Origin of the sequence: Chryseobacterium sp. MEBOG07 (genome assembly GCF_021869745.1) — a bacterium.
Taxonomy (GTDB): Bacteria; Bacteroidota; Bacteroidia; order Flavobacteriales; family Weeksellaceae; genus Chryseobacterium; species Chryseobacterium viscerum.
Window position 1 is genome coordinate 3,287,277 of sequence record NZ_CP084579.1, and the last position, 57,671, is coordinate 3,344,947.

General features: G+C 37.4%; 54 protein-coding genes, 1 tRNA gene and 1 pseudogene (1 of these 56 only partly in view). 28 read left to right on the forward strand and 28 right to left on the reverse strand.

All coding sequences use genetic code 11. From position 1 onward, the window contains the following. The first annotated feature begins 18 nt into the window (after positions 1–18). The gene (locus LF886_RS15155; protein WP_165835290.1) at positions 19–165 is read left to right on the forward strand and encodes a bacteriocin-like protein; all 147 of its coding nucleotides are present in this window, start codon (positions 19–21) and stop codon (positions 163–165) included. A gap of 226 nt (positions 166–391) precedes the next feature. Here LF886_RS15155 and LF886_RS15160 read toward each other — a convergent pair. The 8 genes from LF886_RS15160 to LF886_RS15195 all read right to left on the reverse strand — a co-directional run bounded on the left by LF886_RS15160 (position 392) and on the right by LF886_RS15195 (position 13,197). After that, positions 392–476 (reverse strand) — tRNA-Ser (locus LF886_RS15160). 216 nt (positions 477–692) lie between these two features. Then, entirely contained in the window at positions 693–1,187 is a 495-nt protein-coding gene (locus LF886_RS15165; protein ID WP_236850303.1) for a hypothetical protein, read from the reverse strand. Positions 1,188–1,561: 374 nt separating this feature from the next. Continuing rightward, entirely contained in the window at positions 1,562–2,080 is a 519-nt protein-coding gene (locus tag LF886_RS15170; RefSeq protein ID WP_236850304.1) for a hypothetical protein, read from the reverse strand. Between the two features lie 12 nt (positions 2,081–2,092). Continuing rightward, a complete protein-coding gene (locus LF886_RS15175) occupies positions 2,093–6,850 on the reverse strand; it encodes an RHS repeat-associated core domain-containing protein (protein ID WP_236850305.1) in 4,758 nt (1,585 codons plus the stop codon). A gap of 18 nt (positions 6,851–6,868) precedes the next feature. Next, a complete protein-coding gene (locus LF886_RS15180) occupies positions 6,869–8,128 on the reverse strand; it encodes a tetratricopeptide repeat protein (protein ID WP_236850306.1) in 1,260 nt (419 codons plus the stop codon). Positions 8,129–8,133: 5 nt separating this feature from the next. Then, positions 8,134–10,296, reverse strand: coding sequence for a type VI secretion system Vgr family protein (locus LF886_RS15185; protein ID WP_236850307.1), 2,163 nt, complete (start codon positions 10,294–10,296; stop codon positions 8,134–8,136). A gap of 556 nt (positions 10,297–10,852) precedes the next feature. Further along, positions 10,853–12,619 carry a S41 family peptidase gene (locus LF886_RS15190; protein ID WP_236850308.1) on the reverse strand — a complete coding sequence of 589 codons (1,767 nt, stop codon included), beginning with the start codon at positions 12,617–12,619 and terminating at the stop codon, positions 10,853–10,855. A 74-nt stretch (positions 12,620–12,693) separates the two neighbouring features. After that, positions 12,694–13,197: a DinB family protein gene (locus tag LF886_RS15195; protein ID WP_236850309.1), complete on the reverse strand. Its 504-nt coding sequence runs from the start codon at positions 13,195–13,197 to the stop codon at positions 12,694–12,696. Positions 13,198–13,345: 148 nt separating this feature from the next. Here LF886_RS15195 and LF886_RS15200 point away from each other — a divergent pair, with 148 nt between their 5' ends. The 3 genes from LF886_RS15200 to LF886_RS15210 all read left to right on the forward strand — a co-directional run bounded on the left by LF886_RS15200 (position 13,346) and on the right by LF886_RS15210 (position 15,350). Next, positions 13,346–14,482 (forward strand): tetratricopeptide repeat protein, encoded by a 1,137-nt coding sequence (locus LF886_RS15200; protein WP_236850310.1) that lies wholly within the window; start codon positions 13,346–13,348, stop codon positions 14,480–14,482. A gap of 89 nt (positions 14,483–14,571) precedes the next feature. Further along, positions 14,572–14,895, forward strand: a complete 324-nt coding sequence (locus LF886_RS15205; RefSeq protein ID WP_236850311.1) for a nuclear transport factor 2 family protein — start codon at positions 14,572–14,574, stop codon at positions 14,893–14,895. Positions 14,896–15,008: 113 nt separating this feature from the next. After that, positions 15,009–15,350: a YciI family protein gene (locus LF886_RS15210; RefSeq protein WP_124537182.1), complete on the forward strand. Its 342-nt coding sequence runs from the start codon at positions 15,009–15,011 to the stop codon at positions 15,348–15,350. Between the two features lie 17 nt (positions 15,351–15,367). Here LF886_RS15210 and LF886_RS15215 read toward each other — a convergent pair whose 3' ends face one another. The 4 genes from LF886_RS15215 to LF886_RS15230 all read right to left on the reverse strand — a co-directional run bounded on the left by LF886_RS15215 (position 15,368) and on the right by LF886_RS15230 (position 18,028). Continuing rightward, a complete protein-coding gene (locus tag LF886_RS15215) occupies positions 15,368–15,931 on the reverse strand; it encodes a DUF6624 domain-containing protein (RefSeq protein ID WP_236850312.1) in 564 nt (187 codons plus the stop codon). A 52-nt stretch (positions 15,932–15,983) separates the two neighbouring features. After that, positions 15,984–16,544 (reverse strand): AAA family ATPase, encoded by a 561-nt coding sequence (locus tag LF886_RS15220; protein WP_236850313.1) that lies wholly within the window; start codon positions 16,542–16,544, stop codon positions 15,984–15,986. A 63-nt stretch (positions 16,545–16,607) separates the two neighbouring features. Further along, positions 16,608–17,603 carry an MsnO8 family LLM class oxidoreductase gene (locus LF886_RS15225; RefSeq protein ID WP_236850314.1) on the reverse strand — a complete coding sequence of 332 codons (996 nt, stop codon included), beginning with the start codon at positions 17,601–17,603 and terminating at the stop codon, positions 16,608–16,610. A 68-nt stretch (positions 17,604–17,671) separates the two neighbouring features. Continuing rightward, positions 17,672–18,028: a winged helix-turn-helix transcriptional regulator gene (locus tag LF886_RS15230; protein ID WP_236850315.1), complete on the reverse strand. Its 357-nt coding sequence runs from the start codon at positions 18,026–18,028 to the stop codon at positions 17,672–17,674. A gap of 109 nt (positions 18,029–18,137) precedes the next feature. Between LF886_RS15230 and LF886_RS15235 the strand changes: the two genes are divergently transcribed. Beyond that, complete coding sequence (locus tag LF886_RS15235; RefSeq protein WP_236850316.1) at positions 18,138–19,283, forward strand: MFS transporter; 1,146 nt, start codon at positions 18,138–18,140, stop codon at positions 19,281–19,283. 57 nt (positions 19,284–19,340) lie between these two features. Here LF886_RS15235 and LF886_RS15240 read toward each other — a convergent pair whose 3' ends face one another. From LF886_RS15240 to LF886_RS15250, 3 genes are all read right to left on the reverse strand, one after another. Beyond that, on the reverse strand, positions 19,341–19,976 hold the full coding sequence (locus LF886_RS15240) for an ATP-binding cassette domain-containing protein (protein WP_236850317.1): 636 nt from the start codon (positions 19,974–19,976) through the stop codon (positions 19,341–19,343). Further along, the gene (locus LF886_RS15245; protein ID WP_236850318.1) at positions 19,963–20,874 is read right to left on the reverse strand and encodes a hypothetical protein; all 912 of its coding nucleotides are present in this window, start codon (positions 20,872–20,874) and stop codon (positions 19,963–19,965) included. The genes LF886_RS15240 and LF886_RS15245 overlap by 14 nt, the downstream gene beginning before the upstream one ends. 492 nt (positions 20,875–21,366) lie before the next feature. After that, positions 21,367–22,668 carry an Ig-like domain-containing protein gene (locus tag LF886_RS15250; RefSeq protein ID WP_236850319.1) on the reverse strand — a complete coding sequence of 434 codons (1,302 nt, stop codon included), beginning with the start codon at positions 22,666–22,668 and terminating at the stop codon, positions 21,367–21,369. A 238-nt stretch (positions 22,669–22,906) separates the two neighbouring features. On the opposite strand from LF886_RS15250, the gene LF886_RS15255 reads away from it, so the two are divergent. From LF886_RS15255 to LF886_RS15280, 6 genes and pseudogenes are all read left to right on the forward strand, one after another. After that, positions 22,907–23,788 carry a cupin-like domain-containing protein gene (locus LF886_RS15255; protein ID WP_236850320.1) on the forward strand — a complete coding sequence of 294 codons (882 nt, stop codon included), beginning with the start codon at positions 22,907–22,909 and terminating at the stop codon, positions 23,786–23,788. Between the two features lie 139 nt (positions 23,789–23,927). After that, positions 23,928–24,641 carry a hypothetical protein gene (locus LF886_RS15260; RefSeq protein ID WP_236850321.1) on the forward strand — a complete coding sequence of 238 codons (714 nt, stop codon included), beginning with the start codon at positions 23,928–23,930 and terminating at the stop codon, positions 24,639–24,641. A 57-nt stretch (positions 24,642–24,698) separates the two neighbouring features. Continuing rightward, positions 24,699–25,232 carry a Crp/Fnr family transcriptional regulator gene (locus LF886_RS15265; protein ID WP_236850322.1) on the forward strand — a complete coding sequence of 178 codons (534 nt, stop codon included), beginning with the start codon at positions 24,699–24,701 and terminating at the stop codon, positions 25,230–25,232. Between the two features lie 65 nt (positions 25,233–25,297). Then, on the forward strand, positions 25,298–25,681 hold the full coding sequence (locus LF886_RS15270) for a hypothetical protein (RefSeq protein ID WP_236850323.1): 384 nt from the start codon (positions 25,298–25,300) through the stop codon (positions 25,679–25,681). A 149-nt stretch (positions 25,682–25,830) separates the two neighbouring features. Continuing rightward, a pseudogene (locus LF886_RS15275) lies at positions 25,831–28,621 on the forward strand (TonB-dependent receptor). Between the two features lie 7 nt (positions 28,622–28,628). Next, positions 28,629–29,663 (forward strand): phytase, encoded by a 1,035-nt coding sequence (locus tag LF886_RS15280; protein ID WP_236850324.1) that lies wholly within the window; start codon positions 28,629–28,631, stop codon positions 29,661–29,663. Positions 29,664–30,578: 915 nt separating this feature from the next. Here the strand turns inward: LF886_RS15280 and LF886_RS15285 are convergent. The 9 genes from LF886_RS15285 to LF886_RS15325 form a co-directional block, all read right to left on the reverse strand. Then, positions 30,579–31,319, reverse strand: a complete 741-nt coding sequence (locus LF886_RS15285; protein WP_236850325.1) for a sterol desaturase family protein — start codon at positions 31,317–31,319, stop codon at positions 30,579–30,581. 61 nt (positions 31,320–31,380) lie between these two features. Beyond that, a complete protein-coding gene (locus LF886_RS15290; protein WP_103232987.1) occupies positions 31,381–31,650 on the reverse strand; it encodes a hypothetical protein in 270 nt (89 codons plus the stop codon). A 162-nt stretch (positions 31,651–31,812) separates the two neighbouring features. Beyond that, complete coding sequence (locus LF886_RS15295; RefSeq protein ID WP_236850326.1) at positions 31,813–33,150, reverse strand: S41 family peptidase; 1,338 nt, start codon at positions 33,148–33,150, stop codon at positions 31,813–31,815. Positions 33,151–33,156: 6 nt separating this feature from the next. After that, complete coding sequence (locus LF886_RS15300; RefSeq protein ID WP_236850327.1) at positions 33,157–33,900, reverse strand: hypothetical protein; 744 nt, start codon at positions 33,898–33,900, stop codon at positions 33,157–33,159. Between the two features lie 181 nt (positions 33,901–34,081). Then, positions 34,082–35,050 (reverse strand): T9SS-dependent choice-of-anchor J family protein, encoded by a 969-nt coding sequence (locus tag LF886_RS15305; RefSeq protein ID WP_236850328.1) that lies wholly within the window; start codon positions 35,048–35,050, stop codon positions 34,082–34,084. A gap of 30 nt (positions 35,051–35,080) precedes the next feature. After that, positions 35,081–36,373 (reverse strand): hypothetical protein, encoded by a 1,293-nt coding sequence (locus tag LF886_RS15310; protein WP_103232991.1) that lies wholly within the window; start codon positions 36,371–36,373, stop codon positions 35,081–35,083. Positions 36,374–36,425: 52 nt separating this feature from the next. Continuing rightward, on the reverse strand, positions 36,426–36,593 hold the full coding sequence (locus LF886_RS15315; RefSeq protein ID WP_236850331.1) for a hypothetical protein: 168 nt from the start codon (positions 36,591–36,593) through the stop codon (positions 36,426–36,428). A gap of 92 nt (positions 36,594–36,685) precedes the next feature. Further along, positions 36,686–39,976, reverse strand: a complete 3,291-nt coding sequence (locus LF886_RS15320) for a TonB-dependent receptor (RefSeq protein ID WP_236850336.1) — start codon at positions 39,974–39,976, stop codon at positions 36,686–36,688. A gap of 49 nt (positions 39,977–40,025) precedes the next feature. Continuing rightward, entirely contained in the window at positions 40,026–40,982 is a 957-nt protein-coding gene (locus tag LF886_RS15325; RefSeq protein ID WP_236850338.1) for a FecR family protein, read from the reverse strand. 242 nt (positions 40,983–41,224) lie between these two features. On the opposite strand from LF886_RS15325, the gene LF886_RS15330 reads away from it, so the two are divergent. Beyond that, positions 41,225–41,848 carry an RNA polymerase sigma factor gene (locus tag LF886_RS15330; protein WP_236850339.1) on the forward strand — a complete coding sequence of 208 codons (624 nt, stop codon included), beginning with the start codon at positions 41,225–41,227 and terminating at the stop codon, positions 41,846–41,848. Between the two features lie 78 nt (positions 41,849–41,926). Here the strand turns inward: LF886_RS15330 and hxpB are convergent, their stop codons facing one another. After that, the gene (gene hxpB / locus LF886_RS15335; protein WP_236850341.1) at positions 41,927–42,574 is read right to left on the reverse strand and encodes a hexitol phosphatase HxpB; all 648 of its coding nucleotides are present in this window, start codon (positions 42,572–42,574) and stop codon (positions 41,927–41,929) included. Positions 42,575–42,604: 30 nt separating this feature from the next. Then, on the reverse strand, positions 42,605–43,225 hold the full coding sequence (locus LF886_RS15340; RefSeq protein WP_236850343.1) for a helix-turn-helix transcriptional regulator: 621 nt from the start codon (positions 43,223–43,225) through the stop codon (positions 42,605–42,607). 192 nt (positions 43,226–43,417) lie between these two features. Between LF886_RS15340 and LF886_RS15345 the strand changes: the two genes are divergently transcribed. From LF886_RS15345 to LF886_RS15370, 6 genes are all read left to right on the forward strand, one after another. Continuing rightward, the gene (locus tag LF886_RS15345; protein ID WP_236850345.1) at positions 43,418–44,044 is read left to right on the forward strand and encodes a superoxide dismutase; all 627 of its coding nucleotides are present in this window, start codon (positions 43,418–43,420) and stop codon (positions 44,042–44,044) included. 23 nt (positions 44,045–44,067) lie between these two features. After that, the gene (locus tag LF886_RS15350) at positions 44,068–44,568 is read left to right on the forward strand and encodes a DUF2480 family protein (protein WP_103232402.1); all 501 of its coding nucleotides are present in this window, start codon (positions 44,068–44,070) and stop codon (positions 44,566–44,568) included. Between the two features lie 5 nt (positions 44,569–44,573). Then, the gene (locus tag LF886_RS15355) at positions 44,574–45,128 is read left to right on the forward strand and encodes an NADPH-dependent FMN reductase (RefSeq protein ID WP_236850346.1); all 555 of its coding nucleotides are present in this window, start codon (positions 44,574–44,576) and stop codon (positions 45,126–45,128) included. 97 nt (positions 45,129–45,225) lie between these two features. Beyond that, entirely contained in the window at positions 45,226–45,549 is a 324-nt protein-coding gene (locus LF886_RS15360; RefSeq protein WP_236850348.1) for a 2Fe-2S iron-sulfur cluster-binding protein, read from the forward strand. 145 nt (positions 45,550–45,694) lie between these two features. After that, positions 45,695–46,045, forward strand: a complete 351-nt coding sequence (locus tag LF886_RS15365; protein ID WP_236850350.1) for a 4Fe-4S dicluster domain-containing protein — start codon at positions 45,695–45,697, stop codon at positions 46,043–46,045. Positions 46,046–46,154: 109 nt separating this feature from the next. Continuing rightward, positions 46,155–47,039 (forward strand): alpha/beta fold hydrolase, encoded by an 885-nt coding sequence (locus LF886_RS15370; protein ID WP_236850351.1) that lies wholly within the window; start codon positions 46,155–46,157, stop codon positions 47,037–47,039. 134 nt (positions 47,040–47,173) lie between these two features. Here the strand turns inward: LF886_RS15370 and LF886_RS15375 are convergent, their stop codons facing one another. After that, positions 47,174–48,109: a ketopantoate reductase family protein gene (locus LF886_RS15375; RefSeq protein ID WP_236850352.1), complete on the reverse strand. Its 936-nt coding sequence runs from the start codon at positions 48,107–48,109 to the stop codon at positions 47,174–47,176. A 63-nt stretch (positions 48,110–48,172) separates the two neighbouring features. Continuing rightward, the gene (locus LF886_RS15380) at positions 48,173–48,754 is read right to left on the reverse strand and encodes a Crp/Fnr family transcriptional regulator (RefSeq protein ID WP_236850353.1); all 582 of its coding nucleotides are present in this window, start codon (positions 48,752–48,754) and stop codon (positions 48,173–48,175) included. Between the two features lie 409 nt (positions 48,755–49,163). Between LF886_RS15380 and LF886_RS15385 the strand changes: the two genes are divergently transcribed. From LF886_RS15385 to LF886_RS15430, 10 genes are all read left to right on the forward strand, one after another. Further along, a complete protein-coding gene (locus tag LF886_RS15385) occupies positions 49,164–49,526 on the forward strand; it encodes a hypothetical protein (RefSeq protein ID WP_236850354.1) in 363 nt (120 codons plus the stop codon). Between the two features lie 106 nt (positions 49,527–49,632). Continuing rightward, positions 49,633–49,986 carry a hydrogenase maturation nickel metallochaperone HypA gene (locus LF886_RS15390; RefSeq protein WP_236850355.1) on the forward strand — a complete coding sequence of 118 codons (354 nt, stop codon included), beginning with the start codon at positions 49,633–49,635 and terminating at the stop codon, positions 49,984–49,986. Position 49,987: 1 nt separating this feature from the next. Beyond that, a complete protein-coding gene (gene hypB / locus LF886_RS15395; protein WP_124537151.1) occupies positions 49,988–50,704 on the forward strand; it encodes a hydrogenase nickel incorporation protein HypB in 717 nt (238 codons plus the stop codon). Positions 50,705–50,708: 4 nt separating this feature from the next. Then, on the forward strand, positions 50,709–51,185 hold the full coding sequence (locus LF886_RS15400; protein ID WP_236850356.1) for an urease accessory protein UreE: 477 nt from the start codon (positions 50,709–50,711) through the stop codon (positions 51,183–51,185). Next, the gene (locus LF886_RS15405) at positions 51,175–52,188 is read left to right on the forward strand and encodes an ABC transporter substrate-binding protein (RefSeq protein WP_236850357.1); all 1,014 of its coding nucleotides are present in this window, start codon (positions 51,175–51,177) and stop codon (positions 52,186–52,188) included. The genes LF886_RS15400 and LF886_RS15405 overlap by 11 nt, the downstream gene beginning before the upstream one ends. Continuing rightward, positions 52,188–53,198, forward strand: coding sequence for a FecCD family ABC transporter permease (locus tag LF886_RS15410; protein ID WP_410684967.1), 1,011 nt, complete (start codon positions 52,188–52,190; stop codon positions 53,196–53,198). The genes LF886_RS15405 and LF886_RS15410 overlap by 1 nt, the downstream gene beginning before the upstream one ends. Continuing rightward, positions 53,195–53,965 carry an ABC transporter ATP-binding protein gene (locus LF886_RS15415; protein WP_236850358.1) on the forward strand — a complete coding sequence of 257 codons (771 nt, stop codon included), beginning with the start codon at positions 53,195–53,197 and terminating at the stop codon, positions 53,963–53,965. Before LF886_RS15410 ends, LF886_RS15415 begins: the two co-directional genes overlap by 4 nt. Before the next feature lie 6 nt (positions 53,966–53,971). Further along, on the forward strand, positions 53,972–54,496 hold the full coding sequence (locus LF886_RS15420) for a GNAT family N-acetyltransferase (RefSeq protein WP_236850359.1): 525 nt from the start codon (positions 53,972–53,974) through the stop codon (positions 54,494–54,496). A 16-nt stretch (positions 54,497–54,512) separates the two neighbouring features. Continuing rightward, a complete protein-coding gene (locus LF886_RS15425; RefSeq protein WP_236850360.1) occupies positions 54,513–56,945 on the forward strand; it encodes a TonB-dependent siderophore receptor in 2,433 nt (810 codons plus the stop codon). Between the two features lie 219 nt (positions 56,946–57,164). Further along, a protein-coding gene (locus tag LF886_RS15430) for a helix-turn-helix domain-containing protein (protein ID WP_236850361.1) crosses the window boundary here: on the forward strand, positions 57,165–57,671 show its 5' portion. 249 nt of this gene lie beyond the right edge of the window; only the first 507 of its 756 coding nucleotides appear in the window; the start codon lies at positions 57,165–57,167; its stop codon lies off the right edge, out of view.

The following is a 57,671-nucleotide window of genomic DNA, read 5'->3' on the forward strand; positions in this document are numbered from 1 at the left end:
TAACCTAATTACTTCAGTATGAAAAATTCTAAAAAAATTTCAAGAGATCAGTTGAAAAGTATCAACGGTGGAGCTGTAAGCTGCTCCGAAGCCTGCTGTCCTCCTCCGGGAATAAAAAGATGTCCCTGGGTGATTTGTATTGCTCCCTGTGAGATATTAAGCTAGAAACCTGTATTTTACAAAAGCACAAACCTGTAATTCGTATGAGTTGCAGGTTTCTTTGTTTTTTAAATTCTTATTCTTGAGTCAGCTTTTTTATCCTTAAAAATTTACTAAATGTGGTCAATTACCATTTTTGCTTTATAGAAAATAGGAAAAAAAATGTGGGAAAGGAAACTTTAATAAAAAAACAAAACCTACTGATGATCAGTAGGTTTTGTTTTTATACTCGCGGAGAGAGAGGGATTCGAACCCCCGGACCTGTTACAGTCAATAGTTTTCAAGACTATCGCAATCGACCACTCTGCCATCTCTCCTTAAACTCCGGTTATACCGTTGTTTTCAGTGGTGCAAATATAGAAAGTTTTTTATTACTGACAAAATATTTTTTCAATAAAATTTGAATTTCTATAATTTTACAGAAAACTCCGTTTTTTCAGGCTTTCAAAACAAGAACATTAACAACTCAACATCAACCGATTAACCACAAACAGGGAATATTTCGTTTTTAACATTCTTTTTTAACAAATATTTTATCCGTAGTAATATTCTGTGGTAACATCTCCGCTAAAAGCCGGATGCATGTCCTGTTTCTGCATATTCAGCTCAAATAATCTTTCGCCATTTTTATTTCCACCCCGTATTTTTAAAGAATACCATCCGTTTTCCAAGGAAAGAGTTATGCTATTACCTTCATTAATAGAAGCAATATCTTTTAAATATCCAATGCCGACAATTTTCACTTCATTATTAGCGGTCTGAAATATCCAGCCTCGCGACTCCACCTCTGCCTCATCATCATTCAAAATCTTTTCGTCATTCACTGAAACCCGGAATGCATAATAGTCTTCTTCTACGCCTATTATTGGAATAGCGATTCCTGATTTCGTTATTTCATCCCCATGTTCGTTTTCTACAAAATATTTTAAAATATTATTACCCTGAAGATTATTTTCTTCCAGGTATTTTGCTAAAAGCTGTGGACTGAATACCACAAAACCTTTAAGTTCAGAGAATATTTTCTTCATATATATTTGGATTGGATTTGGATTAAATATTTTATAAAGGAATAAGCGATATGAATTTTATGTTATCATTGAATTTTTTAAAATTTTGAGATGACCATTAAACCGGCTCTGTCATCAATCCATATAGTTCCATATTTACTTCGATTTACAACCAGAAGATAGGTACACAACCATGTCCAATATGACAGATCTGCAAACATCCATTTATATGGCTAGTTTACCAAACTTTTCCTGAGTCTCTGTATTCAATATATAGATAATTCATACTTATCTAAAAGAGGTTTAGTTTAGTATACTCTATTACATTATCAATTGTATTTAAAATACTTATTTTGTTTGGCATTCTACTAATAATACGAAAATTATAAATCTAATTATTCTACTTTAACTAATGGAGCTTTATCATTATAAAAATCTGTTTTGAAGATTTTCTTTCCAACCAGTTTTTTTTGATAAAAATAATTATTATGAAGTGCAGAACCACCCTTCACCCCCATTCCAATAAGCTCGTCTTTTTTTAGTTTATTTTTAATTGCATTAAAAATCTTAGAAGTACTTTTTTCAGGTGTTTTTGAAAGAAGTCTTAAATTAATGCGTTCAATACTATCTTCTTTGTCACGCCCTCCTTCTCCCACAATTGCCAATGGGGCATATTCTTCTTGATAAATCATACTTTTGGTAATTTTTATATCCTGAGATAGTATAAAGAATTTTAAAAATTTTCCACGATTATCATCAATTTTATCATAGTTATCACTATTTACCTTTTCAATATAAATATCCTCCTCACTTCTTCTATTTTCAATATAAAAGACTCCATTATTTTTTTCTATAATTTCTTCAACATAAGGATAGAAATCCTTTAATGACATTACTAAATTTATATATGACATATTAATATTTTTTTATTTATAAGCTGAAGCTTTTCCATAGCCTTCAAATGTAACTTCATGACCTGCATTTTTAGCATCTTCTAAGGCAAGTCTCTCTCGAATGACACCAGTTTCACCATCTTCCAATGTTCTTCCAACGTTTATATGATATGTACTTCCATCAGCCCTGTCAAAAGAAGTGTCCATTCTTCTTGTAGGTTTATGTCCGCCTTCAGTATCAATTGTTATTTCAGGTATAGAGCCTCCACCTGAATGTGTTATGCCTGGTTTAGCTGTTTCTCTTGCTATGATTTCATCAATTTTAGCATTATGATCACCAGTTCCTTTACTCTTCGGGCCTGGCTTTTGATAAGGTGTACCATCTTTTTTGGTTTTTCCAGCCCATCTTTGCCCAGCTAAACCAAATATATCTAAATAGTTGTTAGAATCATGAACATATGCATAAATATTATAACCTCCATCGATATCTATTGGATCTTTACTAATATATAAACCACTGTTTACATCATAATACCTTAACCTATTATAGCAAAGATCAATTTCAACATCATAGTACTGTCCCTGATAACGGAAAGGCACAAAATTTCCAACACCTATTTCAACTTTTATATCTCCATAAATGTTGAGTTCTCTCTCCCAAATCTTTTCTCCTTTTTCAGTGTAAACCTGTATTGGCGTTCCTAAATAATCATTAACAATCGTGTAACATTCATTATCTATTATTTTCGCACTCGGTACATGACTTCCTCTTTCATACACCCAGGTCACCACATTCTCCACAGGTTCTTTTCCCACAATGACATTTCCGTCATCATCTACAACCGTTACAGGAACTTCTTCAGCATCATAACTCCATTCATGCAGAAGAACATTACCATCCCAAATATAACGAGTTATTTTCTTTAGGCCAATTTTTGAGGTTCTTCTTCCGAGGGCATCATACTCAAAGCTTACATCTTTGCCGTCGGGGCGTTTTACTTTGGCCAGCATTCCGTTAGCATTCCAGGAATACGCCCAGTCTCCGGAGGACCATTCCGGGTTTTGGATTTCTGTTGGAGAGTCTTCGTTTACATTGGGTAAATCAGCTCCATCCGGCAGTTTCGGGCTGTTCAGCCAATCTGAAGCAATGGTTTTATAATAAGGATGTGTATTCTCTTGTTCTTTTTTATGCTCCGGCTTGGCATTGTTGATTGGCCGTTTACTTTTTAACAATAAATTTCCTTCTTCATCGTAATGATAAAACCAGTTTTTATCACGCATCAGCTTTCCTCCTTTGTCGTAGACGCGGTCAGTCTGCCGGGCACTTTCATATAAGCATCCCGTAGCATCCGGATTTTTGTACTGTACCTCTCCGTTCGAATATTCTGCAGCAACAAGGCTTCCGAAAGCATCGTAATCAAATCTTGTTCTTCCGCCCGTCACCCTGTCCAGCGTATGCAGCAATCGGCTTCCGGCTCCCCAGTCGTAATCTTTATGGAAGGTCGTATTGGTTTTATTCACTGTTACTTTCTGACTTACCGGCATTCCGATATGGTCAAATTCAAAAGTACTTTCTATCCCGCCAGTCATTTCACGGGAAAGTATTTGTCCATTCCGACTGATCTCAAGATTCATCTGCCAGGGTGCATGCACTTCCGGAGTAGCGGCAGTTACTGTTTTAAGCTGTCCCAGATCATTATAAGAATAGTCTACTTCGGCTCCTAAGCTACTTTTCAAACCGATCAGATTTGCCTGACTGTCATATTCATATTGAATGGTATGCGCACCCTGTTTTTCACTGGTGATCTGTCCTAATTTATTTCTCTGAAAACTAACACTATTATCTTCATTATCTGCTTTGATCAATAATCCTGAAGTGTCATACTGATAGGCTTCCCAAGTTGCGTCCGGATAATGGGTTTGTGTTATTCTTCCTGCCAGATCATACTCATAAAAGATATTTTTCCCGTGAGGGGTCCTTTTTTGAGTAACCAATCCGTCTTTATCACGAACAAAGAATTTTTTCTGCCCCTCAAAGCCTGTTTCTCCTATGATTTCATTGTTATTATTTCTTTCAAAAGAGTAGATCTCTCCTTTTTCATTGGTGATGCTCATTAAGTTCTCGTAAGCATCGTATCCAAAAGCTAAGGTTTCTTCTTTTTTACTGGTAATCGCATTCCGGCGAACCTGTCTTTTCAGGCTTCCCATAGGAGTATAGCTCATCAACCATTCTGCTCGCCCATCTGTAGCATAAACCGGAAGATCATAAGCATCGTAACGAACTTTTAATGGTAGCTGTCCCTGTTCATTCACTTCTACTACTCTTCCCATTTTATCCCTGTTCCATAGAATCCTGTTTAAAGGTTTCGGACTGAAGACCAGCAATCTTCCATATTCATCATACTTCCAATATTGTTCAGCTCCAATGGTATTGGTCAATTGAATAAGCTGACCTCCGTTATTATATTCGTAAGAGGTTGTCACATTTCCTCTTATGCTTCTTTCGGGAAGTCTTTCCCCATCGGCATATTCATAATAGACGCGTTCTTCTGCAGCATCAGTATGGCTTATCATCCTTCCAACCTCATCATAATTCCATGTTTCAGAAGTTCCTGAAGGTGAGAAACGAGCAGTCACCTGTCCGAATTCATTGTACTGATAATGATATTCTTCTCCATCGGGACTATGGAAAGTCTTAATATTTCCCATTTCATCATAGGTATATCCCTGAACCCGTCCTTCCGGGCTTCCTATCATCTTCAACTCGTTATGCGCTGTAAAATCATACCATGTTTCCCCACCCTCTCCATTTACTTTTTTGTAAACAAGAAAGTTTTCATCGTAATAATAGCGTTCGGTTTTATTGTTCTGTTTTGGATATAGTACTTCTGTAAAACCTTCGTCATCATTATAAAAAAGCCTACCTTCCATGTACCCATCCACTCCTTTGGTATGAACTACTCTTCCTTCTGCATCATATTCCCACTGATAGCTCATTCCGTTTCTGTTGGTTCTTTTCACCACCTGGTTTTTCCCGTCATATTCAAAGGCAATTGCCTTTTTGTGAATATCCCAGACATGGGTAAGATTTCCAAGATCATCATAATCATAACGAACCTGCATATCTCTCTGTTTTTTATAACAGTAATATACTTCCGTTACTTTTTTAAATTCAGGATGAATAACAGTTTCTATACTGAATCCACTCTTCACATCCTTTATACTTTTCAGGACAATGCTACGGTCTTCATATTCATATTCTCTGATGATGCCGTCTCCATATTCAATACGGATCACCTTATAGATTGTTCCTTCTGTAATATGATGGAAACCTCTGTAAGTGTAGATATCAGTTCCTTTCCGGATCACCCAAATACTGCTGCTTGGCCTGTACTGCCATATTTTCTGATCTCGGAAATAGGTCATTTCTTCTCCGATTTCAGGTGCGGGAATCAACATTGCAATATTCTCATAAGGATGCATCCATCCAGCAAACTTATTGCCCTCTTCAGGAAGAATAAAAAGATCATGATTATTAAAGATACCGTTTCCTAAAGGCCCAAAATCATAAGGTCTGTCACTATGCCATACATTTCTCCATTGTAAAGGAGTGCTTCCCTGAATTTCAAAATCATCCCATTCAAAAACCATAGCTCCTGTAGCAAAATTAACAGGTTCCAATCCCCAATGACATAATTTTTTAGATAAAGCATTGGCAAATTTAAATTTATTGAATGGAGCTTTTTTAAGGACACTATTATTCAATTTTTTTAACCCATTCGCTCCCAGTTTCCCTATTTTCTTAGTCAGACTTCTCATTAAAAACATCCCTGCAAGACGCATCAGCATTTCACCGGGTGTATAGACATGAGGAACAAAAGCTCCTCCCACCAATACAGGTCCTCCCGTATTGATCTGAATATACATACTTGAAAAATTATTATAGAAGGCAAAGTAAGCCAACGGATTTTTCTTTGGTTTGTCCGGCATTGCTGGCAACATGGTCATTCCGAAAGGAAATCCCATACAGGTAAGAACCTGCTGAGGCTGGTTTCCACTCATTTTACTTCCCTGCGCCAAAACAGTTTGTGAACCATAATAGACTTCTCCTTCGTGTGGAGCCTCCTGCGGAAAAGGAATGAGGTATACGGGAATCAATGAAGTGATATGCCTGAACGGAATTACCACTCCCATTACACTTGTAGTAGTAGTTGCCTTGTGTCTTCCGTGAACGTATATGGAGCCTCCCATCGGAATGCTTTCCGGAAGAGACGGCATCAGATTCCTTGCAAACTGAGGAATAGGAATCGTAATGGTAATATAATCCATGATGTCAAAAACAATTCCGATAAACGGATGCGGCAATGGCAGTGGGATGAGCATGAATGATGGCGGCGGCGGAATCAACGTCCAGTGGATATCAATGGCCAGCACAATATCAAAATGCTTACTCGTATGCTGAATCGCAGTAGAAGGCATTGCCGGAGTGTTGACTTTAATCAATTTTATTTTACTTTCCGGAGCTGCTTTTTCTGCTGTCACAGCGCTTCCTCCACCTCCTCCGCCACTAATTTTCTCAGGCTGTGCACTGTCTCCTCCAGCTAAGGATTTCACCATAGAAACCGGATTCAGGGAGTCAGCATTATTTTTCATCCCGTTCTTCCAGCCCTGTGTGGTTTTATCCCAGCTTCCCGAAGTCACATCCGCATTCACCTTTAAAGAGCGGTCCGGATTCATATTCGGTTTTTCAACCTTGATGGGTTTTACTGTCTTTTTATTCAGATCTGCCATGATTCTTTTAATTTGAGATTACCCTGCTTTTGGTTTTTCTACACTTACTCTCCAGTCATCACCAAAATAAGTCTTCATTTCGCTGTCCAGTTTTTGTTTTTTTTCACGATCTCCTTCATATTTGAGAATTAGCATTGACGCCACAAATCGAAGGCTGCTTTGCTCCCGTACTGAAGGATCCATTAATTTTGCTATATCAAGGCATTTTTCAAAATACCTGATCATTTTATCTTTTGTCAAAACAGTATCATTCAGCGTTCCGATGATTCTGTAACATTCAATAGCCATCGCATATTCTCCTATCTTTTGTGCTATTTCTGCAGCTTTTTCAAATATTTTTTCTGCTTTGGATTTTTTGGAATTACTCAATAAATGGCTTCCATAATTCATATACATCTGAATTTCCAAAGGGGAATCGGGTTCTATTTCTTCAAATATAATCTGGTACGTATCTTCTGCTCTCTCTTTTTTCTTGTCTGCAGTATAGGCCTGGGTAAGCATAAAGTAGGCAGAAATCTCTCCCTGTTTGTTCTTTTGCTCTTTAGCCAGTTTCACCGCTGTTTTCAACGCATGTTCTGCTTCTTTGAATCTTTCTTTGCTTAAATGATTACTCGCAATGAGAATCTGCTGCTGAAAATCTGTATCCGGACTGTTTTTCTTCCGGTTGGTATGAGCTGCAGTATTCTGCATTAACTGATGAATATCTACTTCTATTCTAAAACTGTGCGCAGAAGAAATTGGCGATAATGTTCTGTGCGTGTGATGCTCGGCCCAGACCAGTTTAATGTCTTTATTTTCTGATGTTTCACAGATCCTGCACCATTCTTTTACCCACAAAGACAATTCTTCAGTATCGCTGATCCTTAACGGAGCGATGTAGAGATAGATTTTGGAATGTTGAATATTGGGGAAGTTTTTCTTGAGTTCAAGCAGAGGATAAAATGCTTTATAGGCATCTGTTTTAAATGTTTCTTCCGGATTTTTCAACTCCCATTGCGGAATATCTTCTTCGCTTTTTTTCAACATTTCGTAGAACTCAGTCCATTCGTCCAGTAAGGTCTGCCCGAATGAATTCATCCCGTTAAATTCCTGATAATGGAGCAAAAAAACATCATCGCTTTCTTCATCTTCAGAAAGTCTCGATTTGATAAACCCATCAAAAAGATCGGTTTCATGTTTTTCTCCTATACAGATCAGCATAGGTTTCTCCTCATTCTTTGAGACTACTTTCTGCCATTGTCTTTTTAATTTTACCAACTCCAGGTCTACAGGATTCATCTGCGTTAATTCAGTTTTACAGTTCCACTTACAATATTTGTCTCACTTCCGCCGCCGACATTTATTTTTCCTTCACTGCTGAGATTAGCTTCAGTATCTCCTCTCATGGAAAGTGTTTTGGTTCCGATATCCAAGGTCTCTGATTTGATTCCGATTCCTGAAGTAGGATCACCGTCTTCCGGTCCTACTCCCACTCCAATGCTCGATGTTCCTCCGACTCCGATATTGATTCCCTGTACAAATATTTCTTTTCCTTTGATCTGAATATTACCATCTTTATCCATATAAAGAGAACTGCTTCCACAGTTTAGGGTAATGGAAATTTTACTGTCTATGGTTATATTTCCGGCTCCATCAAGAAAAACGGAGTTTTGATCTTTGTCTCTTACTGTAATTCCTCCGGCATCGTCTAAGCTCATGGTATGTCCACTTTTACTGCTAAGACTTTTGATGTTATTTCCGGTTCCGCCACCGCCTCCAACTCCACCATGGAACATTCCTCCCATCACAAACGGGCGGTCAGGGTTCTGATGGGCAAAGTTGACCACTACCTGATCTCCCACTTCCGGAATTGCCATGAATCCTCTATTTTTGCTCACTTTTTCGCTTCCACCACCATCGGGAGTCATTACCCGGATATATTCGCTTGTGGTAGAGCCATTTTGCCAATCAAATTGAACTTTCACTCTTCCCTGATTTAAAGGATCTGTATTGGAGATTACTTTTGCAAACTGAGCATCTGCTTTCGGTGTGTGAAACTCCGGGCGGGGAATAAATCCTGTATCGGAAGCTATGGCCTCAAATGTTCCGGTATAATATCCGCGGGCATCCACCTCATGATGCATATCCATAATCATAAGCTTGGTGAAATAAGTGGTTTCACTGCTTTCGGCTTTTCGCATTTCAATATCAGCAATACATCCAGGATAAAGAAATGGTACTGTGGTAATTCCTGAAATAACAAATACCTCAGAAGCTTTGCTTCCTGCTGTTCCTTTCTGGGAATTTTCCACATCCATAAAAGACACTGCTTTTATAGGAGCCACTCTTAGCGAAGGGGTTGTAAAAGTTTTTTCTGAAATTTCGTAGGCTCTTTTTGCAATATCCGAAGTATGATTAATCTTTGAATTCCCAGCGGTTAATTTTTCATTTTTACTGCTGTTATATCCATAAAATGATGGGTTTACATGCTGAGCTTTCATCTTTATTTTGATATCGCTTACACTGCTTCCATACGTCAGTTTTACAGGTTTTTCCTGAGGGGGAAGTTTCCCGAAATGAAGAACTTCACCATCATAATAAAACTGTTCCCCATAGGCTTCTGCAATTCTTGCCAGATAGTTGTAATGAGTTTCTTCATATTGAGAAGTATAAGAAATATTTCCGTGTGCTGCATCTACTCTGAAATCAAAGCTATTCTGCCCCAGACCTTCTTTGATGACCTGATCTGCAATGCTGTTCAGACTGATTTCCTGTGCTCCTCCAAAACTTTGAATATGTGGAGCTGCATCCAACAGGACTGTAGGACTTGACCCCGTGAGGACAATATTTCCAAGACTTCCTTTCTCCTGGCTGAAACCTACTTCAGTAATCACTCCTACAAAGTTTCTTTCGGGGCCGTCTTCTACATCTTTATATCTGAAAATTACGGTAATTCTTTTACCAAGAAAATTCTGAGCTTCTTCCAGATTATGATTTTCTGAGCTTCCTAATGTATCATGAGCCAACATCAGATCAAATTCGTGATGTTTTACAGCACTTTGTTTTAATTGAAAATGCTTGAAATGTTTGATTACTTTTCCGTCAATCACTATTTCAAGCTGTATTACACGGTTGATTCCTGCTACCTGATTGCCAGGAATTGTATTGGCATTGTAAATTCCGGAAGTAGGCTGTTTTGACCATACTTTGTCTTCTACCAATGTAGGAGGATTAGGCTGTTTAACCTGATTCATAAACATTTGTGAACCGTTCTGAACCATTCCTGTATAGGCTTGAGCCTGAACCATCTTTTCTGTAGCTTTTTTAATGGTTCCACTGGATTTTTTCTGTACTTCCTGAGCAGCTTTGCTGGCCGCCTGATCTGTCAGAGTATCTTTCAGATTGTTTACAGCTGGAATTTTATCTTTGGAAACAGGCATTTTGGGTGAATGATCGTCCTGAAACATAATTATAATATTTTGATTGATTGGGTGTCAAATTTTTTAAGGCTAAAACCTACCTGACGTAAAAACGTTCAGATACATTTTCTTTATCCGTATTTCATTCTGAGAAATAAAATGCGGATATTAAGATCAAAACAGGGTATATAGTAATTGTAAAAAGGTAAAGCAGAATATTGTATCTACTTTACTCCCTGTTAAATTCCTGAATTTATGGGTATGCTATGCAAATTTTAATCATTATTAATTTTTTTTGTAATTGATTGGTGGTATTACAAAGATAAAACGGTAATTGCTATTCAAAAAATTTTCGTAAGCTAATCTGAAAATTTGTAGTAGTTCTACGACTTTTCCTAAATAATTCTAAAGCAAATGATTAAAAATAATAATTAAACAACTCTATATCAGATCAATATTTAACAATTTTTAATAAATAAAAACATCATATTTATCACTTAAAATGGAAATAATATAAAATTATTTTAAATTTCAGCAACAATAAAACCCTCTGAAATAATGAATTTTCAGAGGGTTTTATCTATAATACTTCAATGAATGATTTTTACGGCTTTCTAAGCTCTGAGACTTTTTTGAGATAAACATCAGTCTGATCCAGAAACTCCTGGTCAGTCTCCTGAACTTTTATATGGGGTATAATCCCCTGTCCTCTTTTCTGATCCGGAAGATCCTGTGCATCCTGAATCACATGAACAATAGAAAATCCTGTCTGGATGCCGGTATTGGGAAGTTCATATACCAATGGAAGATGCCCGTTATGTTCGTAATACCCACCTACTGTTTCTTTTCCGATTACTACTGCATTGGTGTAGGATTTAATCAATGAGGCAAGATGTGAAGCTGCAGAAGCGACACGCTGATCTACCAGCAGATAAAGCTGCCCTTTAAATGTTCTTTCATTAGGCATAATTAAAGGATTTTTATCATCTGCCCAGTAATATTTTCCCTGAACATCTTTAGGATAAAGCTGTTTCAGATAGGCATTCAGTCCATGCTTATCCTGTACTCCATTGGAAAGAAAAAGAGAAGTGATGATCAGTTTCTCTTCCGTAGGCACTTCATTGAACTTAGTATAAGCATAGTGGCTGTCACGGAAAGGTCTTTGGGTAAGATAAGAGAATACTTTTTCATACAAAGCTCCTGTACCTCCGGTATTTCCTCTAAGATCAATAATAAGGTTCTTTATTTTCTCGCGTTCCAGGGTATCCATCATCTGATCAAGGAAAACACTGAATTTTTTATACGCAGGATCTTCTTTTCCGGTTGCAAAATCAAATCCTCTCAAAGATAACCGGTATATTCCATCTCCTTCTTTCGTAAAACTGTATTTTTCGGAGAGTAGTTTTTTGTCAAAAGTTAATGAATGTCTTGAATCCTGAAGCTTTTTAAAGTTTTCTAATGAGATTCCCGGTAATGAAACTTCTTTTATATTTCCATTCCATTGATAGCTGATGACATAGTTTTTGTGAGTCCCGAATTCTATATAAAACTTGTCCAGCATACCTCTCTCAAAACCCGTTGTTTCTTTGTAAGACATTGAATATCCGTCAGAAAAATAATATTTTGAAAAACGGCTAATCATTTCTTTCGCAGGAATTCCATTGATAGAAAGGATTTCGGCACCTAAAGGTAATGCCACATCTTTTGAATCCTGAAGCAGACGGCCATCCATATTCTTCAATGTAATGGGTAAATATTCCGGTTTTTGAGTGAGGTAATAAGAAGCGTGGTTGGGCAGATCTGTGTAGTTATGACAGCTTCCTTCAAATCCGGTAACATTGGCAATAACTTTATAAAAATCGAAAATATTTTTGCTGTTTCGGGCTTCTATCTCAGCCTGCTGATAAATGCTGTCAATCTGTTTTCTGGTTCTGTAGACATACAAGCCTGAGTTGGCTTTTTCTCTGATAGAGCGGAATGTTCTAAGATCTTCCACAAACTGGTCAGGGCTGAACCGCCCATCCAGTATAGTTATATTTTTAGATTCCAAAATGGAAACTTTAGCCGTTTTACTTTTCTCAGCATAAGATTTAGCCCAGATTTTAAGCTCATATTTTTTCCCTTTTTCCGGGGTAAAGTATAAACGTTCTACACTTTTTATTCCTCTGGAATCATCCTGTTCTTTCAATTTCTTGCCATCCATGAACAAGGCAACCCCCAAATTCGCATCTGCGGACTGTACCGAAATCCATGAAGGTTTATGAGACTGGGGAGCATATTTTAAAGTATCTCTCGGTTTCAGTTCTGAATGCGTCTGTGCATAAGCACTGTTTAGTAACAGCACTAGAGGAATGATGAAAGGTCTGGTCATTACTATTTTTTGAATGGACTAATATACAAATTAACCCCACCCGATTAAATAGCCTTCAATGATTGCTTTTAATCCTATAATTTCACACTCATTTCCTGAACTTCTTCCGCAGAAAATCCGTAGATCTGGGGTGTTTTTACATCCAGAAGATTCAGATAGATATATAATTCTGCTCTGTGATGAATTTCATGTTCTATCATGGCACGAAGCCATTTCCATATTGAAATTTCGTTGTTAGCCGGAGTTAAGCATTTACGGGTAAGATCTTCATCAGATAGTCCGTTGATAATTTCCAATGTCTGTCTATGCATCTCATTGAAAAATGCAACACTATTTTCATAGCCGTCAGCCAGATCTTTTCCACATCCCGGATAGGCACTTTTTCTTCCGGAAATAGTTTCCCCATACATATACCGCTCAATAGCAGCAATATGTCTTATCTGGTCGCCAATCGTAAATTTCCCGGATTTATAGGAAAAATCAATGTGTTCGGGAGGAACCACTTCAATAATACGATGGGTTCTTTCTCTTATCTTTTTATAATAATCCAGGAATGATTCTACAGTTCTTATTTCCATATCTGTCTTACTTTATCTGATCATATTTTTGTAAAGTGATGTTTCAATTTTTAACACAAATTATTCGTAAAATTAGTAAAATCCCCAATAAGTGATTATAAAATTTGGAATCTTATTAAATAACCAATATTTTAGTTAAAAAATAACCATGATGAAAACAGGAATTTGTTTGTGTCTATTTGTATTAGGCTTTAACAAAATCACAGCTCAATCTGCAAAAATTGATAATGAAAAGCTTCTTGAATATTATGAAACACAACGGTATGCCGATGCAGCCCGATATCTGCAAAGCATATATCCGGAAGACACTCAGGATATGAAAGCTCTTTCACAAATTGCCTATTGTAATATGATGGCAGGAAAACTTCCTGAAGCTGAAAAAAACTACCTGAAAATCAATACAATTCAACCTAACAATATGACTACTCTATTCAGTTTGGCCGGGATCAATTCCAGACGGGGCAATGTTTCCAATGCTAAGACTTATCTTCAGCAGATCATTCAGCTGGACAGTCTTAACTTTAATGCTTATAAACAGCTTGCAGCCTATGCAGAAACTCCAAATACAAAATTGAATTACCTTAAAAAAGCCAATGCTATAAATTCTATAGATCCTGATGTGTCTTATGATCTTTCTATGGTTTACAATGGACTCAAACAATATCAGCCAGCCTATGATGTATTGAAAATAGCTATTGCTTCTGACACGGAAAACTTCACTTTGCAGCAAGCTCAGTTATCCATCGCCAATCGGCTTGGTAAATATACAGAAGTAATTGAAACAGGGGAAAAACTCTTGAAAAATCATGCAGATGTAAATGTGATGAACGATATGGGACAAGCTTACTTTTATGTAAAGGATTATCAAAAGTGCATCAGTCTTTATAAAATACTTGAAGAAATGGGGGTACAAAATGAAGGCATCTTGTATTATATGGCATTAAGCTACCGCGAACTGAAAGATTATAACAATGCTGCAATCTATGCCCAAAAGACCATTGATGAAGCGATTTCGGATCACACGACTCTTTATTATGCAGCACTAGCGGGTATTTATGAAGCGAAAAATCAATATAATGATGCTGTAACTGCTTATAAAAGAGGGCTAACCTTTGGTACCAGCAATATTATTTATTACCGCCTGGGGCTTCTTTATGATCTCAATCTAAAACAGCCAAAAAATGCCATAACCTATTATCAGATGTACCTTAAAAACAATCCGGATCAGGAAAAGGAAAAAGAGCAGATCGCTTATGCAAAAGGCAGAATTCCAAGCTTAAAATAGTAAAAATTACGAATCTTTTTGTGACTACAATCACAGATGAAATGCTATGCGACCAGCTAAATTTGTATTTAACAATAAAAATAAGACTTATGAACAATACAGCAGAACAGTTTATCCAATATTTAAATGAGGAAAATTTTGACATGGCAGAAAGCTGTCTTGACCATGATTTTAAATTTATTGGAGTACTGGGAAAAAGAGAAGGTGCTTCTGTTTATATCACAGATATGAAACAGATGAAGTTTAAGTATGAAATTCTCAAAACTTTTACAGCCGGAGAAGACACATGTCTTTGGTATTCTATTGATATGGGAGAAAAAACGGTAGAAGCTTCCGGATGGTATCATATAAAAGATGGAAAGATTCATTCATTAAAAGTTTTGTTTGATCCCAGACCTTTATTAAACAACTAAAAGAATGAAAGGATAGGATTATACTCTATCAGCTGAAGGATCGATTTAAAATAAAATTAAAAATTCTGTCCCTATCGTGGAGTTTTAATCGTCATTATAAAAAGAATTTAAACATGAAAGAATTTGCATTGATCTTCAGACTGAAAGATATTTCTGATTTTAAACCTTCCCCGGAGCAGATCCAGGAACGTATGAACTGGCTGGGAAGTATTGCTGCTCAAAACAAACTGGTAGATAAGGGAAATACTCTTTTACCTGCACCGGGAACTGCAAAAACAGTAAAACCGGATAATATCGTAACAGATGGTCCTTATACCGAAATCAAGGAGTTCATCAGCGGGTATATTATTGTACGGGCAGAATCTATTGATGAAGCGGTAGAAATGGCTAAAGGAAATCCTATCTTTAAAATCGGGGGGAATATTGAAGTGCGTGAAGTGTTAAAAACTAATTAGGGAGACTGAAAAAGGCTCTAAATCCATCCTGCTTTTTTTCTCCAAACTGTATAATCAGCATCTTTACTCTCTATTTCCGGAATGTTCTGAACTTCCGGAATTTTATTGATTTCTTCTTGAGATAATTCCGGCAGGTTTGCCTTTTTACGTTCTTTATTTAAGTCTTCTTTATTTTCTACAGGATAAATCATTCCCTCAGCCGTTAATTGTGTCCCATATCTTTGCGGCTTACTTTGAAAAAACTGAATACGGTCGTATAAATAAGCTTTATTGACTGGATTAATATCATTACTCTCATTCTCCATCATGGTATAGCATTCTTTCATAAATTCCGGCTCACCAATAGCATGCTGGATGATCAGCCAGGCTGCATCACTTGCTTCTTTACCTACTTTTGAAATGGTGGGATAACCGATTTCGGTTATAATTTCCCTAAGCCTTTTTGCATTGGCTTTATGAATATTTTCCATTTCAGGATGATAACCGCCGGATAATTCTCCTGCTTTTAGCAGCTTTTTTCTGACGGACAGATCTTTGTCAGCCAGTTCAATGAGTTCTTTTTCAAAAGGAAGATGGTTCATATTATAGATGATGAATGATAATTGATAGATGATAGATGATGAGATAATTAATCTAATTATTACATGAAATAAAATCAAGGATGAAGCGTACTCTGTTTTCAACTGCAGCTTTCGGGACTTCTATGGGACTATAATCATATTTCTGATAAATTTCTTTCATGCATTCAAATGTAAGTATTGCTTTTTCAAAGGTTTGTTTTCTTTCGGGATCATTTTCATAAATCTTTTTCCATGGTGGAAGAATGAATACAGTGCTATTATAAACCATTTCTCTGGCTTTTAATTCCATTGATTCAGGAATGGGAATATTTTCAAGCCTCATGTACCCCAGCGTATCCAATATCCCACGGTCAAAGAAAACAGGTTTCGGATGGGTGATCTGAGTTATTTTTTGGTAATTTTTTACAGACTCTTCAAACATCAGATGGGCAAAAAGTTCCTTATCCAACCATGGAAGTCCCTCTCCACCGGAATGGATCTGTTCTTTTATGATTTTCCTACCTTCTTCAGGAACAACCGTCAGTCCGTTTCTATTGAATTCATCCAGTAAGGTCGTTTTTCCCGCTCCGGGACCACCTGTAATGATATATAACATTGAATTTTCCTGCTTCATAGGGCTATTTTATTTTTTAAAACACCCCTTGCATACAACAGTAACTTCAGATATTCTGCGGGGTTATTTATTATATTTAATGATACTTTTATAGGTATAGATTCGATCTTTCTCACGGTGCATATTGCACAATATCAGGAGATCATCCGTATTGTATTTCTCTGAAACCTGCTGTAATCTCTGATCAACAGACTGTGGTGTTTCGATTATAATTCTGTCTAAAATTGTAAAAAACTCATCTTCATCTTCAGTTCCCAATATCTTTTGCTCTATATCTTCAGAAGAAAGAACGGCATTCGGGCTGGCTAGCTGGCGGGATTGTAAAAACTGATAGGCCATCCCATACGCATTCCGTCTGGCTTCTTCAATACTGTCTGCTACCGACACAGCCACTGCAACCTGCAGAGGAGGCTTGGAAAAATACTGGCTCCCATCAAATTCTCTGAGATAAGCCTCTGTATTTTCCATTCCGTTTTCACTGTTCATAAAAGCGGCAAAAGAATATCCTATTCCATGTTTTGCGGCTTCTTTTGCAGAAGTCATCCCTGATCCCAGCCACATGATTTCTGGAATATGCTGTACTTGCGTAGGTTGTGCAATAAGACCCTCATATACTCCTTTTTCATCCCTGATGAACTGAATAATTTCTTCCAGTTTCGTTTCCATATTAGACAGGACGACGGGTTTATGATTATTCAAAGCCATGACAGCATCTTTTAATCCACCGGGAGCTTTTCCCAATCCGAGAATAAAACGTTCGGGATATACGGTTGACAGCATTTTGGCCCATTCTGCAATTTTATAAGCCGAATAGTTTCTCATCATAATTCCGGCTGTTCCTATTTTGATGCGGTTTGTTTTGCTCAGGATAATAGCTGCTAAAAGTTCAGGACTGGAGCTTCCATAGGCTTCTACTCCATGATGCTCGGAATACATGATGCTGTGAAACCCTGTCTCTTCAGCCAATAAGGCAAGATTAATACTGTTGGTCAATGCAGATGCAGCAGTCCCCCCCATTGCTAAAGGTGACTGGTCTAATATCCCTAATTTCAGCTTCATTGTATTGAAATAGATTTTATGTGAAGGTATGAAAAAAGCTATTATTTAATAGAAAAACAGGTGGCTTTTCATTCTTTAGGCGGAAAGACAATTCCTTCATCTTTAATCAGATCGTAGCCAAATGTCATAATGGTTTCAATGACCGGAATGGCTTTTTTTCCTTTCTCTGTAAGGCTGTATTCCACTTTTGGAGGAACTACGGGATATACTTCACGGTGAATCATGTCTTTAGCTTCCAGCTCACGCAGCTGGCTGGTCAGCATTTTATCCGTGATATGGGGAATATCCTTTTTAAGTTCGCTGAAACGAAGCGGTTTCTCCTGTAATCTCCACAAAATAGGCATTTTCCAGGTTCCTCCGATATGGCTTAATGCAAATTCAATGGGGGTATAATACAGTCTTTTATCATGGAAAAACTCAGGCATAGGAATCGTTTTTTACAGTTACACTTTCAAAAAGGTGAGTATAGAACTAAAAGGTAAGTATATAGCTTTCCGATAGTCTATTCTGCAAATTTGCAAAAAAATAATGAAAATGAACAGAAATCTTTATGTACTGGCTTTAGGTGTTTTCGGAATTACGACCACTGAATTTGGAGTCATCGGTGTACTCCCCGAAATAGCATCTGCATTCCGGGTCTCTATTGAAAAAGCAGGATGGCTGCTGAGTGCTTTTGCCTTGATCGTTGCTGTTTTTGGTCCATTTATGCTGCTTGCATTATCCTCTTTCAAAAAGAAAAGTCTGTTGATTTTTTCCCTATTTATTTTTGTTGTGACCAATATTCTGTCTGCCTGTATGACCAATTTTTATGTGTTACTTGCTGTCAGAATGATTCCTGCATTTTTCCATCCGGTGTATTGGTCTATTGCTTTATCTGCTGCGGGAGCAACTTCAGATCCCAAAGAGAAATCAAAAGCGGTGAGTATTATTTTCTCCGGGCTTACCCTGGCAACGGTACTGGGAGTTCCCTTGGCAACTTTTATGTCTGATCTGTTTTCCTGGCAGTCTTCTTTTGTCTTGACAGCTTTTATTAATGGAGTTGCTTTGATAGGGGTTTGGTTTTATTTGCCTTCTATTCCAACGACAAAAGACGTATTAAAGAGGTTTCCTACTGAAATCTTTCACAGTAAGCTTTTGTGGATCAGTCTTTTTCTTGCATTTTTCATCATTGCAGGCATGTATTCCACGTATGGCTATATGGCTGATTTTCTTCAGCATGTGACTAAGATGAGCGGAAAACAAATCAGTCTGATGCTGTTTTTATTTGGCACTGTAGGGATTGCAGGAAATAAAATAGCAGGAAAATATATGAGCCGGTATCCGTTTCAAACCACTCTTCTGTTTTTGATTTTATTATCCGGGATTCATCTGTTGATCGGACATTACGGAACTTTTATCACACCTATGATATGGATTATCGGATGTTGGGGATTGGTTCATTCCGGAGGTTTTCTGATCAGCAACATCAATATAACCTCCTCTACTGCATGTTCTTCTGAATTCATCAATAGTATTTTTACTTCTTGCGGAAATTTTGCAGTAACGGCAGGGACTTTGTTCGGAGGGTTTTGGATTTCCCGTTATGGCATTGAAAACATAATAGGGTGCAGTATTATCAGTATGATTTCAGCGCTTATTATGCTGATCGTAAGAAAGAGATATGCAAAACTTACGCTTTAATACAGAAAAATCAATGAACAGGTTTGATTTCAATTGTTAAAGTTTTAAACTTTATCTCTAGAATTTAAGAGTATTCAACTGGCTAAATTCTTCCTTTCCGTAGATTTTTTCAATTTTCCCATCTTGCAGAAGAGCGATTTTATCACAGGTATGAAAGAGGGTTTCAATGATATGGGAACTTACAATCACTACTTTATTTTCAGACTTCAGCTGCCTGATAATATCATAAAGAATATGGACGCCTTCAAAATCTACTCCATTGAAGGGTTCATCCAGAATGTTAATAGGCTTATCCAGCATCAGCATTCCGGTGAGTGCCAGCTTTTTCTTCATTCCGCTGGAATAATATTGTACATATTTTTTCAGCGGAAGGTTGAATCTCTCAATAATGTCTTTGATTTCAGCTTCTTTTTTTGATGTAAAATAAGCCAGATATTCTTCTCCGGTAATGTAAGGGTAAAAATAGTTTTCAGTTTCCAGGTAGGAAATCATTTCCCGTTTCAGCCGTTCATTCTTCCAGGTAATATTTCCTGAAAACGGTACACTTCGGTACAATGATTCAAACAGCGTGGTTTTTCCTGCGCCGTTTTTCCCAAGCAGTCCCAATATACATCCTTCTTCTATTGCTATACTCAGATCGTTCAAAACCTTCTGATTTTTAAAATGAACATTTATATTTTTAATCTCCAACATAGGTCTTGATATTTTGAGAAGCTTCTTTTATATTGTTTTTCAATAGGAATAAGGCAGGAATAATGGTCATACAGCATAAAGTATACTCAATAAATACTCCAATATTATAATAATTGTTCTTTTCTTTATAATGATACTGTTTATATTTCCGGGTCAGAATCAACATTACATACAAATTCATAAAGACAAAATAATAGAGAACATATAAACTTTCTGCCGTATTGAAAATCAGAAATAAGCAGTAAGTGGGCAAAAGCAAAGTATTGAAAAACAGAGAATTTCTCCTGAGCTTCTCTTTTAAAGTATATTTTTTGAAATACATTTCGAGCATCTCTTTGTTTTCATTGGGCTCGTAAATATGTGAAATATAATCCAATACAAAAGTTCCTGTCAGGATCAAAACTATCGGATGGTAAGATGAACCCCAGATCAGAATAAGTCCCAGGGTCGCCAGCCAGGTATTTTTTCTCAGGAAACTTTTCCATTCAAACAAATCGTCCGGAATAAAATTCCATTGTAAGGCAAACCATGGCTTTGATCTTGGAGTCACAAAAGCCAGCAAAAGCAACATGGGCAGAGATAATAATGCGGTTTTCTCCAATTGATAATGAATGTTTCCGCATAGCAGAATACCGTAAATAATGGCTGCTTCCAATACAATGATCAACCGCCAGCTTTTAACAAAGACTTTTTTCAGAAAAGGAATGTCTTTTCTTTCGTAATGAAAAAGCAGTGTCAGTATAAAAAATAAAAATGGATAATAATAGCTTTCGGGTAATTTCATGATGATCAAAACTCCCAGAATAATCAGAACAGGAACACTTGCTCTTGGATTAAGATTTAATAGTCTGAAGCTTTGATGAAATCTGAATTTAAAATGGTTAAATAGTCTTTTCAAGGGTTTTTACAGCTATCTTCTGATGCTTTATGTATTTAATTTTACAGAGTCTAAAGATAAATATTTTTCAGCATATGAGAATGATAGGCTGTAGAAGACAATACAACAATGTTTATGATAAAAGCTTTTAACATATTTTTCTCATACCTGCCAAATGGATAAACAGTTACTCTAAGCTTTTTCCAGTTATAAATCCTTACCTCAAATCCTGATTGTTGCGCCTATCTTTGATAATAGTTATGATTACAAAGTAAATCAAGAGTGCCAACATGTGGCATCCTGATACAACAAGCAGAAAAAACCACCACACAAGTCCTGCTCCTCCACTGCTGCCATACAGCAACTGATAATATAATATTGAATTGTATAAAAAGAAAAGTATCATATTGACTCCACCGAATTTCCGGTTGTGCCTGAAGGTCAAAATAATAAGTAAGAAACAAACTATTGAAGCCAGATATAAAAGTTGATTATCATTCATTGATGGTTAAATTATTTATTGTCCGTTTTAAATTTTATAAGAAATTTTTCATCTTTCAGGGGATAGCCATCTTTAGAAATAAAACTTTTGTTGGTCAGTACAAATTCATACTCTTTATTTGGTTTTAAGTTGACAAGCATTACCAACGTTTTGTTATTATTTTCCATCCCTACAATTTTGGAAATTGGGTAATAGTCTCTTCCTTTATCGGAAAGATTGAAGGAGTAACTTCCAGGAATCATTTCTTTTGAAAAAGTAACTCTTATTTCTTTTGTGTCAGCACTTACATGTACAGAACCATTGGAAGGATCTATTTTTACAACGTATGGTAAGTTCTTCTCATATTCTTTAATCAGTTTTTGTTTATCAATCTTTTCTTTGAAAAATTTTGATTTGATCAGAAAATCTTCAACAGCTTTATCATCATCGTAATTCAGTTCAATAATATCTTTGACTGCCTGTTTTTTATCTTTTGCATGCTGATAATACAATTTGCAGATCTCATACCCCACATAATATCCCAGATCTGCACTTTCCCCTTTTTGCCTCCCATTATAGAGCCAATTTCTAAAATTACCGGTAAACATTTCTTTTTTAAAAAGTTCCTTAACTTCTGCTGAATGAGCCTTTCCATAAGACAAATATTTCCTTTCCAGAATGGTATTCATCACCAACTCGGCAATCAAATCACAAGCTCCTTCCTTTATAGACTGACTTAAAACTCTTCGGCGGTTCCCTGTCTGTTGAGTATGTATATATTCATGAACATTTAAAGAGACAATATTATCCAAAGACTGTTCTGCAAAAACACCTTTCAGCCAATCATCCTGAAATTCCGAAACATCTGTAGACGGAAGCCCTGTAGCTATTTCAGCACCTACCAGTACTTTGTTTCCACTTACTGTTCCCCCGGAATTGAGCCCGCCAATTGTAAAATACATTTCGGCTTCTTTCAATTCGGGATAGAGCTGCTTCAGCTTGGCAACACTGGCTTCCAGTTCATTGGTTTTAGTCTTTATCGTCAGGGTATTGGGTCTGATTGAATTCCAGAATTTAGGATATTTGTCAATGATATTCACAAAAACAGTATCATTATAATCTCTTACTTTCATGAAGGTTTTCAATCCTTCTGTTCCTTTATCAGTATAAAGTCTTTTAATAAGATCCATCTTTTTGGAATGATTATCTGTCTTTTGAATGCTGTCATAAGCCACCCAAAAATTATCAATATCTGAAGTAAAAATTTTGGTCGATTTCTGTGAAAAAGCACTTGAAAAAACAAGTGAGAGAAATAGAGCTGCAAGATGTTTCATGATTATTTTTTAACAATGACAATTATAGTGATAATAATGGTGTCGTTGCAATAGTATTTTACAATCAAAAAAGCCCCTATTTTAATGCTGAAAAACAGAGTTAATCATTTGGCTATAAATGCGTCAAAGAGTGTTTATAGACTTGTATAAAATTCTATTTATATTAGTTCCAAATAATTTCAATTCTTTACTTTTATTTTCATAAATATTTAATACTTTAGCTTAATAATTTGAACGAATGGGAATAATCCTTAAACCGATTGATATTGTAGATGACATTTCACAAGAAGAATTTCGTGAAAAATATCTAAAGCCATGTAAGCCAGTGGTAATCAAGAATATGGCTAGAAATTGGCCTGCTTATCAAAAGTGGACGATGGATTACGTGAAGGAAGTAGTAGGCGATGTTGAAGTTCCTTTATATGACAGTTCCAAGGCTGATCCTGCAGCACCTATCAATACTCCGACGACAAAAATGCCTTTTAGTGAGTATGTAGACCTGATTCAAAGGGAGCCTACTGATCTTAGAATCTTCTTTTTTGATCCTATAAAATTTGCTCCAAAGCTATTGAACGATTATGTTCCGCCAAAGAATTTGATGGGAGGATTTTTAGATAAATATCCAAGTATGTTTTTTGGAGGTAAAGGTTCGGTAACGTTCCTTCATTATGATATTGACATGCCTCATATTTTCCATACTCACTTCAATGGAAGAAAGCACGTCCTTCTGTTTGAATACAAATGGAAATCACGTCTGTATAAGCTTCCATATGCCACTTATGCACTGGAGGATTATGATATTTCAAATCCTGATTTTGAAAAATTCCCTGCCCTTGATGGTATTGAAGGAATCGAATGTTTTCTGGAACATGGAGATACTTTATTCATGCCTACCGGCTGGTGGCACTGGATGAAATATCTGGATGGCTCTTTCTCTATCTCTCTGCGTGCATGGGATAAAAGCTGGGCTGTAAAAGCACATTCTATCTGGAATCTTACTGTTCAGCGTAATTTCGACAACTTCATGAAAGGACGATACAAAAAAAGGTATATGGACTGGAAAGAAAGAAAAGCAGTAGAAATAGCGAATAACGCATTAAAAAGAGGACTTCCTAAATAAGTAAGAAAGCCTTTTATACAACAAAAAGAGTGGACGGTTCTGATAGAACCGTCCACTCTTTTTTGTTCCCCTATTTTATTTTTGATATATAATTCAAAATTTATTTAAATTGCATAGGCGTTCCCTAATACCCGTGTATATGTTTGAAAAGTTGATCGATAGCTTTGAGAAGCTGTGCCTGCAGATTATTATTGAAATATTATTGGTTCCGGTAACCGTTTTCAAATTGTTTCAGGATCCCCGCCGATGCTATGACCTTTCTGTACACGAGATGGAAAAAGAAGAAACTGAACGTTTTCAGGATTACCTTTCTCCCATCAAACTTTCTGTGTATACCTCTGTCATTATCTCTGTTCTTTTAATGGATTACGGTGGTGAGCACAACATTATTTCAAAGATCAAGGGACTGAGTATGGTGGAAAAGGCACTGTTTATATTCCTGATGAATAATATTACTGCAGTACTATTCAGTGTTGCTTTATTATGGTACAAAAAGGAAAAAATAAATACAGTCACTTTCCGGACTTTGCTGTTTTCTTTCATTTATACCACTGTGTATACCTCTACTCCATTTTTTATACTAATCAGTTCAGCCATGTTTTTGGGACAAACTTTGAATGTAGAGGCTTATCTGGATCGTCTTGGCAAGGTGAGTGAATATGGAACAAGAGACTATTTGTTTTTTCTGGTCTTTCTGGTTTTTATGATTGTTGGAATCATTGGTGTATTTAAGCTTTTCAAAGCGCTGCACTACATTTTGAAGAATAATTTCAGTTACCATCCTTATGTCGTATGGTTTTTCACAGTACTTTTCTTTGCTGTTCAGCTTTATTATGCACGAGGGTTTATTTAAAATAATCAGGCAAGATATCAAGATATATTGAGTACTTTACCTTAATCCAGATCAGATATGCACATTCCAGATATTCATTCTTTTTTAAAAACAGAGCTTCATTTATTAGCCGAAGTTACTTATCCGGCCAAAACGATACTTCTTGATGAAGGAAAAGTTTCAGATAGAATGTTCTTTGTAAAAAGCGGAGCCTTAAGAGAGTTTTTCTATCAGGATGGCAAAGAACTTACTTTGGAATTTATCACAGAAAATCAGGCTGTTTCTTCTTTTGACAGCTTTCTGAATGGTACCCGGAGTGAATTTATCATTGAAACGCTGGAATCTACTACTGTATATGAACTTCATGCTGACATTTTTCACAAACTCATGGAAAATCAGGAATTTCAACAAACTTTTCATCCACTTTTTTACAAACGCTTCAGTGAAATCAACCAACGGCTGATCTCCTTTATTAAAGATTCTCCACAGAAAAGATATGAACAGCTTTTAAAAAACAGACCAAAGCTTCTGCTGCGCTTTCCACAACACTATATCGCTTCCTATCTTGGAATTACCAGTGTCTCACTGAGCAGAATCCGGAACCGCAGATAATTTCTTTACAATTGTTATCGTCTGGTCATTCATCCCCGTAGTAATTTTGTTTCAAATAAAAAATTATGAAACATTTTATCCAACAAGTATTCAAAGAGGTATTAGAAAATCCGGTATTTGACGAATTATTAATTGAAAAATATTTTTCAAAAGAATACATTCAACTTGTAGATCATAATCAGCTGAATTATGAAGAATTTGTTCTTCACATCAAAAAGCTTAAAGAAAAAGTAGCTGAACAAAAGATGGAGATCATCAGCCATGCTGAAAACGGTAATATTATCTTTACCAATCACATAGCAAAATCTACACTAAAAAATGGAAATAAAGTTTCTCATAAAGTATTAGCAGAATTTACCATACTGGATCATAAAATTATACGATGTGATGAACTGACTTTGCTGGTGGAAGGAAATCATACTGAAAAAAATCTTGGTTCTGAAATCTAGTTAACAAATCTGTATTATCTTTCAACACACATTTTCTATATTAACAATTCTTAAGAAAACCTTAATTTTCTCTTCAACTCCTTTTCCAAACAGATGTTTAATTTCGTTGTGATTTTTATCTAAAAAGGAAAAGTGAAGAAAATTTTTACATCTGTTTTATTTTGTGCCTCTATTTTTTCTATGCACAGACCGGTTCTCTTTCCGGAAACATTAATGACGACTCGAAAATAGCCCTGCCGGGAGCCAAAATCTCCTTAAGTCCGGGAAATATTTATACGACCTCTGATGAACACGGAAACTTTGTTTTCCTGAATGTTCCTCCAGGAAGCTATACCATGAAAATTGACTATCTCGGCTATGGTGTTCATGAATATACCATCACTGTTGAAGCTGAAAAAACACCCGGCAAAATATCGTTTTCGACAAAAAAGAAACATCTATTGCAGAAGTTGTCGTCTCAGGATCTACTTTAAAAAACCAGGCAAGAGCCTTAAATAAACAAAAAAGCAATGCCAATATTACCAATGTAATTTCTTCAGATCAGATCGGGCGTTTTCCTGATGCCAATATCGGGGATGCTTTGAAGCGTGTTCCGGGAATTACGATACAGAATGACCAGGGTGAGGCCAGAAACCTTATCATCAGAGGACTTGCCCCCAATCTTAATTCAGTTACCCTAAACGGTGACAGAATTCCGTCTGCCGAAGGAGATAATCGTAATGTACAGATGGACCTGATCCCTTCTGATATGATCTCTACTATAGAAGTCAACAAAACACTCACTCCTGATATGGATGCTGATGCCATCGGAGGTTCTGTAAACCTGATTACCAGAGCTTCCCCGAACGGACAAAGAATTTCTGCAACCGTTGCCGGTGGATACAACCCGATCCGTGAAAAAGGAAATTATACTGCCGGATTTGTATATGGAAACCGATTTTTAGATAAAAAATTGGGGGCTGTATTCAGTTTTTCTTATAATAACAACAATTTTGGTTCGGATAATATAGAACCTGTGTGGAGCCAGGCTAACGATATTGCACAAACAGTTTATGTAAGCAAAATGGGAGTCCGTTATTATAATGAACATCGTATCAGACACAGTTTTATCTTAATATGGATTATGAATTCAATTCCAAAAACAAGATCTATGCTTCTGCAATGTATAATTTCAGAAACGATAAAGAAAACAGGTTTGCATTAGGATATAAAATAAAGCCGGTTTACAATGCTGACGAAACAGAGATTACAGGCTGGAAAGGAAGTATCACAAGACAAAATAAAGGAGGTGACGCAGATAATGACAATACGCGTCTGGAAAAACAAAAAGTTCAGAATTATGCTTTAAGAGGAGAACATTTATTAGGTTCCAAAGTAGATCTCGACTGGTCAATAAATTATGCAACAGCAAGTGAGGACAAGCCTCATCAGCGTTATATAGAGTTTGAAAACAGCAAGATGAATTTCTCTCCTGACCTTAGCAATCCTGAAAAACCGATGTTCAATCTCCTTGCTGCAGATAATTTAGGCAGTTATAAATTGAGTGATATTTCGGATGCCAACAGCTTTACGCAGGAAAAAGAATTGGGAGCAAAAGTGAATGTTCGTTTTCCATTTTCAGTGATTGATGGTCAGAAAGGACGTCTTCGTACCGGTTTGCGTATGCGTTTGAAGAAAAAGGAAAGAGATAATGATTTCTATGCATTCACACCAATTAATCCTATGGGAAGCCTTTTGTCTGTCCCAACAGTATCTCTTGATGGTCAGAACTTTCAACCGGGAAATTATGTCCCGGGAACCTTCGTAGATCCTTCTTATCTTGGAGGTCTGGATTTATTTAATCCAAATTTGTTCAAGGGTACCCTGAAACCTGAAAAATATCTTTCAAGCAACTACAGTGCAAAAGAGCAGATCTATGCGGGATATATCCGTTGGGATCAGGATTTTAATGATAAACTATCCATGATTGTCGGAGCACGTATTGAAACCACGCAGATTGATTATACCGGAAACTATGTGATGAATGAAAAGGATCTGGTAGGACAAATCAATAATACCAATACGTATACGAACGTACTTCCGAATATTTCCTTCAAATATGTTCCAATACAGGATCTTGTGCTTCGTGCCGCTTTTACGACAGCAATTGCCCGCCCGAACTATTACTCACTGGTTCCTTATCTTAATGTTATTTCGGAGGATGAGATCGTTGCTGCCGGAAACCCCAACTTAAAGGCAACCTATGCTTATAATTTTGATTTTATGGCAGAAAAGTATTTTAAGTCTGTGGGAATTCTTTCAGGAGGAATTTTTTATAAAAATCTGAATGACTTTATTTACACCTATTCCAAAAGAAATTATACAGCAAACGATTTTGCGAATGACTTTGCAGGACAAACCAATCCTATTCCTGCCGGAGAAAGCAACTGGAAATTTACCCAGCAGCGTAACGGTGACAATGTAGATATTTATGGTTTTGAAGTCGCTTTTCAAAGACAGCTTGATTTTATTCCGGGAGCTTTCTGGAAAGGACTTGGAGTGTATGTAAACTATACTTACACCAAATCTAAAGCAAAAGGAATTACCAATGAAGATGGTGTTGAAAGGACAGATGTAGGTCTTCCGGGAGCGGCTCCTCATATGTTCAACGGGTCTCTTTCATGGGAAAACAAACGTTTTTCAGCAAGAATTTCTATGAATTATGCTTCTCATTATATTGACGAACTGGGTGGCAAGGCGTTTGATGACCGTTATTACGATAAGCAGTTTTTCCTTGATGCCAATGCTTCTTACAAGATTACAAGCCAGCTTAGAGTTTTCGCAGAAGCCAATAATCTGACCAATCAGCCGTTAAGATATTACCAGGGAATCCAAAGCAGAACCGCCCAAGCCGAATATTACAGACCAAGGTTTACAATGGGGGTGAAATTTGATTTTTAAAATACGCATGAAAAACATACATTATATATTGGCTCTTTCAGTTCTTCCTTTTGTGATTAACTGTACTGGGCAGAAAGAAGTAACAGAAAAATTAAAACCTACCGTTATTACGGAAACTGTCGCTCATGATACCGATGATCCTGCCATATGGATCAATCCTCAGGATGCTTCAAAAAGTATCATCATCGGAACAGATAAAGATACTGATGGAGGGCTGTATGCCTTTGATCTTAACGGAAAAATCATCAATAAGGCTTTGGGATTGAAACGTCCTAATAACGTTGATATTGAATATGGTTTTATGATCAACGGTAAAAAAACAGATATCGCAGCAGTAACTGAAAGAGAAACCAATAAAGTAAAATTATATACGCTTCCCGAGCTGAAAGAAATCGGAGAGATTTCTGTATTTAACGGAGAGTCAGAACGTGGCCCAATGGGAGTTTCCATGTATAAAAATTCTGATACAGGAGATATATTTGTTATTGTGGGAAGAAAATCCGGTCCAAGTGACGGGTATCTCTGGCAGTATAAACTTTCTGAAAAAAATGATTCCATCACAGGAGAAGTTGTGCGTAAATTCGGAAAATACAGCGGCCTGAAAGAGATTGAAAGTATTGCTGTAGATGATGAAATGGGTTACATCTATTATTCTGATGAGCAGTTCGGAGTTCACAAATATTACGCAGATCCTGCGAAAGGCAATGAGGAATTATCAGTTTTCGGGAAAGGAGATTTTAAATCTGACGTAGAAGGAATTTCGATCTACCCTACTTCTAAAGGAAAAGGATATATTCTGGTTTCGAATCAGCAGAATGATACATTCAATGTCTATCTAAGACAAGATCAGTCCAAAGGAAGAATTGCAGAAATCCCTGTTTCCACACTGGAAAGTGATGGTTCTGAGGTGACGAATGTTAATTTAGGTCCAAAATTTCCTAAAGGAGTTTTTGTTGCTATGAGTAATGGCAGGGTATTTCACTTTTATGACTGGAGAATTGTTGAGAAAGCAATAAAATCAGCGGTGAAAGCTGGTAAATAAAAATAGTCTTTAAACCATTAAGGGTGATAAGGTTTTAAGAGTATTAAGTTGAGTTGTCTTGTCATTGTGAACCGTAGGTGAAGCAATTTCATGGTTTTAGTTCATCTTAATACTCTTCATTTTTCTTCTTAATGGCTGATAATCTTAAAATTATTCAACGCAAAGTTTATTTAAAATTGAGTAATATTGTAAGGAAGCTAAGAAGAGTTGATTTGCAATTAACGGATGAAGCAGAGGCTACAGTTTTATTTTTAAATTTTATATCTCGCTGATTTTGCAGATGAAGCAGATCTAAAAAAATCTGCGTAATCTCATTGATCTGCGAGCAAAAATAAACCAATCCATCAAAGTAAAGCTCGTCTTAATGCTCTTCACTTTTTCATTCTTCTTAATGGTTTATAATCTCAAAATTATTCAACGAAAAGTTTATTTAAAATTGAGTAATATTGTAAGGAAGCCAAGAAGAGTTGATTTGCAATCAACGGATGAAGCAGAGGCTACAATTTTATATCTAAATTTTATATCTCGCTGATTTTGCAGATGAAGCAGATCTAAAAAAATCTGCGTAATCTCATTGATCTGCGAGCAAAAATAAACCAATCCATCAAAATAAAGCTCATCTTAATGCTCTTCACTTTTTCATTCTTCTTAATGGTTTATAACCTTAAAGTTATTCAACGCAAAGTTTATTTTAAATTGAGTAATATTTTAAGAAAGCTAAGAAGAGTTGATTTGCAATCAACGGATGAAGCAGAACATCTATCCATAAGCTTTTTAAGCAGCTTGCTGCAACTCTTTGCTGCCTCAAAAGCAAACATTTTTTTTAAAACTTTGCGTTTAAAAATCACCTTACTTAAAAGTTCTATTTTAATAAAGATTGCAATAGCTTCCCTCTTCCAGCCTCTATTTTACTCCTTATTTATATGTCCCAAATAACCTGTCCCATATGGACGTATAAAATCCGAAATTTTTACTTTCATCCAGATGGTGCTGGTTGTGAAACCTTGTTGTTCCCACAAAAAAACGATCAAACGAAGCTGGAAAAAACTCTCTGTTCAGATGTCCGATGGTGCCCCAAATCAGGTTCAGCAAAAGATATATTGAAATAGAAACTACAGAGAAATCATAACCGATGAGCAAAACCAGCATCATCAATCCAAATCCTATGGTTTCGAAAGGATGCAAAACAAAAAGACTTATAAAATTGGTGCTTACATGCTCGTGATGTTTTCCATGCAGAATTTTGTATATAAAAGGTAAATGCGCTGCGAAATGAAAGAAATACATCAGAAGATCCATCAAAAGAAGCAGAACAATGACTTCGGCTAATATGTTAAACATAGATTGATTCTGCCCAAGTACAATCCATCCGTTTTTCCATAAGAAAGCTCCAAGCAGCATCACAAAGCTGTTACATACTATAGTAAGCAGGCTGAGATAAAAATCGGATCTGGTAACAGGATGATTTTTCTCCTGTAACTGACTTTTATGGCAGTTTTTTTCGATGAAAATATATAAGCCAATGGAAAAAAGATACATAAAAGCATTCATGATAAGACTGAATACTATCCACTGTGCCCAGGAAAACTGCCAAAACAATTGTAAATAACCGGAAAATACTGTCTCATGAAAATCCATAAATGCGTCGTCCTTCAACTTGATGCTATAAAGGTAAGAATTTCGTAATACAATCAGCGGACAAAGCAGATTTCAGAGGTTATTTCTGTCTTGCCTTTCTTCTCAGTTCACGAAGTCTTGACGTCAGTTTTTTCCTTAAATCATTATGATATTCACGGTAATTTTTGATGCTGTTTTCCAGGTTCTTTTTGTTCAGAAGATATTCTTCATACAGATGACCCAGTTCTGAAATCTGTGTAATGACATCTGAAGGCTGGCTTTCAGGGTCTTCTGCAGCTTCTATCAGCAGACGGTAATATTCAACTCGGCTGGTCAGGTTCATGTGAAGTTTGGGTTCTATTCCCTGCATGATTTTATGATTTTATTGAGTTCTTGAATAAGTAAAGAGCAAAAAAAGACTTTATAAATTTTACTTTTACTATTCTCTATCTTTTTTATTTATTATTACAGTAAATGAGTTGGGGTAATGAGCAAATTCACCTTTTTGCCCTGTGTTCTGTCACCTCCAATATTATTTCCCCAATACTGCCGAAGGTACATCACTCTGGTATAAAATCTTAACATTCCCATTCATCTTTTCCTGATCTGAAGATTTGAAGTAACCTCCGTTTAAGGCAGAAGAAATAAGGGTTTCATTAGGATCACCCAAAGGTAATAATGGCAGCCCGGCGTATTCATTGACGATGATCTGTGGTGAAATTCCATTATTGTATTCTCCCGCTCCATTGGCATTAAATACTTTATAAATCACCGGATGAATCTGCCAGGAAATTTTTCTCGGCTTACGCTTATCTTCCACTACAAATCCGGCCATATCTTTCCCCAACGTAGTATCTCCGATCTGAATCACCTGCATATAAGGTTTCAGGTTGTTGACAACAATTTCTGCTGCGGATGCTGTACTGTTGGAGGTAAGGATAAACACTTTCTGTAATCCCAATGCGTTGGCACGTAAGGTGGCAAAATCCAGTGCCTTGGGATCATAAGCAATCTGCTCGGCAAATGATCTTTTTACTTCGCCACCGTTTTTATTTCCTTTAAAAATAATGAATGGTGAACCGGCTGACAACCCTGAAGGAATCAGTGAACAGAGCCCAGCTGCAGATGATACCGACCCTCCGTAATTGTATCGGAGATCAAGAATCAGCTGTTGTACTCCGGCAGCCTTAAATTCCGTAAACTTCTGATTCAATACCTGTGTCATTCCATCAGGAAAATCGTAGATATACAGGTATCCTACTTTTTTACCGTTTTTCTCAAAAATTTTTGATAAAATAGGTTGTTCAAAAGAGAATCCATAGTAAACCGTAATATTCTTTTGATCAGCAATAGCTCCGTTTTGCCATTTTCCTACGGTAAGGTCTATTACAGTTTGATCTTTAATGGAAGAAGCCATTGCCTCAGCATTAGATGCGGTAATTGTTTTCCCATTGATTTTGGTAATGATCATTCCTCTTTCCAACCCTGCGTTGAAGGCTGGAGAATTCTGAAGGACCAGTTTCACAACAGTAACCACCTCATTATTCGGAAGCTGAACAATAGTGTAATCAAAACCATACATATTCCTTATAGACCGCGGATAGGTAGAAGAATCTTCAGTATTGACCATAAAAGAAAACCGATCCTGAGAAGACAGCAGGCTCTTAAAAAAATCTTTGGTAGAAAGACGATAGTCAGGTTTAGCAGGCATCTGATCTGCCCAATAATAGTATCGTCTCATACTGTCCTGAACCCAGAGATTCACAGACTCTGTACTTCCTTCGGGGAAAACAGGTGCGCTTTCATCATTATTCGTGCATGAAATGAGAAAGACAGCAATAATCAGTTGAAGTTTTAGAAAGTTTTTCATACGCAATTACAGATATTCTGCTACATCTATATCTCCTTTTACCACCCATTCTCCATTTTCCATTTTTTCCTGAAGGACTATCATGTTGGCACCTGTATGCTGTTTCAATTTCACCTGAATCATTTTAGATCCGGCATAAGGCTCTGAAGTTCCGGGTTTGTACAATTCCAGATATATAGGTGCCGTTGAACTGAAAAAATTATAGATTTTCACTGCCGTAAAATTGTCTTTCCCGATATTGTCAAATTCTGCCAGCACTACTCCATTTTCTCTTTTCAAAATGCCTTTCACATTTTTCAGAGAGGTCCCTGAAAATTCGCCAAGATTCGGGAAAATAAATTCAAAACCTACTTTCCCAAGATTGACCTGAGGTTTTACAGCATAAGTCTGTAAATAGATTCCCGGAAGATTAAAAAAGTATAGGTTTTTGTAATCATTTATATTGTCATAGGTAATATTGTATTTTGCAATTTCGGTTCCTGTTTCATTGTTATAGATAGACAGTTTGTTGGTTTCTCCCTGATCCAGAACAAACTGAAGCTGCGTTTCTATTTTATTGGTATAGGACATTTTTCCATCGATGGATACAGGGACTCCGTTGAACCTCAGCTGCAGTACATCAGGTTTGGAAAATCCTTTGATATTAACCTCTCCGGGCTTCTGTACTTTATCATACAACTCCATCGTATTGCTGTCTGTACATGAGAATAGTACGGTAAAAAATAGTAGTAATGCAAAGATTTTATTCATCTTTCTTCAATTATTTCATTGTAAAACTTAAAAATATTGCCCGCCCCATGAGCCGGGCAATATATAATTATAAAAAAACTAGTTGGATATGTTCTGGATAGTCTTTTTCAAATACTACCCATTATTGTATATTTAAAATTTCTTGGTGTTTCTAAAATCAGATTCTAAGGGGATAGAATAATTATTTTTTAATAAACTTCAGCCTTTCAGTCGTTTTTCCATCTGTAATTTCCGCTATATAAGCTCCTGATGTTAAACCTGCTATATGAATAGCTTTTGAATACTGAGTGGTCAATACTTTTTGTCCTGCTGCGTTGTAAATAGTAACCACGGTTGTATTTTCTTTCAATGCCGGGTTAAGCTTCAGCTGTAAAGATTCTTTTACCGGATTTTCTGCTATTTGTGTTACAATTTTGTTTTCTTTTACATCCTTAGTTCCCAAAAATGCGGTAGCATAGATTCCTATTTCATCAATATTGATATTCTGGACATTATTTCCGCTTGTTTTTCTGTTTGACCACATTCCGATATAGATTTTCTTCCCTGCAAAAGCAGAAAGGTCTACAAGGGCTTGTACAAATTCAGTAAGATCTGCCGGAAATGGGTTGGCTGAGTCTCCTACCTGTATTTTATAAAGACTTGGAACATCATTTCCACTCCCATCTACCGTCATTGCCTGGAAATCTGATAATGTAGGAACTTCCTTCTGTGGTGTGCTTACATAGATAAAAAGCTCTCTGGCAACAATAGTATGAGTAGATCTCTGTCTCCCGATATTTGCGGCCAAAGTAACGGTTCCTGCAGTGTTGGTAAGATCTATCTGAGGAGAAATAATCCAGTCATTTTCTGTAACAAATCCTGTAGCACTTCCCGTTGGAACCAAACTGATAGAGTGGCGAAGAACACCGGTAGTGCCATAAATCATAGTTGTTCCGTTGTGGTAGATATTCTGCCCCTGTACCCATCCGTTACCGTTGCTGTTCAAATCATGGAAAGTCCATCCCTGAAGGTCAGCAGGAGTATCAAAGGAATTTCCCCATACCAGAGACTGCGCTGCAGCCAGGTGAGATAAAAACAGAACAGATGATAAAATTATTTTTTCATAATGCTGATTATTAAGATTTTTGAAATAAAAGCAAGGAATCAGCATATGCTGTTCCCTGCTTTTTAAAGTTTTTTATTATTCTACAATGGAGAAATTATATTTTGTCCAAAGTCCCTGGAAGTTTCCACAGTTTCTTGGAGATACATTCCAACCACCTTCGTTGAAGAAAGGCTGGCTCATACCCCATAGAGATGCAGGAGTTCCAGTCAATAGGTTCGCTGCAGGGATTCCTGCTGTTCCTGTTCCTGTAACTGAAGTTGTAAATCCGTGGATCTGAATAGTGTTGTAAGCTGAAGCTGAAGAAAGTTCAGAACCTGTTCCTTCTACTTTGATTCCCACAGGGTATCCTGTAACTACAGCGTTATTTAATGTTAATCTTCCGTGTCTTCTGATGTGGATACCGTTTTCATACAAAGCACCTTTAGAAGAGTTCTTAGAACCGATAATCGTAAGGTTGTTGATAACAGGGTGAGTCAACAATGATGTAGAAGAACCGTCTGCGTTGTTATCAAGCTCGATACCGTTAGAATCCGGGCTAGATCCGCTAAGACTGTGTGTAGAATTGTAATCTGCCAAAGCAAGAGCACACGTAATAGTTCCTGTATATCCGTTGTCAAAGTCGAAGTTATCATCATCCGCTGCAAAAGAAACAAGGTTTGAAGCGTTTACAGTACCTCCGAAGAATTCGAAAGAGTCATCTTTCCCGAAAGATACCTGAATATGATCTAAAGTAGTAGCGTTTCCTACTCCACCTAAAGTAAGACCATTGATTTCGTTTCCTGAATTTGGAGCTAAAAGATCGTATCCTGCAAACTCAATACGTACATATTTCAATGTTCCACCGTCATGAGAAGCATTTGTACCTCCGTAATAGAAATCAGGACCAGATAATCCTTCAATCGTTTTTGTGAATGGAGTGTTTGTAGGAGCATCTCCTAGCATGATAACTCCTCCGAAATCACCAGGAGCTGCAGTAGTATCTTCATTTCCGTCTAACAATTTGTAGCTTGTGAAAATGATGGGTTGTGCTTCTGTACCTGCTGCGTTTATTTTTCCTGTCTTAGCAATTACCAGAACTCCTGTAGCTGTATTGCTAGTGTTTGGCTTAGCTTTAATGAATGTACCCGGCTGGATTGTTAAGGTAGCTCCATCTTTTACAGTTACAACTCCATCTAATTCAACTACACCACTCCATGTAGTATTTGTAGTAATAGCACCACTAACGCTGGTTACCGGAAGAGCCGAAGCTGTAAGGTATTCAGCAGAAGTAGATTTCATATCGAATGGAGATGATGAATCTGCCAGTTGATCGTGTTGACAAGCTGTAAGAGATAATGCTGCCACTGCAATTAGAGTTAGTCTTTTCATTGTTATAATTTTTAGTAAAATCCGGTCGTATTTTTTATACCAGATCAGTTTTTTAATATTCAGGAATATCTTCCTCTCTATTCCTTCGATTTGTTTTTTGGTGTTCATCCCATCGCTGCAGGAGGAACTGCATTGCGGAAGTTCCCATAAAATCCGCTAATGCCTGGGAAAAGCGATTAACGTTCGGTTTTTTCTGAACTGGTACTGCTGTGCGCATCATCAGTAATTTTTCAGTCTCTGATCAGGTTCCCGAAACCTGTACGCTGCTATCTTAAGAGCTCTTTTTATATGGTGTTGTTTGGTGTCTTATTTTTAAAAAGTATAATTCACGCTCAGGCTGAGCATTCTTCCACTGTAAGCCCGGAACATAATCTTATCAATATTTTTGTCATATTTGTCCGTTGCTCCGGGAAGAAGTTCCCATGCTTCCCTTTCTGTTCCCACATTACTTCCTCCTCCATCTTTTGCAGCCAGATAAGAATTGAAGTTGTTATAATATTCTTTTACCCTGTTGAAGAGGTTTCTTATATTCAATTTCACTTCAAAGTTTTTATTACGCAGAAATTTATAAGAGATCTGAGCATCTGCCACTGCATAGGGACGTTGGATTTCCTCCCCTTTATAAGCATATCCTACCGTGATGTACTGGTCACCTTTCGCGTTATACAAAAAGCTCAGTCCTAAGCGGTCTCCATCATAGATCAATCCAAGGTTGTAAGCATAGGGTGTCTGGCCGTAAAGCGGGCGTTTCACTTCATAAGTCTCATCATTATCACCTGTCTTATACAAGTCTTTAAAAGCAACTACTTTCGTATGGTTATAAGTAAAGTTTCCGCTTATGAAAAGCTTTTCCAAGAAAGTTCCGTCAGCAATAAAACCTAAGCTTTTTCTTACTTCTGCCTCAACTCCCAACAGCTTTGCATTTTTTGAATTCCCATTATACAGAGATAGATTTCCTTCACTGGAAATATGGCCTTCCCGTTCAATAGGTCTGTCTAAATTTTTGTAGTACAATCCTGCAGAGAATATTTCTCCCAGTCCCGGAAACCATTCAAATTTGAAATCATAATTATTAATGACCGAAGAGCTCATTTCCGTATTATAAATCAACCCATTGGCAATCGGATCAAAATAGGGAAGCCCTGTTCTTTCATTGAACTGCGGACGGATTACGGATTTGTTATAGGCAAGCCTCAAATTGATTTTATTAGTCGGGCTGTACGTAAAATTCACGGAAGGCATAAACTGCCAGGGTTTATCTTCAATCGCTGTCCTCAGGATATGCTTGGAATCTGAGGGATCCAGCTGCTGGGAAATCATATCGTATTTAAAATATTCTGCACGCAGCCCCCAGACCAATCTCAATTTATTCTTCCAACGATTGTCAAACATGATATACACAGCATGCTGATTGACTTCTCCTTCATACTTGTCATTTTTATACAATGCCTTGGTTTCCCAACCAATACCACCCGGAACATAATGGGAGCCATTAAACCAATCTGCAAGTGAACCATACATCGTCAAATGATTCTTCTCGTCATTGGGAACGTTCCGGTTTTCATCAACACGAAGGAAAAACTTCTGCTGTTGGTTGGTATTGCTTTTTATAGCTCCGGCATATCCGGTTTTAATCGTGTTTTTAAAACTTCCGGCATCCATGTCCCATTTTACAGAAGCTCCGTAGTTGTAATCTGTTTCTCTGTTTTCAATATATCCTCTGTAAAAATCTGCTCCGGAATTGTAGATCTTATGAAAGTTTAAAATCTCATTTCCAATAAAGTCATAGCGGGTAATATACTGGGTATAATCTTTGGTATCGGAAGAAACTCCTGTACGGGCTGCAAACCAGCTGATCTCTGTGTTTCCTATTTTATGATTTCCCTCCAGTTTATTTTGCAAAAGGGTCTGAAAAATCGGATAGTTGGTATTATCTGTATAAGGTCTGTCTAATGTTTTGATCTGAGCCGGATCATTATTAGGAATGATTCCGTTATAAAAGTAATTATAGGCTAATTCTGCATTGGCTGCCATTCCGCTCCCGGTTGAATATTCATTCCATCCTGTTACTCTTGTCAGGGTATTATCAAAAATATGGGTATAGGAATTACGGAATGAAATCCTGTTTTTCCCAAACTGCCAACCGAAATTCAACATCCCTGCCAGCGTAGAATTGTAGTTATAAGAAGCTCCGCTGTTTTTAAAGTTATAAAACGGAATTTGTCCGTTTGCATCAGGCATTCCTGTGGTATCCAGCCAGTTTCCTCTTCCTGTATGATCTATATCCAGTTTATTTTGTTCATTTCTGATGACAAATGCTCCGGCAAATCCCCACTTGTTATTGTTTTTTAGCGCGTAAGTTCTTCCCAATGCCAATTGTATATTAGACCCCATATCACCTCTGGTTTTATAGGTGCTGAAATTGTCATTGGTAAATTGCTTTGACTGTTCAAAAAACTTTGGATCTGTCCAGTTTACAGGTTCAAGTCCTCTGGGAAAATCTCTTGTCCCATCGTCATATCCGAAATAGTCATACTTTCCACGCTTACGGGTCAGAAATTCTTTGAATGCTGACTGGTCGTTATAAGAAGTTCCCATCGTCACCGTTGTAAAATTTTCATTGGGAATATCTTTGGTTCTTACTTCTACATAGCCTCCTGCAAAGCTGGCATTCATATCAGGTGTTGCTGATTTGCTTACCACTACACTTTCTACCATTGCCGTAGGAATGATATCAAATGAGAAGTTCTGATTATAGGCTTCCGTACTCGGCAGGTTGATTCCGTCCATGGCTGCGGTATTCCATCGTTCTCCCATAGACCGTACTACTACATATTTGTTATCAATAGTGGTGATCCCTGTTACTCTTTTCAATGTTCCTCCCACATCGCTGTCCGGTGTTTTAGAAATCTGCTCCGCTGAAATACCGTCACTCATCTGTGCTGCTTTTTTCTGCTGAGCCAGGAGCCCAGCCTGTGTATCTGCTTTGCGGGCTGCTGTAATGACCACTTCTTTGATATTAGTCGTTTTATCGGAAGCTTTGTTCAGAGCAAATGAAACGGAGTTGGTTTCTTTGTTGATGACAGATAGTTTTTCAACCCTCAGCGTATTATATTTAGGAGCTTTTATGGTCAGATTATAAGTTCCTGAGGAAAGATCTACTGTAAAATCTCCATTATTATCCGTTACGACGGTTTTCTGAGCAATAGTAACTTCTGCTCCGGTAATGGGATTTCCCACCTCATCTACTATTTTCCCGGAAATACGTCCGTTTCCCGGTACAGCGATGTTAGAACCTTCATATTTAATCGAAATAAGATCACCATGCAGACGATATACAACAGGAAGACCGTTGGTAATATCCTTCAGACAGCTGTTGACAGAAGTATTTTCACATTTTACTCCTTTTACCTTCAGCTCTTTAATATCTACCTTGGAGTAAGCCAGTCTCATTCCTGTTTTTCCGGCAAATTCTTCCAAAACTTCAATCAATGGTCTGTTGGCAGGTACGGAAAATGTTACTTTCTGAACCAGCTCCTGAGCCTCTGCGGCTACAGTAAAAAATAAGGCTGCTATGGTAATCCCACATTTCAAACTTTTCATACTTAATAGTGTTCTCTTGATTATGATTATTTAATTTTTTAGTAATGATTTATTTCTTCAGGATATAGGTATTCTCTTTTTTCTGTACCTCCAGTCCCAGGATAAAGGCCAGTGATTCAATATTTTCACCCACTGTTCCTCCGGTAAAATCTGCAGTAATCTTCTTATCTTCAGATTCTTTGGGATACAATACTTTGGTATTATAACTGTTTTCCAGAACAGCCACGACTTCTTTTAAGGGAACATCGTTAAAGCTTAAAGACAATATTGCAGGAACTTTGTTTGTAGAGTTCTTCACCGGTTTTAGGGCAATAACCGCTGTGGTATGGGCAATCCCAAAATTTGTCCATTTCTGATTGGGGGTAAGGAAAGAAACCGGAACTCCCGGAGAAGATACAGCCACTTTTCCTTCATAAAGGTCAACTGCTTTTTTATTCCCGGACTGTGAAATTTTAAATACCGTTCCCAATACTTTTGTATTGAAACCATCCGCACGAACTATGAAAGGATGTACCTTTGATTTGGCTACGGAAAAAATAGCATCTCCTTTTAAATCCACAATTCTGGTGGAAGCGGGAAATGATTTTGCGACGGTCAGTTCAGCGCCCGGCAAAAGAGTCACTACAGATCCGTCTTCAAGATGAACAATACGGTTTCCTGATTTTGCAAGATAAACATCAGGCTTAACGAACGTCGTATAGGTAAATATTCCTCCCAATGATAAAAGCAAAATAATAACTGCTGCAATTTTATAGAGGTTTGTTTTAAAACTTTTTGCAGATCGTATAGAAATAATATCCGTTTGAGGGAAATAGTATTCCAGCCCGGATAATACCCTTTCTTTGGAGTCTTTCTTATGAACAGCATCCAGATCTTTTTCTGCATAGGCCTTCCATTTTTCTAAAAGTTCATTTTCCTTTTCAGAAATTGTATTTTCTGAAACTTCCCGTTCCCAAAGTTTGAAAACAAAGGCTTCAATATTTCTATATGTTAAACGTTTTTTCATAGAGTCTTTCATCGTATTCACTGATACTTCTATCTATAAGACTGTGAAAATGAAAAACTTCCCTAAGGCGTTATTAATATTATATTCATATTACAACCAAATTGTTAATAATTTTCATCATTTTTCACATTTACTCAACATTACCCTCCTATTTACCCCTCGTTTTTCAGAAATATTTAATCTTAACACACCCAAAGTTCACAAAAAGTTAATTTTCCTTTAGGTAATTTTGTGACAAGAATATGAGCCCAACAGACTATATATTATTAAAGAAAATAAAATCAGGCGACCGCCCTGCATTTATGCTGCTGTATGACCGATACTGGGATAGTCTATATAACTTTGTTTTTGTACGGACCCGGGATAAAGAAATCGCTGAAGAAATTCTACAGAACTTATGGATGAAGATTCTTGAGAATACGGATGCCATACAAACGGATGATGCTGAAAGTGCAAAAGGCTATCTCCTGCGCCATCTTCATTACCGTATCATTGATTTTTATAACAGTTACAAAAAAGCCCCTCCCACTCTGAGTATTGACGAATTTGACATCCCAAGCGAAATTGAAATGGCGGATACGGATTATTTTGAAATTCTTGAAGAAAACGAAATCTCTGCTTTATTGGTCATGATTGATGAAGTGGTTGCCCAGCTTCCTTCAACAGAACGGCAGGTATACGATATGAGGATCCGGAAAAATATGTCTGTCAATGAAACAGCAGAAGCTTTGGGAATAAGCAATAAGACGGTGAGCAATAAACTAAGCAAAGCTTTAGGAGAAATCCGTGAAAAGCTGAATCCGGAGTACCAGTCGTCTAAAAAACTGGTAACGATCCTGATGCTGATGGAGATTTTGACGAGATAATGAATGATGGGGTTCGAGTTGCCCGGGTTTGGATTTTTTTTATAAAACACGATCAAAATTCACATCAAAGCAGATTGACTATTCACTAAACATCGGCAGCAAAGCCGTATTAAAGCTCAGGATTTTAAAATCGGCAAGGTCTGAATCTATGTTTTCATCATTATTGGTAAAAATAATGGTCTGCATTCCTGCTCCTTTTGCTGCTTTTAATCCAGAATGGCTGTCTTCAATGGCGATACAATGTTCAGGAGAAATTCCAAGATTTTTTGCAGAAGTAAGATAAACAGCAGGATGAGGTTTTCCCTGGATCTCAAATTCAGATGAATGAATGGTATCGAAAAGGTCACGAACCTGAAGTTTTTCAAGAACAACATGGGCCACCCGCAAAGGAGCGTTGGTCGCAAGTCCTATTTTATAGTCTTTACTCTTCAGATGTCTGATAAACTCCTCCACACCGGATATTATACAGTCTTTGGTCTGTATCATCTCAATCACTCTTGTTACCACTTTATTTTCCAAATCGGACACATCCAGATTATCCCAGGGAAATCTTTCATACCAGAATTCTGTCACTTCCTGAGTGGTCATGTATTTGGTTTGCGCAGCAAGATCTTCTGTGACCTGTACACCATATGATGAAAATACATCAAGTTCTGCCTGAGTCCAGAATTTTTCTGAATCTATCAGCACTCCGTCCATATCGAATATCACTGCTTTTAAAGCCATCTTTTGAATGATAAATTTTATGAGTTTATATTACTGGCTGATTTTATAAACACAGCGCTGCCCTCCGGAAATAATATGGTCTATTCTTTCAACCTTGTAATCGTTTCCTATCAACGATTGAAAATTGGATAATTCTGCCCGGCAGAACCCCTGACATTCTGTTGCAGCAGCACATATAGGACAATGATTTTCGATCAGAAAATAATCTTCCCCTTCTTTTTTCCATTCTGCCATGTAGCCTTCTTCACTTCGGACCTTCGCAAGAGAATCAAGACGCTGTTCTAAAGATTTTGCTTTGGAAAGTACTTTTTCATACCGCTCATGGGTATTTTTCTCCCTGTCACTGATCAATAACTCCAAAGCATTTTCGCCCAAAAGATTTTTCACTGATCTCAGAATCTGAACTATTACATCTGCATGAGTATCAGGAAACTGAGCCAACCCTTTTTCTGTAAGAATATAGTATGTAGAAGGACGGCCCACCCCTTCACTCTTCACCAGAGACTCTATCAACCCTTCCTGAGCAAGATTCAGTAAATGTTTTCTTGCCCCTTCTTTGGTAATCGACAATTCTTCAGCAATAAGGAGTGAAGTAGCCTCACCTCTCATCTTTAAAAACATAAGAATACGATCTACAGCCGGCTTCTTCATTTGACAATATTTAGGTTGTTTTATTTTTCAACAACAAATATAGTCATTTTCTATAATCTCAAAAAATAAAGACTAATACAAACATTCACAATGCATTAATAGGATAAATCTTAGATTCAATAAAACAACTTAAAAGTTGTTTTATTGAAATATATTTTTACCTTTGTCATACGTTAATCAAAAATAAATACAATGAACCCATTTACATTACCACCATTACCTTATGCTTATGATGCTTTGGAACCTTTTATAGATAAAGAAACAATGACCATTCACCACCAACGCCATCATCAGGCTTATGTGGATAATCTGAATGCAGCTTTGGCACAAACCAACGAAGTCAATCCAGATCTGGATTCGTTACTGCAAAGAATAAGTGAATACAGCCCTGCTATGAGAAATAACGGGGGAGGTCACTATAACCACTCTTTATTCTGGGAAATTCTTTCTCCTCAACCCAAGTTACACCCTGAAGGTCAGCTTAATGATGCTATAACAGCAACATTTGGAAGTCTTGAGAACTTTAAGGCAGAAATGAAAAAAACAGGTTTGTCACAGTTTGGTTCCGGGTGGGTATGGTTATCTGTAAAATTCAACGGATCATTGGCCATCAGCTCTACCCCTAATCAGGATAATCCGATGATGGATGTTCTTTCGACGAACAGGGGCTTTCCGATTCTTGGAATAGATGTGTGGGAGCATGCTTATTATCTGAACTATCAGAATAAACGGGCAGATTATCTGGATTCTTTCTGGTCTGTTTTAGATTGGTCGTCTGTTGAGAAAAAATATGAAGAGGCTTTATCAAAAGTAAGATAATTAACACTGATTGTAAACCAGCTATGAATCAGGAAACGTTTATCAATAAAGCAAAAGCTTCAGGTATTATTGCCCTTGATCTTTCAGATTACAAACCGACAACGGAAATTGTGGAACTGGATATCAAAGATCATCTTTTCATGGGAATGATTGTCAAGGAGAAAGAGTTTAAAGAATCCATTGCTGCGGTAGATTTTTCTGTATATAACGAAAAGGCAGTAGGAATCATCTGTTCTACGGATGCCATCATCCCGCCTTGGGCGTATATGTTGCTCATGGAAAAACTGTCTCCTTATGCTTCTTATGTAGATTTAAACAACGCAGAAACGGTTCTTCTTGACCTTTGGAAACGCCGTCTCATCTATGCTGACCTGAAACATTATAAAAATCAGAAGGTAGTTGTCCGTGCGAGTACAGCTCATGATCCCTCCCTTTACTTGTGGGCTGCAGGACTTCTGAAACCTCTCGTAAAAACATTGATGTATGGCGAGATAGGATTACCCAAAGTAATTTTTAAACAATAAAAAAAATGAAAGCAATCATATTCAACGGATCACTGGAAAGAAGAACTCAATCTACTTCCGGACTGATTTCGAACTATTTTTCAGAACGCCTGAAAATATTGGGAATCCGGACTGAAGTTTTTACCCTTGCAGATTCCGGCATTCCGCTGTTTGACGTCACTCTTCCCAAAACTCCTTTGGCAGTAGAACGGATGGCTCAATTATTTACAGAGGCCGACTTACACATCTGGCTGGCCCCACTCTACCACGGAAGTATTCCGGGGGTGATGAAAAACTGCCTAGACTGGCTGGAAGTCACAGCAAGTTGGTACGAGCCTTATCTCACGGATAAAACTGTGGGGCTGGTATGCTGGGCAGATGGTCTTCAGGCGATGCAGGGGATCAATGCTATGGATTCTATCGCCAAGTCATTGCGTGCCTGGCCACTGCCATTCAGTGTTCCTATTGTCAGATCATCATTATTTGCCCCTGACAGCTCAACTGAAATTTCGGAGCTCTATTCCGGTAAGTTTGATAAGCTCATCAGCATTGCAACGTCTAAAAAAATAGAAAAACGATGATAAACCATTTATAACATGATAGAAACAGATATACTGATCATTGGTGCCAGCCCTGCAGGGATGTTATTCTGTAAATGACCACTATCGACTAAGGATTATGGAAAATGAAATTACCATTACCGTTATTGACCAAAACGGTAATACACATACTTTACTGTGCCCTTTAGAAATGGGACTCAGCCTTAAAGATATCTGCAAAGCCTATGAATTACCCATGGAAGCCATGTGTGGAGGTATGGCTATGTGTGCAACCTGTCATTGCTTTATTTTGAGTGAAACTATTCCTCTGCCTGAAAAAAATGATATAGAAGAAGCTTTATTATCAGAATTATTTACGACCAAAACAACCAGCAGATTAGCCTGCCAGATTCACCTTACAGCCCAAATGGATGGACTGTCGGTAGAAATCGCTGCAGATTAATCCTTTAAAAATAAAAATTAGCACGCTTTATGCTGCTTATTTTCAAAGAACAGTATTGAACTGCTGTAATTAAGTTTAGCGGGGATTTCCGAATCGTGAAACGTTGAAGAAATCCCTTTTTTAAACCCCTTTAAATTCAAACAATATGGCTATAAAAATAACAGATGCCTGTATCAACTGTGGAGCCTGCGAACCTGAATGCCCCAACTCAGCCATTTACGAAGGTGCTATCGACTGGCGCTGGAAAGACAAAACAAAACTTTCAGGACCTATAACGTTTCCTGATGGTACTGAAGGTAATGCCGATGATTATCATCCAGCTGTATCGGATGAAGTTTATTATATCGTATCCGGGAAATGTACAGAATGTAAAGGGTTTCATGATGAACCGCAATGTAAAGCGGTATGTCCTGTAGACTGTTGTGTGGATGATCCTGACCATCGGGAAACAGAAGAAGTACTATTGGAAAGGCAAAAATTTATGCATAGTGTTTAAAGTTTATAAAACAGCTCACTCTGATTCATTATTGTAACAAGAACTCCCAATTTTCTACTCATCGGGAAAGTAAAATGTCATCAAAAATTTAAATATAATGCTATAAATTATGAAACCGATATTATTTTTTCTCGCTTTGTTACCTGCTTTTTTCTTTGCTCAGAGTGATGTTCAGAAGCTCAAAAAAGAATACATTCAGCTTTTAAACAGTTCCCATTATGGTAATAATTCTAAAACCGGTAAATATTATGATGTCAATGGAATCAAAATGTATTGTGAAACCTATGGCCAGGGACAGCCATTACTTCTCATTCACGGAAACGGAGGTTCTATTGTAGACTTCTCTAAACAGATTCCCTATTTTTCAAAGAAATATAAAGTCATTGTCGCTGACAGCAGAGCTCACGGAAAGTCAATTGATAAAGGAGATGCTCTTACTTATGAAATGATGTCTGATGATTATGCTGAGTTGCTTCAGAAAATGAAAATAGATTCTGCCTTTGTTATCGGCTGGAGTGATGGTGGTATTAATGGGCTTTTGTTAAGTATGAGACATCCGGAAAAGGTAAAAAAGCTTATTGTTACAGGAGCTAATTTAAGACCGGATTCTAGTGCAGTACAGGCTGATATATTTAAAAGAGTAAGTGCCAATTATTTACAATTTAAAGAACAATTTGCCCAAAAGAAAGACAAAACAGATCTTGATTATACTGTTCTCAAATACAAAAGACTACTGAGTGAACAACCCAATATAGATTTTAAGTCTTTGCACAGCATTAAAGTTCCTGTTCTCATTATCGGAGGAGATTATGATGTCATAAAGCCGGAACATACCCTGGAAATTTTCAGAAACATTCCTAAAGCTAATTTATGGATCTTACCCAATTCCGGCCACAGCACTTTAGTCGTGTATGCTGATGAGTTTAATGCAAAAGCGGACACATTTTTTAAAACAAAATTCAGAACGATCAAAGACCGGGATCGGGAATTTTAATGACAGAACAGATAATAAACTATATGGAGTCCACAAATTCTTAAAAAATTTCTATCTTTTATATTTAATTTCAATAGAGGCGGGTTTTAACCCGCCCTTTTTTATATTTTCTCTTCTTTGCCTTTAGCCCAAACTTATTTTTCTTTAATCTCAGTATAGATTTTTTGAGCAAAAGGAGTTTCAACACCTACTTCGGCACCATATTTTAGCACAGCTCCGGCAAATAATTCCAGTTCGTTCTCCTTCTTTCCCGAATTAATATCAAGCTGTAAGGAAGTAGGAGTTTCAAAAGGAAATGTAGAAGCTTTTTCAAAAGTTGCACTGATGATATCTTCCTGAAGATCAATTCCTTTTTTGGCTGCAATCAGTTGTATTTCGTTCATAATTCCGGTCGCTTCTTTCTTCTGATGTTCATCAGTACATACGGCTCCCATAGACGAATTATGCTTTGCTGTTACCAATCCGAAACTTGCAATGAATATGAATTTCGTCCAGATAGCTGTTAATGAATTATCTTTAAAATCAAACTCTATTTTGCTTTCATTCAATAAGTCTGTAACCCATTCCACCGGAGTAGAAAAATGCTCAGGATCTCTTCCCACAATTATTTTACCCGCATTTCCTTTGTGCTCTACTGTTCCTCTTTCCTTAATATGAGAGGCCACATACACACAGGTTGGAAGAACGGTATGATCTGGAATTATAGCACGTATTCTGTCATAAATATCGGCTCCGTTCATCATGGGAAGCAGTATGGTCTCTTCGTTAATGACTGGCAGTAACTGCTTGCAGACGTTTTCAAGGTCATATTCTTTTACACAGATCAGAACAAGATCAGGATTTTTGATGTCACCAATGTTCTGCACAATAGCATTAGGATAAGTCTGCGGATTGGAATGCTCGGGAGATAAAAGAGTCAATCCGTTTTCTTTTACTTTCTCATAGGTTTCTCCGCGGGCAATAAAAGATACCGTATATTTTTCGGAAACTTCATTGGCCTGATTTATTTTAAAACCAAAGTAACCACCTACGCCACCCAATCCTACAACGACAATATGTTTTTTGTTCATGAAATTATTTTTAGCAAAGATGGGTGATCGCTTCTGAACTATCACTTGACAAATGAAAAGAAATTATATTTTATTAATATCCCTTCTGATCCGGCTCAGTGAGCTGTCTTTAATTCCCAGATAGGAAGCAATTACTTTCAATGGAACATGCTGAAAAATATCAGGATCTTTCTTCATGAGGTTGAAATATCTTGTTGAAGCCTTCTGACTGGCCATTTCTATCAGCCTATCATGAATATTATAATAATTGAGGACAAAAAGAAGTCTGCTAAACTCTCTGAATTCAGGAATATTATGGAAATTATGCTGTACATTTTCCAATCCTGTTTCCCAGAAAACACAATCTGTGACGGTTTGATAGGTTTCTTTGGTGGGCTGCTGCCTGAAAAAGGACAGAAAATCATTCACAAAACATGGAGCTCTATAAATATGGGTTGTAATTTCCTCATTATCTTCATTGAGTATATATGACCGAACATACCCTTTTTCCAGAAAATAGGTTTTGGTGCTGATCGCATCTTTATTCAACAAAACCGTATTCGCTTTTAATTCAAAATGATTAAAGGTTTCGGTAATCTTTTCAACTACTTCCACTTTGATACTGAATAGGGAATGAAAATACGTGTTAATTGATGTTTTATCCATGAGAGTAAGTGCTAGTGAACATCTATTTTGAAATCGGTCAGAACAAAAATAGTATTTATAAAACATTAAAGGTTAAAAAAGAAAAGTTTAATACTTAAATCCTACTTCTATTTCTTCGCAGTTCAAATAAAGACCATGTTATTTCAATGCTTAAAAATGCCATTCTTTTATGGTAAAAAAATATGGTTCGCAGTCACCATTTTAAACATTATTATTACACCCTAAATTTACCTACGTATTCAAATATGAAACAATTACAATTGATTATCAACAAAGTAAAAATATGTAAATTTTAAAAAACATTATTTCCTATGAGTATAAAGCGTTGCATTTAATCCCGTTTTTGAACATTTTTAAAAGGTTTTTGGTAAGAACATAGGCTGTCAAAAGGTCTACATTTGCAGTACCAATGAAGAAGTCTTTCTACATATCCGTTACTTTTCTGCTGATCCTGTTTCTTACCATAATGACAGGGCTTTCCAGTGACAGGAAAAATAACGCTCACGAAAGCCATTCAAAGGATCAGGTTGGCTTAAAATCGTCCGAATCTGTACAGCATGGGATGTTATTCATTGCATCCATAGCTGAAAATGATTTTGATGCAGACAAAGCTTTCTTCGATCTTCCTTTTATTCTTTTTGCTTACCATAAAGTATTGTGGGGAATTAATTTAAACTCTAATGTTGCTGCAGGTTCTGCTTCAGAATCAGTGCACCATTACCATCTTCCCAAATATCTTTTATTCCATAATCTAAAGATCAGTATCTCTTAATTATTATCTGTAAAGCCCATTCTACGGGTATTTGCAATTCATTTTTCTTAAAGAGATTATCTGCCATTTTCCGGATAATCAGTTTTCACCTATAAACCCATAAGCTATGCATGAATTAAGTATAGTGAAGGATATTTTTGACACTTTGGAAGAACATTATGACGCCAAAGTAGAAGATATCCAGCAGGTTCAGGTAACAGCAGGATTGCTTTCCAATGTTCAACCTGTCCTCATTCAGAATGCATTTGATGCATTCATTACCGACCATCCCTACTATCGGGAAATGGAACTTGAAGTGCTCGTCAATGATATTATTGCCCATTGTGAACAGTGTAAAAAAGACTTCCCCGTCAGGTACCACAGGTTTGTCTGTGATGACTGCGGAACTCCATCAGCTCATATCGTACAGGGAAACGAACTCTTTATCTCAAAAGTAATTTTCAAACAAAAAAACCATTAATATGTCAACAGCTAATCCAAAAAGTTTAGGAAACCGCATAGGTTCCGTTCAATGTGATAATACAACCCTTCATTTATTAAAGGCTAATGATTTTGTAGCCAAAGCCATCAGAGAACGATTAAAAGACATTTGCGTCATCAATGTATGCTCATCACCGGGTTCCGGGAAAACCACCTTAATGCAGGAAACTGGAAAACGACTGGCTCAGGATCTTAACATCTCCATTCTTGTCGGAGATCCAGAAACCGAGCGTGATGCTATCAGAATGCGTGAAGCAGGAATCAATGCGCTGCAAATCGTAACAGGTGGAATGTGTCATATTGAAGCCCAGATGATTCTGCAGGCTCTGGATCATATTGACCTGGAAGGAGTAGATTTATTGTTTATAGAAAATGTAGGAAATCTGCTTTGTCCATCTGCTTTTGACCTTGGAGAAGATTACCGTGTAACCCTTCTGGCCTCTACAGAAGGAGATGACAAGCCTAAAAAATATCCGCGTATGTTTTTAACCAGTGAACTAATGCTTGTTTCCAAAGCTGATTTGCTTCCCTACGTTCCCTTCTCTGTAGAAGCTGTAACAAAAGATGCCCATGAAGTGAACCCTAATCTGGAAGTGATGACCATCAGCACCTTAAACGGAGACGGAATTGATGAATGGTGCAATTGGCTGAAAGAGAAAGTAAAACTAAAAAAAGAAAGCGCTGCTCAGGAAGCTTAAACTTATGAATACCACATCGCCAATCGTAATAGATCAAGTGAAAGCAAGTGAAAATCTGAATGAACTGCATCCTGATATCCTGGAAATCGAATGGTTTGAAAATAAAAAACAAAAACTGACCCGGACTACAAAATCCGGGCAGATTTTGGAACTGAGGTTAGAGAACAGAAAAGAATGGAATCACGGAGACCATTTATACAGCAATGATCAGCTCTTCGCTATGATCGAAATCAAAACATGCCTTACAATATGTTTCTCTGCAAAAAATGATGCTGAAGCAGCAGACTTCTGCTACTTTATCGGAAACCAGCATCTGCCGATATTTTTAATCCGTCAGCAACAATTTGCGGTTCCTTACGATGGACGCTTATACGAGCAATTATCCGCAAGATATGGGACACGAATTGAGCTTACAGACAATCAGTTATTATCCTCCCAATCGTTACGTTATCTGGCAAAAAATAAAGCACATGAAAATTAAAAGTTTTTTGATAACAAGTCTTTCCGCATTGCTTATTCTCCTGCAAAGCTGCAATACCCCAAAAGACTCTGAGCACAAAGGAAATGTATCCAACACCCAGGTCACTGCAACCGACAGCAGAGGCAAAACCATCACTCTTCCCCATGAAGCCATGCGCGTTGTCATCTTATACAATGCTCTTGTGGATGATGTTTATATGCTTCAGGCAGGTAACAAAATTGTAGGAATTCCGCAGCAGATCTATGAAATGGAAGATACGTATCAATTCCTTTCTAAGCTGGATAAGCGAATTAAAAATAAAAGTATTGCAACTCCTACTTTTGGTGGACAATCCAGCAACGCAGAAAGTATTGTAGGGCTGAAACCTGATTTGGTATTGACTTTTAGCACAGACGAAGACAATATCAGCCAAATTGAAAATCTTGGTATTCCCGTGTTTACTTTTTCTTCTTTAAATGATGAAAAAATTCTGGAAGAGCTGAAAAATGTAGGGAAACTTCTTGGAAAGCAAAAACGCGCAGAAGAAATTACAGGATATGTTTCTGAAGAAGTGAAAAAAATGAGAGCCGCTCATGAAACATCACCTAAAAAGATTTATTATGCCTGGTCAAAAGGACGCATCATGTCTACTTCCGGGAAAGGAAGCCTCATCGATATGGCCATCACGCTGGCCGGAGCTCAAAATGCATGCACGGTTCCGGTAGAAGCACCGAATATCAGCGCAGAAACAATGTATAAATGGAATCCTGATTTGATTATCCTTTGGAATTCCAAACTGTCGGATGTGTACAGTCTTAAAGAGCTGGCTGCACTTCCCGCTGTAAAAAACAAACAGGTATTTGTCATGTCTCCTTCATTTCCTTATGATCCGCATACTGTAAAATTTATGCTGTTTGCCAAGCAGCTCCGTCACTGGTGCATGCCGGAATATACTCAGGAACAGCTGGATCAGGATGTGAGAAAAGCTTTTGAAATCATCTATGGTAAAAAAGGATTACTCTAATGGTGAAAAATAGTAAAATAGTTTTCTTATTAATTTTTCTGCCTCTTATATTGGGATTGGTTTCTTTAATGATAGGTTCCAGTGAGAATATAGGTTTTGGAGAACTGTTCTATCATATCGCTTTGGAATTGGGGATTTCTAAAAACGAACCTATTATACAGGGAAGTTTACACACTATTTTATGGCAGGTACGCCTTCCAAGAATCGTCCTTACTTTTTTGGTGGGTGCTTCACTGGCCTCTTCCGGAGGAGTGCTTCAGGCTGTTTTCAGGAATCCGATTGTGGATCCCTTTACCTTGGGAATTTCTTCAGGTTCTGCATTTGGAGCAGCATTGGCGATGTTGTTCCCGGTGATGGCAGTCAATCTTTCAGCTTTCATTTTTGGAGTTGCAGCGGTAGTTATTACGTTCCTTGTTTCTTATGCTGGCGCCAAAACTTCTATTATAAGTATGGTTCTTACGGGAATGATCGTATCAGGGGTATTTACAGCGCTGCTGACGGTTCTGCAATATCTGAGTGATCCTTATAAACTGCAGGCTATTGTACAGTGGACTATGGGAAACCTGCATACCGCTTCATGGCAAAAAGTACATACGGCAGTATTTCCGATTCTTATCGGATTATCTGTGATTATTATGCTTCGCTGGAAACTGAATCTTCTGGCACTGGGAGATCATGAAGCCATGGCAGTAGGCGTAAATCCTACCCTTTTTAAACTTATCCTGATGGCCGTAGCCACAATGATTACCGCTTCATCAGTGGCTGCTGTAGGGGTAATCAGTTTGTTTGGATTGATTGTTCCCCATATCAGCAGAATGATTTTCGGACCCAATAATACAATCACGGTCTGGGCCAACATCAGTATCGGCGGAACATTTTTATTATTAATTGATGATTTTTCCCGTACTGTAATGCCTTTTGAAATCCCGATCGGGGTTTTTACCATGATTATAGGAGCCCCTATTTTCATCTATCTGATGCGTCGAAATGCTATAAACTGGAACTCATGAAAAATATAATCTCTCTTGAACAGCTTTCTTTTTGTTACGGAAAAGAAGAAGTACTGAAAAATGTAAAGGCAGACTTTAAAAAAGGCAGACTTTCCGTCATTTTGGGAAGAAACGGAAGCGGAAAATCAACGTTATTCAAGATCATTGCAGGACTGGAAAAAAAATACACAGGAAGCGTATGGATTGGCAATAAAGAACGAAAAAAAATAAAAACAGGAACGTCATTTCCTCTCCGTCTGGGATTTTTAACCCAGTTTCATCAGACTACTTTTCCGTTTACCGTATTTGATGTAATCCTGACAGGGCGGGCTTCATTTTCAAGATTTTCCCCTGGAAAGACAGACTATAGAGAGGTTGAAGCAATCCTTCAGAAACTTAACTTAATCCACTTAAAAGATAAACCTTACACTTCTCTTTCCGGTGGTGAACGTCAGTTGGTATTGTTATGTCGAATATTAGTTCAAAAGCCGGACGTGCTGATGCTGGATGAACCCACTAATCATCTCGACCTTCATTATCAGGTTGCTGTACTGGAAGTCATCCGCCAGTTGGTGAATGAAGGGACTACTGTTTTATGTGTGATGCATGATCCTAATCTTGCTTTCCTGTTTGGGGATGATTTTTTTGTCATGCGTCATCATGAGCTGGTTTCTGTTCAGTCTATGGAAACAGACGAACTGCAACGGCTTCTTGAAGATACTTATGAGGTTCCTTTACTGGCTTTAGACAACAACGGAACTCCAATGTTTGCTCCCCAATTAAAATAAAAATATATGAAAAACAATGAAGAAATAACAATATCGAAAGTAGAAGACTATCATGTATTTGAAGTACTTCCTTATGTGATGGAATTCAGGCGTCAGCTGTATCCTTTGCTAGATCCACTGATTGTTCCCAAAGATCTGGTTAATTTTGAACAAAATTATCTTAACGCTCCGTCCGGGTCCTTTATACAAGCTCGTACAGCGGAGGGAAAACTTATAGGAGTGATCGGAATGATGCCCTATGACTATCGTTTTCCTCACTTGAATATTGATCAAATGAGAACTGTAGAAGTAGCGAGATTATTCGTTAACCCTGATTACAGAAGAGCTGGTATTGCTACCCGGCTATTTCAGGAACTTGTAAAAACGGCTCAGGAAAAAAATATCAAACGTTTATACCTCCACACCCATCCTTTCCTTAAAGGAGCCTATGAATATTGGCTGAAACAGGGCTTCAGACTTCTCAAATCCTGCTATGAAGGAACCTATCCTACTTTGCACATGGAGCTGATGATTTCAGAGGAAAATAAATAATACAGAGAAAATATACATGAATACAACAAAGAAAGTATTATACATCAACGGTATGATGCTCTTACTTCCTTTTGCCTTATCGGCACAGGAAATACATCCTGTTTTTGGAAAAGTTCTGAACCAGGAGGGAAAAATAATTTCCCAAGCCATCATTTCCTTGAATCAGGGAACAACTGCTACCACAGGTAAAGACGGTAGTTTTACATTTGAAAATCAGGTTCAGTATCCGGCTCAGCTTACGATTGACGCTAAAGGATATTCCGGTTCTCATATCACCCTGGATTCTCTTTCTTATGATGATAAAAAAGGGATTATTATTCGTCTGGCAGAAAATCAAACCAATATTCAGGAAATTCTGGTCACTGCCCGCAGAAACAATTCTTATCTTACGAATAATCTTGAACTGGGTGGTAAATTTTCAGGAAACTTAAAAGATCTTCCACAGTCGGTTTCTATTGTAAGCAGCGAATTTATGGAAGACAAACAGGCTTATACAACGCGCGAAGTTGCACAGGATTTGGCCGGCGTAACGACCGCTTCTTCTTATGATGATCTTATCATTCGGGGGTTTAAAAGCGGTTATGAAACCGGAATCCGTCTCGTGAACGGACTTCGTTCAGGGTACAGCTATGGAAACAGCTACTACCGTTCTCCATTGACGATTAATCTGGAAAGTGTTTCTGTTTTAAAAGGTCCGGGAGCCTCTTTATTCGGTGACATTACTCCTGGAGGAACCATCAATATGGTTACAAAAAAACCGTTGGAATTCCAGAAAGGATCGGTTAATTTTTCAGTGGGAAGCTTTCAGACAGTCCGTACAAGTATTGATCTTGGTGGACCTTTGGATAAGGATAAGAAAATCCTGTACCGTCTGAATGCAGGCTATGAAGACAGCAAAACGTTCCGGAATGTCAATCAGCAGAAGAACTTTATGATTGCTCCCTCTTTTACTTTTAAACCATTGGATGGAACCCAGGTAGACATAGATCTTGTGTACGATCAGTTTCATGGATATCTGGACCGCGGAATGGGTCTTAGGAACAATGATTTCTATGCTCTGCCCCGATCTTTTACGTTGAGCCAGCCTTCGGATTTTTACAACACAAAATCTTTCTCTTTCAGCGCAAGAGTAAGCCAGAGACTTACGCATAACCTTTCATTGAATGCCAGCTATATGAAGTCGGTTTATCAGGAAGATGTCAATGAACACCGCACCTTGAACAGCTATGCAGATGCGCCCAACAATACAATTATGAATATGCGTTTCTTTGACCGTCATGGAAAAGACTATACAGATAATTCTGTAGTCTATCTGAAATGGGACCCCACCGGAAATACCATCAAACATCATCTTATAGCCGGAGTAGATTATGCACAATATGAAGGAGACAGCAACAACCAACAGCGTGAAGCAAGACAGCAGAAAATAGACGGGAAAATAGTTCCCCTTACATTTGATCTTAATAATCCTACGTATACCACGCATGATCTCAGTAATTATGTATGGCTGGCACAGGGCAATTATCCATTTTTAAGCCCTTATAAAACAACAGGAATTTATGTGCAGGATCGGATTTCATTCGCGGAAAGGCTGAAGCTTGTTGTAGGATTGCGTCATGAGCATTATTATTCTGAAACCATCAATTCTGCCAACCGCTACAGTGCCACACAAAATGCATGGCTGCCCCGTATTGGACTGACTTATCAGATCAATGATCAGATCAATTACTTTGCAAGCTACTCTCAGGGTTTTGCCCCTGTGGGAGCCAATTTCATTCAGAATTATCAGGATTACGGAGCGGATAAACCTTTTACCGCAGAGCATAGTTTCCAGATTGAAACAGGTCTTAAAACCGGATTTTTTAAGAATCAACTGCAGATGGACCTTTCTCTCTTTCAGATTGAACGCCGAAATATGCTGATCGCTACAGGTGAAATCAGTACAACCGGTTTTCCAGTCTACAGACAGTCAGGGCAAGCTGTATCAAAAGGGGTTGAGCTGGATATCCGCGGACAGTTGACCAAAGAGTTTCAGATCATGGGAAATTATACCTACAATCAGACTGAAGTAAAATCATCTTCTATTGCTTCAGAAGTTGGCCAGGCTTTACCGGGAGCTCCTAAAAATATGGCTAGCATGTGGCTGAAATATGTGTTTTCAACGACTGCTTTGAAAGGGTTGGGATTCGGAGCCGGAGTTTATTATGTAGATACCAGACGTATGGACAACAGCATCGGAAAAGATAGTGCCGGAAATGCACTTTGGGGAGAATGGCCTTCTTATACCACTGTAAATGCAGCAGTATATTACCATATCGGAAAGATGAAAATGTCTGTGAATATCAACAATATTTTTGACAAATACTATTTCCTGGGTGGTTTTGATTATACGCGGGCTTTCCCGGGAGCACCCAGAAATGTAATGGCTTCTGTAGGATATTCATTTTAACCGTTTTTAATATATTTTTTAATCTTGTGGAGACCTGGGCTATATTTTTTTATAGTCCGGGTTTTATTTTTAATTCTATTTAATAGTTTTAAAACGTAAGGATTTTATCTTCGTAAAATGGATGACCAGATATCATTATGAATTTTTATTAGGCTTGCTGGTTTATGCCAAATTTTGTAATTTCCTTCATTAAAAAGCAGTCTTCTGCAAGCAATACTTATGGACAATGACTTCTCTTATCATTTCATCGAGCCCGATGAAGAGATCGCTGATTTTGTAGAAAATCTGGGAACTTTTCAGAATCTTTCCGATGAAGCTAAAGAAGTTGTCATTATTCCTGATGGGAGAATAGATCTATTTTTCTCACAGTCAGATTCCGAACCTTTCCATATTACCCTTCTCGGCTTGGAAACGTATCCTGAACAAAGGTATATTCATCCCCATACCCTTGCTTTTGTTGTCAGTTTCAAACCTCTTGCTGTTGAGTATATTTTACAGACTTCCATCGCAGATTTATTAAATATTGGAAAAGAACTCTCCCCTGATTTCTGGAATTTTAAAGCTGATGATATAAAAGATTTTGATGCCTGCTGTTTAAAAGCGATTCAAAAAATAAAAGATCTTCTTCCTCAAAAAGTGGATGAAAGAAAACGTAAACTTTTCGAATTGGTCTACGCTTCAAAAGGAGAAATGAGCGTGCTGGAGCTGTCTGAGAAAACAGGCTGG

Excerpts from the sequence above, each read along its gene's own strand:
- LF886_RS15265 (WP_236850322.1), top strand. The coding sequence starts at position 24,699 with ATGCACATTCCAGATATTCATTCTTTTTTAAAAACAGAGCTTCATTTA.
- LF886_RS15255 (WP_236850320.1), top strand. The coding sequence starts at position 22,907 with ATGGGAATAATCCTTAAACCGATTGATATTGTAGATGACATTTCACAA.
- LF886_RS15280 (WP_236850324.1), top strand. The coding sequence starts at position 28,629 with ATGAAAAACATACATTATATATTGGCTCTTTCAGTTCTTCCTTTTGTG.
- LF886_RS15175 (WP_236850305.1), bottom strand. The coding sequence starts at position 6,850 with ATGGCAGATCTGAATAAAAAGACAGTAAAACCCATCAAGGTTGAAAAA.
- LF886_RS15260 (WP_236850321.1), top strand. The coding sequence starts at position 23,928 with ATGTTTGAAAAGTTGATCGATAGCTTTGAGAAGCTGTGCCTGCAGATT.
- LF886_RS15185 (WP_236850307.1), bottom strand. The coding sequence starts at position 10,296 with ATGTTTCAGGACGATCATTCACCCAAAATGCCTGTTTCCAAAGATAAA.
- LF886_RS15290 (WP_103232987.1), bottom strand. The coding sequence starts at position 31,650 with ATGCAGGGAATAGAACCCAAACTTCACATGAACCTGACCAGCCGAGTT.
- LF886_RS15350 (WP_103232402.1), top strand. The coding sequence starts at position 44,068 with ATGAATCAGGAAACGTTTATCAATAAAGCAAAAGCTTCAGGTATTATT.
- LF886_RS15300 (WP_236850327.1), bottom strand. The coding sequence starts at position 33,900 with ATGAATAAAATCTTTGCATTACTACTATTTTTTACCGTACTATTCTCA.
- LF886_RS15425 (WP_236850360.1), top strand. The coding sequence starts at position 54,513 with ATGAATACAACAAAGAAAGTATTATACATCAACGGTATGATGCTCTTA.
- LF886_RS15200 (WP_236850310.1), top strand. The coding sequence starts at position 13,346 with ATGATGAAAACAGGAATTTGTTTGTGTCTATTTGTATTAGGCTTTAAC.
- LF886_RS15340 (WP_236850343.1), bottom strand. The coding sequence starts at position 43,225 with ATGAAGAAGCCGGCTGTAGATCGTATTCTTATGTTTTTAAAGATGAGA.
- LF886_RS15235 (WP_236850316.1), top strand. The coding sequence starts at position 18,138 with ATGAACAGAAATCTTTATGTACTGGCTTTAGGTGTTTTCGGAATTACG.
- LF886_RS15380 (WP_236850353.1), bottom strand. The coding sequence starts at position 48,754 with ATGGATAAAACATCAATTAACACGTATTTTCATTCCCTATTCAGTATC.
- LF886_RS15420 (WP_236850359.1), top strand. The coding sequence starts at position 53,972 with ATGAAAAACAATGAAGAAATAACAATATCGAAAGTAGAAGACTATCAT.
- LF886_RS15155 (WP_165835290.1), top strand. The coding sequence starts at position 19 with ATGAAAAATTCTAAAAAAATTTCAAGAGATCAGTTGAAAAGTATCAAC.
- LF886_RS15210 (WP_124537182.1), top strand. The coding sequence starts at position 15,009 with ATGAAAGAATTTGCATTGATCTTCAGACTGAAAGATATTTCTGATTTT.
- LF886_RS15270 (WP_236850323.1), top strand. The coding sequence starts at position 25,298 with ATGAAACATTTTATCCAACAAGTATTCAAAGAGGTATTAGAAAATCCG.
- LF886_RS15355 (WP_236850346.1), top strand. The coding sequence starts at position 44,574 with ATGAAAGCAATCATATTCAACGGATCACTGGAAAGAAGAACTCAATCT.
- hypB (WP_124537151.1), top strand. The coding sequence starts at position 49,988 with ATGTCAACAGCTAATCCAAAAAGTTTAGGAAACCGCATAGGTTCCGTT.
- LF886_RS15370 (WP_236850351.1), top strand. The coding sequence starts at position 46,155 with ATGAAACCGATATTATTTTTTCTCGCTTTGTTACCTGCTTTTTTCTTT.
- LF886_RS15360 (WP_236850348.1), top strand. The coding sequence starts at position 45,226 with ATGGAAAATGAAATTACCATTACCGTTATTGACCAAAACGGTAATACA.
- LF886_RS15390 (WP_236850355.1), top strand. The coding sequence starts at position 49,633 with ATGCATGAATTAAGTATAGTGAAGGATATTTTTGACACTTTGGAAGAA.
- LF886_RS15375 (WP_236850352.1), bottom strand. The coding sequence starts at position 48,109 with ATGAACAAAAAACATATTGTCGTTGTAGGATTGGGTGGCGTAGGTGGT.
- LF886_RS15385 (WP_236850354.1), top strand. The coding sequence starts at position 49,164 with ATGAAGAAGTCTTTCTACATATCCGTTACTTTTCTGCTGATCCTGTTT.
- LF886_RS15405 (WP_236850357.1), top strand. The coding sequence starts at position 51,175 with ATGAAAATTAAAAGTTTTTTGATAACAAGTCTTTCCGCATTGCTTATT.
- LF886_RS15410 (WP_410684967.1), top strand. The coding sequence starts at position 52,188 with ATGGTGAAAAATAGTAAAATAGTTTTCTTATTAATTTTTCTGCCTCTT.
- LF886_RS15315 (WP_236850331.1), bottom strand. The coding sequence starts at position 36,593 with ATGATGCGCACAGCAGTACCAGTTCAGAAAAAACCGAACGTTAATCGC.
- hxpB (WP_236850341.1), bottom strand. The coding sequence starts at position 42,574 with ATGGCTTTAAAAGCAGTGATATTCGATATGGACGGAGTGCTGATAGAT.
- LF886_RS15415 (WP_236850358.1), top strand. The coding sequence starts at position 53,195 with ATGAAAAATATAATCTCTCTTGAACAGCTTTCTTTTTGTTACGGAAAA.
- LF886_RS15250 (WP_236850319.1), bottom strand. The coding sequence starts at position 22,668 with ATGAAACATCTTGCAGCTCTATTTCTCTCACTTGTTTTTTCAAGTGCT.
- LF886_RS15345 (WP_236850345.1), top strand. The coding sequence starts at position 43,418 with ATGAACCCATTTACATTACCACCATTACCTTATGCTTATGATGCTTTG.
- LF886_RS15205 (WP_236850311.1), top strand. The coding sequence starts at position 14,572 with ATGAACAATACAGCAGAACAGTTTATCCAATATTTAAATGAGGAAAAT.
- LF886_RS15365 (WP_236850350.1), top strand. The coding sequence starts at position 45,695 with ATGGCTATAAAAATAACAGATGCCTGTATCAACTGTGGAGCCTGCGAA.
- LF886_RS15215 (WP_236850312.1), bottom strand. The coding sequence starts at position 15,931 with ATGAACCATCTTCCTTTTGAAAAAGAACTCATTGAACTGGCTGACAAA.
- LF886_RS15225 (WP_236850314.1), bottom strand. The coding sequence starts at position 17,603 with ATGAAGCTGAAATTAGGGATATTAGACCAGTCACCTTTAGCAATGGGG.
- LF886_RS15400 (WP_236850356.1), top strand. The coding sequence starts at position 50,709 with ATGAATACCACATCGCCAATCGTAATAGATCAAGTGAAAGCAAGTGAA.
- LF886_RS15220 (WP_236850313.1), bottom strand. The coding sequence starts at position 16,544 with ATGAAGCAGGAAAATTCAATGTTATATATCATTACAGGTGGTCCCGGA.
- LF886_RS15325 (WP_236850338.1), bottom strand. The coding sequence starts at position 40,982 with ATGAAAAAACGTTTAACATATAGAAATATTGAAGCCTTTGTTTTCAAA.
- LF886_RS15190 (WP_236850308.1), bottom strand. The coding sequence starts at position 12,619 with ATGACCAGACCTTTCATCATTCCTCTAGTGCTGTTACTAAACAGTGCT.
- LF886_RS15310 (WP_103232991.1), bottom strand. The coding sequence starts at position 36,373 with ATGAAAAGACTAACTCTAATTGCAGTGGCAGCATTATCTCTTACAGCT.
- LF886_RS15330 (WP_236850339.1), top strand. The coding sequence starts at position 41,225 with ATGAGCCCAACAGACTATATATTATTAAAGAAAATAAAATCAGGCGAC.
- LF886_RS15195 (WP_236850309.1), bottom strand. The coding sequence starts at position 13,197 with ATGGAAATAAGAACTGTAGAATCATTCCTGGATTATTATAAAAAGATA.
- LF886_RS15170 (WP_236850304.1), bottom strand. The coding sequence starts at position 2,080 with ATGTCATATATAAATTTAGTAATGTCATTAAAGGATTTCTATCCTTAT.
- LF886_RS15305 (WP_236850328.1), bottom strand. The coding sequence starts at position 35,050 with ATGCTGATTCCTTGCTTTTATTTCAAAAATCTTAATAATCAGCATTAT.
- LF886_RS15320 (WP_236850336.1), bottom strand. The coding sequence starts at position 39,976 with ATGAAAAGTTTGAAATGTGGGATTACCATAGCAGCCTTATTTTTTACT.
- LF886_RS15240 (WP_236850317.1), bottom strand. The coding sequence starts at position 19,976 with ATGTTGGAGATTAAAAATATAAATGTTCATTTTAAAAATCAGAAGGTT.
- LF886_RS15165 (WP_236850303.1), bottom strand. The coding sequence starts at position 1,187 with ATGAAGAAAATATTCTCTGAACTTAAAGGTTTTGTGGTATTCAGTCCA.
- LF886_RS15230 (WP_236850315.1), bottom strand. The coding sequence starts at position 18,028 with ATGCCTGAGTTTTTCCATGATAAAAGACTGTATTATACCCCCATTGAA.
- LF886_RS15295 (WP_236850326.1), bottom strand. The coding sequence starts at position 33,150 with ATGAAAAACTTTCTAAAACTTCAACTGATTATTGCTGTCTTTCTCATT.
- LF886_RS15180 (WP_236850306.1), bottom strand. The coding sequence starts at position 8,128 with ATGAATCCTGTAGACCTGGAGTTGGTAAAATTAAAAAGACAATGGCAG.